A 47525-nucleotide genomic window follows, 5' to 3' on the forward strand; every position below is an offset into this window, starting at 1 on the left:
GTAGAACATCAGCTTCCCAAGCTGAATACGCGGGTTCGATTCCCGTCATCGGCTCACCGAAGAACACCCCTTCCGACCAGAATCGGAGGGGGTTTCACTGTATCCGGGGTACGGTCACAGCCCCGGGAATGTACCCCGCCGCGCTCGGGCGCCGGTGATGGGGGGTTCGCGTAGCGGAATGGCCGGGATCGTGGCACGGCGAAGACGGATCCGCGATGACTTCCGCCCCAGCCCCTGCCCCCTGGGTCGCGGATCACCTCACTCCCGCAGGACGAGCTCCCCGGCGGGCTTGTAGTCGGACCCGCTGAGCAGCGTCAATGAGCGGTATCCGCTGCCGGGCGCCTGCACGTGATCCAGGAATTCGCGGTCGAGGTTCTCGTTGTAGATCAGCGCGCCAGAGCGGAGCTTCGGCTCGACCAGCTGCAGCACCTCCAGGGACACCGCGGGCGCCCAGCCGTCCAGCAGCAGGAAATCGATGTCGTCCGGGACGTCCGCCAGGGTCTCCCGGGCGTCCCCTTCCCGGATGTCCGCATAGTCGGCCAGCCCGGCACGGGAGAGGTTCCCGCGCGCGGCCTCAACCTTCTCCGGCACGAGTTCGGCGCTGTAGACCGTCCCGTTCGCTCCGCTGTCCCGCACCGCCGCGGCCAGGAACGTCGTCGAGAAACCCAGGGAGGTGGCGAACTCCACCACATTGCGGGCGCGTCCATGCCGTACCAGCAGGTAGAGCTGGTCTGCCTGCTCCGGACTCATCGAGAACCCGGTCCCGGGATGGTTCCGCGGATCCGGGTGATGCTGGTAGGTCTCCCACTCGATCATCCGCTCGCGTTCGTACAGCTCATCGAGCACGGCGAGGACCTGCGGATCGGTGATGAGGTTGCTGCTGAACGGCGGTCGTGGCATCGGTTACTCTCCGGTGTGCTCTTCGAGGACGGGGACAAGCTGGTCCAGGATATAGGCGTTGGACTGCGGGGACGCCACCGAGTACGCCAGCGAGATCTCGTCCGGCATCACGAAGGAGCGCCCGTCCTTCGTCGCACCGAGCCGCTTCCAGGCGGAATCGTCCTCCACCTCGTCAACGCTCCGGCCGATCGCGAAGCCGACGACCAGGTCAGCCTCCGCCTTCGTGAGCGTTTCATCGCTCAGCGGTGCCGAGAAACCGATGTCCCCCGCCTCAAGCTCAGCGGTCGTCGGATTCTCGGTGAAGCCGAAGTCAGTCAGACCGCGTGCACCGACGGTTGCTCCCCACCCTTCCTGGGTCGCCTCGACGGCCGTTACCGTCTTGTCCTGCCAGTCCGGATGCGCCTCCCGGATTTCGGCGAGCTTGTCCTCGTACTCGCTGACCAGTTCAGCGCCGCGCTCCTCCTGTCCGAGTGCCGTGGCGATCGTGGTCACCTGCTCGTCGAAACCGGTCCCGTAGTTGTCGGAGCCTTCCTGCACCCCCACCGTGGTGGCGATGTCGGAGAGCCTGTCGTGGCGTTCCCGGTCCCCGGAACTCTTCACGTCCAGGATCAGGTCAGGTTCCAGCGCCGCGATCTTCTCGTACTCGGGTTCCAGCGTGTCGATGATCTCCGGGGACTCGTCGTAGCCCTCCCCGTCCCCGATCCACGGGCCGACCCCGTCGCCACCGATGGCGAGCCAGTCGGACGCTCCGACCGGCTGCACGTCCAGGGCCAGCGCGGTTTCCGCGTCACCCCACCCCAGTGCCACAACGCGCTCGGGTTCCTCGTCGATGCTCACGTCACCGAACTTCGTGTCCACCGTCACCGGGAAGGACGCATTGTCGGACGCTCCGCTGTCCGCGTCCTCTCCCCCGCCGTCGCTGGAGCATGCGGCGAGCGACGCGGCGAGAGCTGTGGCGGCGAGCAATGCTCCAGCTCGGGTCAGGGTTCGGGGCAGTGGCATCCGGAACTCCTCAGGGCCATGAAGTTTGACATGCCTACCCTACTACCTTGACCGGTGCCAGCGGTCCACCCCTGTGACCACGGCGACCGGCACCGACCTACCGCATCTCGCCGACAAGCTGCTCCCAGAGTGCAGGGTCGAACGTCGTCGGCGAGACGTACACCATGTGCCGCACCGCGTTGTCCAGCTTGGCCCGCCAGACCCGTACCGCCCCCTCGACCTTCCCCGACAGCAGCGCATTGAGGATGTAGCGGTCATCCCCCACGATCCGCTGCACCGCCGGGGTGTAGTCCAACTGCAGCACCGAGATGAACATCCGCAGCCGCAGCGTGAGCGCATGGAACACGCGTGAGGACTGCGGAAGCCCGCTCGCATCCGCAAGGGTCTGCTGGAAGTGAAGGTCAGCCTGGTCCACGTCCGCGGCCGTCCCCTGGTCGACCGCGGCCACCACCGCGCGCAGGGCCAGCTGCGACGGCAGGAGATGGTGGCGGGGGCGCCCGGCGCAGGCCCGCAGGATCACCGAACCGACCTGCAGTCGTGCGGCGTACAGGTCGATGATGTCGTTGCCCGTGACCAGCGGCAGCGAAAAGGCGCCGCCGGAGGCGGTGAGCAGTCCGTCATCCACCATGCGGCGCATGGCCGAGCGCACCGCCGACACCGGGATGTCCATGTGCTGGGCCAGTCGGGTGCTCGTGACCCTGTCGCCCGGCTGGAAACCGGCGTTCATGATCTCCTTGCGCAGGGCAATCGCGATCTGCTCGGTCACCGAGATTTCATTCTGTAAATGTCTCGGTGTCGCACCCGCCCGGGCATTGGTGGGGGGAGGGTACTCCGCCAGAGATAAGTAGTTCGAGTCAAAATCGACGTCATTTTTCGCTGGACGTCCCCCCGGCCCGTCCTCACCGGAACCCCCCGCGGTATTCGCCTGGGCGGTCGCCGCCCGGCGCCACACCAACCCGTGGAGGCCGCGGGACACCGCGCCCGACATCTGCGCCAGCAGGTCGCCGGGAATCGCGTCCACGGACGGCGCGCAGGCGTCCAGGACCGACGACACCTGGCCCAGGAACCCGTCCCAGCTCTGCCCGCCCGGCTCCCAGATCACCCGGACCACACCGGCGGGAAGGTTCTCGTCACCGGCGTCGAACGCCGCCTGCCGCTGTGGCCACCCGGACACACCCGACACCCGAAGAACGGCCATCACCGCGGCCGCGCGCCGGTCAGAGGCCTGCCGTTCACCGGCGACCGCGTCCCCACCCTCCTCGAACAGGACGGTCAGGCGTGGATACTCCACCCGGAACTCCGTGATCCGCAGACTGCGGGACGCCACCGCCCCGACAGCTTCCACGGCATCCGCGGTCCCCGCCTCGTCCCCGCCGTCGCCGAAATGGACGCCCTCCCGGATCCTCCGCATCGACCGGCTCACCACGGGCTGGCTCAGACCCGTCATCAAGGCGATGCGCCGTGAGGAGTAGTCGCGGCCCCCCACACGCGGCCCGGCCGAGGCGAGGACACCGGCGACGATGTCGTCCGCCGCGTCCTGAATCCTGGGCCTGCCCCGTGCTGCCATGCCCATGATCCTCCCACACCACCCCCGGTACCGTCACTATTTCTGACTCAAAGAGTATCTGCCGCCGGAATTGCCCCTTTCGCCCCTGGACAGAACACAGCGACACTTGGCTTCCAGGAGACGCACGACCACACACCCCCGAGGAGGCCACCGTGACAACCGCACATCCCGTATCACCGATCAACCCAGCAGAGACGCTGACAACGACAGGGACGCCGATGACTGAGACGCCCGGGACACCGACCGTGAACACCGACAACCTCGAGACCTTCACCGACTCAGCGGTGGACAAGGTCATCAGGTGGCTCAACGCCAGCCAGGCCGCCGACTCCGGGGCCAAGCCCAACGCCTCCGCCCAGCGCCTCTCCGCGGTCCTCTCCGACCCCAAGGGCCTCGACTTCACCGTCGGTTTCGTCGACCGGGTCATCCGCACCGAGGACCGCAGGGCCGCCGCCCGCGCGCTCAAGGAGCTCGGGAACATCACCCCGTCCACGCTCAGCGCGCTGGACCGGGCCCAGATCACCATGGGATCCAAGCTGGGCACCACCTTCCCGGACGTCGTCGTGCCCGTCGCCCAGCAGCGCATCCGCGACATGGTCGGCCACATGATCGTCGACGCACGCGACAGGAAGCTCGGCAAAGCCGTCGCCGAACTCACCTCCGGCGGCCACCGCCTGAACATCAACCTCCTCGGCGAGGCGGTACTCGGTGAGTCAGAGGCCGACAAGCACCTCGAGGACACACGTCACCTGCTCGCCCGCGAGGACGTCGACTACGTCTCCATCAAGGTCTCCTCCATCGCCTCCCAGGTCTCCATGTGGGGCTTCGGGGACTCCGTGGACTACGTCGTCGAGCGTCTCGCGCCGCTGTACCTCGAGGCGGCGAAGGCCCCGGAGGGCTCCAAGTTCATCAACCTGGACATGGAGGAGTACCAGGACCTCAAGCTCACCATCGCCGTCTTCCGGCGCCTGCTCTCCCTGCCGGAGACGAAGAACCTCGAGGCGGGGATCGTCCTGCAGGCCTACCTGCCCGACGCCCTCGGCGCGATCCAGGAGCTCGCCGCCTTCGCCGACGGTCGCGTCGCCGACGGTGGTGCCGGCATCAAGGTCCGCCTGGTCAAGGGCGCGAACCTCGCCATGGAGACCGCCCACGCCGAGATCTCCGACTGGCCCGTCACCACCTGCGGGTCGAAGCAGGCCACGGACACCAACTACAAACTCGTCCTGCACTGGGCGATGCACCGGGAGAACATGCGCGGACTGCGCCTCGGTGTCGCAGGCCACAACCTCTTCGACATCGCCTTCGCCCACCTCCTCTCCGTCGACCGCGGGGTCACCGACCGCGTGGAGTTCGAGATGCTGCAGGGCATGGCCACCGAGCAGGCCGAGGCCGTGAGCTCCGACGTGGGACAGCTGCTGCTCTACGTCCCCGCGGTGCGTCCCCGCGAGTTCGACGCGGCGATCTCCTACCTGGTCCGCCGCCTCGAGGAGAACGCCGCCAGCGCCAACTTCATGTCCGGCATCTTCGACCTGGAGCCCGGCAACGAGATCTTCAACCGTGAGGCGACGCGTTTCCGCGCTTCCCTGGAGGACCTCGCCGCCCACCTCGCAGAGAACGGCTACACGGCACCGCTGCCGAACCACCGCCAGGACCGTTCAACCGACACCGAGCCCTCCGCCGGGGAGCTCGACGCACGCTACAGCGGCACCGCCGGGGAACTCCCCGCCTTCCGCAACGAGCCGGACACCGACCCGTCACTGACCGCCAACCAGCAGTGGGCCGCCGACGCCATCGCCACGTCCGCGACCGACGGCTGGCTCGACGCCCAGCCCGGCCCCCGCATCGTCGGGGACGCCGAGATCGACGGGCTGGTCACCTCCACCCGCGACGCCGCCGAGCACTGGGGCGCCCTGCCCGCCGCCGAGCGCGCCGCGATCCTGTACCGCACCGCCGACATCCTCTCCGCCCGGCGCGGCCACCTGGTCTCCATCGCCGCCGCCGAGGTCGGCAAGGCCGTCCCGCAGTCGGACGCCGAGATCTCCGAAGCCATCGACTTCGCCCGCTACTACGCCCACCACGCCATCGAGGCCGAGAACGTCGAGGGTGCGTCGTTCACCCCGGACAAGGTCGTGCTCGTCACCCCGCCGTGGAACTTCCCGCTGGCCATCCCGGCCGGCTCCACCTTCGCCGCACTCGCCGCCGGTGCCGCGGTGATCCACAAGCCGTCGAAGCCCACCCCGCACTGCTCCATGGCCATCATCGAGGCACTGTGGGACGCGGGCGTCCCCCGCGACGTCCTGCACGGGGTGTACCCCGCCGACCGCGGCGCGGGACGCACGCTGGTCAGCCACCCGTCCGTGGACCGCGTGATCCTCACCGGCGCGTCCGAGACCGCCGCGATGTTCGAGTCCTGGCGTCCGGAGCTGAAGATCAACGCGGAGACCTCCGGCAAGAACGGCATCATCGTCACCCCGTCCGCCGACCGCGACCTGGCCGTCGCCGACCTGGTGTACTCCGCCTTCGGCCACGCCGGCCAGAAGTGCTCGGCGGCCTCGCTGGGCATCCTCGTCGGGTCCGTGTACGAGTCCGAGCGCTTCCGGCGCCAGCTGCTCGACGCCGCGTCCTCCATGATCGTCGACTGGCCCACCAACATGCGCGCCACGATGGGCCCGCTCACCGAGCTGCCGTCCGACAAGCTCGAACGCGCCCTGACAACCCTGGAGCCGGGCGAGCGCTGGCTGCTCAAGCCCCGGCAGCTCGACGACTCCGGCCGGCTGTGGACCCCCGGCATCAAGGACGGTGTGAAGCCCGGCTCCTTCTTCCACCTCACCGAGGTCTTCGGCCCGGTGCTCGGCCTGATGCGCGCCGACGACCTGGACGAGGCCCTGGAGCTGCAGAACGCCACCGACTTCGGCCTGACCGGCGGCATCCACAGCCTCGACCCGTCCGAGGTTCGCCGCTGGGTGTCCGAGATCGAGGTGGGTAACGCCTACGTGAACCGCGGCATCACCGGCGCCATCGTGCAGCGCCAGTCCTTCGGCGGCTGGAAGCAGTCCTCCGTCGGCCTGGGCTCCAAGGCCGGCGGACCGAACTACGTGATGCTGATGGGCTCCTGGTCCGACGACACCACCGCGCCCGGCTCCGTGGTCGCGACCGGCAGCTCCGCGGTGGACGGCTTCATCGCCGAACTGCTGCAGAAGTCGGCGCTGTCCGAGGGGGACGCCGCCTGGCTCTCCGCCGCCGGGGCGTCCGACACCGCCGCATGGGAGTCCGAGTTCGGCACCCCGCGCGACCTCACCGGGCTGACCGCCGAGGCCAACATCTTCCGCTACCGCCCCGCCCACGTGGTGCTGCGCGTCAGCCGGGATGCGGCACCGGTCGAGGTCGCCCGTGCCCTTCTCGCCGCACACCGGGCCGGGTCGCCGCTGCGCGTCAGCGTGGACCCGTCGGCCCCGTCCGGGGTGACGACGGTCCTGCGCACGGGTGCCCGGCTGTTCCCGACGTTCTCCTTCGTCCCCTCCGACGACGGGGCCTTCACCGCGAAGCTCGCCGCCGGGGAGCTGGATGACGGTGTCGGTGCCCGGGTCCGCGTGATCGGGACGCAGAGCCCGGAGACACTGGAGAAGCTCGCGGAGCGTCCCGAGGTGTGCCTGCTGAATGACGGGGTCACCGCATCCGGACGTGTGGAGCTGCGCTACTGGCTGAAGGAGCAGGCAGTGTCCATGACGCTGCACCGCTTCGGCAACCCGAGCCCGGAGTTCCACGCGCTGGCCGACGAGATCACCCGGGGGTAGGAGCGTGGGTTCGTAACCCGCTCATTGTGTCCGCCCACGGCGGGGGCTGCCCCGCTGCGCTGCGCTGGACCGGCAACTCCGCACCGCTTTCGCGTCGTCGACTTAAGTCGACGTGCCGAGAACGGTGCGAAGTTGCCGGTCGGGACTCCGAAACGGGAGCTAAAGCCCCGCGCTCGTCAGTGAGCCCCCTCAGTGAACCCGGTTTCCTGCGCAGCCACCTTCTCCGCAGCCTTCGCCTTCTGCTTCCTCGACCCCGTCCCGTCCTTGCCGCGGATGAAGATGAGGCTGGCGGCCGCACCGATCACCGCGAGCACCGCCGCGATGATGAAGATGCCGTGCAGTCCGTCGATGAAGAACCCCAGCGACTGGTTCGCCAGGTCCGGTGACACCTTCGCGATCTCCTGGAACAGCCCGCCCTCGGCGGCGCCCCTGACCTGCTCCTCCATCTCCGGCGACGCCCCCGGCATCTGCGCGATGTTCAGGTCGTCTATCCCGGAGTTCACCCGGTCCGACAGGTACGCCCCGTACACCGCCACACCGAAGGCCGTGCCCAGCGGCAGGGCGGTGTTCGCCAGGCCGGTCGCCATACCCGTCCGGACGGAGGGCACCACCGCCACCGCCAGCGACATCACGTGCGGCAGCATCAGCCCGGTGCCCGCACCCAGCACCAGGTACATCGGCAGCAGGTCGGACCAGCCGGACCCCACGTCCATCACCAGGCCCAGCATCAGGCCACCGGCGACGACGAGCATGCCCGCGGCCTGCACGATGCCCACCGGGATCCAGCGCACCAGGGTGATCCCGATCGCGGAGAAGACCACCATCGGCACGGCCAGGGCGCTGGAAACGTAGCCGATCTCCAGCGCGGAGAGCTCCAGCTGCCCGGCGAGCCACAGGATGATAAAGGGCATCATGCCGAAGCTGAACATCCGTGAGGCGAAGGCGTTGAAGGTCACGGTGGCGAAGGCGGGGATACGGAACAGGCGGAAATCGACCATCGCGTGGTCCCGCTTCGAGAGTTCGTACAGGACCAGTGCGGCGAACAGCAGGACACCCGCCGCCAGCGACGCGATGATGATCTCGCTGGTCCAGCCCTGCTCCTGGCCGTCGATGATGCCGTAGTTCAGCAGCACCAGCGACGCGATCGTCAACAGCATCGCCACCACCGAGATCCTGGCCCCGGGACTGGTGGACGCTGCGGACCCAACCGACGCCGCGGACGCGCCCGCCCGTTCCGCTCGCGCCGCCGTGTCCTCGCCGTGGAGGTCCGGGATGAACACCAGCGTGGCGATGATCACCGCGATGCCGATGGGGATGTTGATCAGGAAGATCCACTCCCACGTCCCGGTCTCCACCAGCGCACCGCCGACCAGCGGTCCGAAGGCGCTCGCCGCGCCGCCGATGCCCATCATCGCGGCGACGGCGCGGGTCCGTTTCGGTGCGGCAGAGGCGTCGTCCGGGTCGAAGGCGTCCGCCAGCAGTGGCGTGCACGTGCCGAACACCAGCGCACCACCGGCACCCTGCAGGGCGCGGAAAGCGATGATCCCCGCTTCCGAACCGGTGAGGATGCAGCCGATGGACGCACCGAGGAACAGGACGTGGCCGATCAGGAAGATACGCCGGCGTCCGACGATGTCGGACAGGCTGGCCGCGGCGAGCATCAGGGAGGCGAAGGTGAGGCTGTAGGCGTTGATGACCCACTGCGCGCCGGAGAGAGACAGCCCGAGGTCCTCGGTGATCGACGGGAGTGCGACCAGGACGATGGTGATGTCGATGGTCACCATCATCGTGGTCAGGGCGGCAACGGTCATGCTCCAGCCCACCGGACGGGGGCTCGGCAGCCGGTGGCGGCCGGAGGTAGGTCGGGACGAAGACATTCCACAACTGTATCGGAGCGGAAACCGTCCGCCGGCGTTTCACCGCGGTTCGGCAAGTATTACGGACCCGTAACGCCGCCACCCCCACACGCCGCATCGTGACAAACCACACACTCGACCCCGAACGTGACGGGCCTCAATCAATTCACCCCCCTCGCAGCGCTAGCCAGAACGCCGGGAAGCCGTTAGCATGGTGTCGCTATCGTTACCGGTCACCGCCAAAGTGCGCCCACTCCAGGGCAGTACCGTTCCGTGGGCGGCAGCCCACCGAACCGGCGGCCGGACAGCGATCACCCTCACAACTCCACACCCTGTCACCGACGACCTCCCGCCCAGCGGCCCCGGACAACGTTAACGATTCGTTACCAACCCTTCGGGCCCCGTGATTGTTGGGTAGGGTCCGTAGTCACAGGTCACAGACCGACAACCTCACAGACACCCCTCGAAAAACAGTCCTTTCACATCTTGTCCCTTTCTCCATTCCCGACCCCACAAGAGTCGGCAGAACAAAGTGAATCGCCGTGATCCTCGGAAAACCACCCACAGTTCCCTCTCCCGCCCCTCCCCCCACCTCCACGGGCACCCCTGACGTGCTCCCCGACGACATCAGTCCCTCCACGGACGGTGCCATCGACGCAGTCGTCTCCCCGGACAGTGCCCCCAGCTCGCACTCCCCCGCGGCCCGCACCAGTTTCCAGCGCATCTCCAGCGCCCGGGACAATCGCCAGGACCGCCACATCCAGCGCAAGTGGTACTTCATCGCCACGGACGCGATCGCCATCTTCCTGGCCACCTTCGTCGCCAACGCCGTCAGCCTGTGGCTCTGGGAGCCGCTGGGCTGGGCGCTGGTGGAGCGCGTGTTCTCCCTCCGCAGTTTCGGCATGACCGCGCTGCTCACCATGTGCTGGGTGTTCGCCATCAGCCTGGCCCACGGCTACAGCCACCGGGCCCGGGCCTTCCCACCGATCGGCCGGGAGTTCGTGATCAAGGGCTCCCTGATGTACGCCGCGATCCTGGCCTGCGTCGACGCCGTGTCCAGTTACGGCCTGTTCCGCCAGTTCGCCCTGGTCGGCCTGCCTGTGGGACTGGCGTTCCTGTTCGCCACCCGGTACCTGACCCGCCGCTACACGGAACGTTTCCGCTCTGACCTGCAGCGCAGCTTCCTCGTGATCGGCAATGTCGCCGATGTCAACGAGCTGCTGGAGACGTCCTGGCACCGCGAGAACGAGAACCGGTGGATCCACGCGATCCTGATCACCGACCCGGAGAACCGCAACAAGCTCCTGGACACCGGGGACGCGCCCATCGACTCCATCTGCATCAGCGACAGTTTCTCCAACGAGGACTTCGTCGCCACCGCCGCCGGCTACAACTGCGACGCCGTGTGGGTCGCGTCCCTCGCCGAGTTCGGGCACCGCAACCTGCGCCGCCTGTCCTGGCACCTGGACCGGCTCAACATGCGCCTCTACCTCGACCCGATGATCGAGGGGATGGCCGGTACCCGCCTGAACGTGGTCCCGTTCGGCCCGTCCCACGCCCTGTACGTGGACCGGCCCCGGTTCAATGCGGCCAACGGCCTGGCCAAGCGCGCCTTCGACATCGTCGTCTCCGCGGCGGCGCTGGTGGCGGTCTCCCCGATCCTGGCGATCACCGCGATCGCGATCAAGATCGAGGACGGTGGCCCGGTCTTCTACGTCAGCGACCGGATCGGCTACCACGGCAAGTCCTTCCGCATCTTCAAGTTCCGCAGCATGCACACCGACGCCGATGACCGCCTGCAGAGGCTCCGTGAAGATGTCGGCGCCGAGGGCCTGTTCAAGATGAAGGACGACCCACGCATCACGAAGGTCGGCAAGTTCATCCGCAAGACCAGCATCGACGAACTGCCCCAGTTCGTGAACTCACTGCTCGGCTCGATGAGCGTCGTGGGTCCGCGGCCCCACCTGCGCCACGAGGTCGACGCGTTCGGGGACGACATGCGGATGCGCATGGAGGTCCGCCCGGGCATCACCGGCCTGTGGCAGGTGTCGGGCCGTTCCGACCTGACCCCGCACCAGGCGGAGCAGCTCGACCTCTACTACGTGGACAACTGGTCCCTCTCCCTCGACGTCAGGACGATGCTGCAGACGGTGCAGGCCGTCGCGGTGTCGCGGGGTGCCTACTAGATGACAAAACCTGTGCGAGTCCTGCATGTCACGGACTGCTTCGACGGTGGGGTCGCGACAGCGGTGAACCAGTACGCCGGGCTGACCCCGGAGTACAGCCACCTGCTGCTCGCGAACAACGCCCGCAGCTCCGCCCCCGTCGCAGGACGCGCCCCCGGGGTGTTCGCCGTGGACCAGGAGCTGCCGGAGGAGCCGGTGGCGGCCATCGCCGCGATCCGGCGTGCCGTGTCCGCCCACCGTCCCGACGTGATCCACGCCCACTCGAGTTTCGCCGGGGCCTACGCCCGCATCGCCTCGCTGGCCGACCGGGTGACGCCGGGCCGCACGGCCGTCCCAGTGGTGTACACCCCGCACAGCTTCGCTTTCGAGCGCGCCGACATCCCGGCGTGGAAATCCCGGGTGTTCCGCCTGATGGAACAGGCCCTCTACCCTCTGACCGGTGTCGGGGCACCGTGCGCCGAATGGGAGGGCGAGCTGATGCTGAGCCTGGACCTCCTGGGCACGCGGATCCCCGGCCGACCGGGACGCGTCCCGGTGGTGGTCGTCCCCAACGCCCTGGCCGGGGATCACCCGGCCGAGCCGGACAGCTGGTCGCCGCCGGCCGATGGTGAGCCCCCGGTCATCGGCGTGGTCTCCCGGGTCACGCCGCAGCGCGACCCTGCCTTCTTCGCGGAGACCGCGCGCCTGATCAGGGCGGAACGTCCCGGTACACGCTTCACCTGGATCGGTGACGGCGATGGGAAAGACTCCGAGCTGGTCGACCTCCTGGAGGACGCCGGCGTCGAGGTCACCGGGTGGCTGTCCGGGGACGAGCTCCGCGCGCGGGTCGCCGGGCTGTCCCTGGTGATCCACACCGCCCGCTGGGACGGGTTCCCCATGGCAGTGCTGGAAGTGCGCCGCATCGGCGTCCCGCTGCTGGTGCGGGACATTCCCGCCCTCCAGGAATGTCCCGCGACGGCCCGCTTCGACACCCCGCGGGACGCTGCCGCGAAGGCCCTGGAGATCCTCGACGACGGCCGCGACCCGTCACACTGGACGTCGCTGGACAAGGCGCACACCCCGGAGCGCCAGCGGACCACGCTGCGCGAAGCGTACGACCTGGCGCTCCGGGGCGGAAAGGTCAGGGTATGAGCACACAGCAGGCACTGCGCCCACGGGCCGCCCGACGCCCGCGGCCCCTCCGGCAGTTCAGCATGGCGGCCTCCCCCCTGGTCGTCGCCGTCATCCTCGGCCTGGTGGCCATCGTCATCGGATTGATCGCCCGCGCCACGATCAGCGGTCGCTTCGGGGGGTTCGGCAACGACGCGGGAACCATCCAGGACATCATGAGTTCCCCGATCAGTGCCGAGGACATGGGCCTGGGCTCGTACTCGGTGATCGCCGAGTTCTACCAGGCCCTGGGCATGTCGGACTCCCCCACCGCAGCCAGTGTGCTCGGGGCGGTGATCGGTGCGACCGCACTGGGCATCGTCCTGGTGCGCGTCGGCGGGGTGCACGGGGGAAGGATCTCCCTGGTGCTGGCACTGGCCACACCCGTGCTGATCGGCCTGTACCAGGCGACGTACACCAAGGAGGTGCTGATCTCCCTGGGGATGATCGTGATCGTCCTGATGCCGCTGAACCTCGTCGGCGAGATCATGGTCATCGCCGCCCTGGCCATCCTCGGCGCGGAGTACCGCACCTACTGGGTGATCGTCGCGGTCATCTACGTGGTGATCAGGCTGCTGCTGGCACGCCGGCATACCGTTACGGGTCGGCGCATACGGTTCACCGTCCCGCTCGTCGTCTGGATGATCGTCGGGCTGTCCGCCGTCGCCGGCCTGGCCGTGTGGCTCGGAACGGGCAACCCCGCCGACTACTTCCGCTCCGCCGTGAACGAGGGCGAGGCCAGGCAGGCCAACACGGGTTCACTGATCAACCGTTTCATCGAGCTCCCCGAGCCACTCGGCGGCATGGTGAACGTGGTGCTGACCACCCTGTTCTTCATCATTCCGCTGCCGATGCTGGCGAAACTCTCGCCGTACTACCTGGCGATCGGCCTGGTATTCGCCCTGATCTGGATCAGCACCGTTCGCGCTGCGGCAGCCACCGGAACCGCTTACGGTTCACATGACAATCCCGAACGGTCGTCGCGGGTGCCCACCCGGGACACGAAACTCATGGCCCGGTTCGTGGCCGTGCCCCTGTCCTTCCTGATCGTGCAGGGGCTCTTCGAACCGGACTGGGGTTCCGCACTGCGGCATGCAACGCCGATGGTGCCGCTCATCGTCGGGGCTGTCGCCCTGGCCGAGCGCCACAGAAGAACAACAGCCCAGCCCCGGCCCCAACAAGACTCTCCGAACTCTCCGAATCAGAATCAGCAACAGACAAGGACCATCGCCATGACTGCCCGCCACTCCCTCCCCGCAGACGGCGCCGCCGAGAAGAACTACCTGGCGACCTACTTCGGGTACCTCAAGAAGTGGTTCTGGATGATCGTCGCCGGTGCCGTCGCAGGCGGACTCATCGCCTGGGGTGCCTCGGCACTGATGGACAAGCAGTACTCCGCCACGTCCCAGCTCTACGTCGGGGTGGCGGGGAACACGAACTCCATGGACGCCTACCGCGGATCCATGCTCAGCCAGGACCTGGTGGGAACCTACGCCGAGATCGGCACCAGCCACGCCCTGGGCGAGCGTGTCGTCGAGGACCTCAACCTCGACATGACCGCCGACGAGGTCTCGGAGTCGCTGACCGCCGGGGCGAACCAGGACACGGTGATCCTCAACCTGAGCGCGGTGTCCGACGATGCCGAAGAGGCCCGCGACATCGCCAACTCGGCGTCCCACCAGCTCTCCGAGATGATCGGCGACCTCAACACCACGGACACCGGCCAGAGCTCCGGTGCCCCGACCCTGTCGCCGTTGAACGACGCGCAGACCCCGGAGGACCCCGCCTCACCGAATACACTGCAGAACGTGCTGATCGGTGTGGTCATCGGCGCAGTCCTCGGCATCCTCGTCGCCCTGATCCGCGGCATCACCGACAAGCGGATCCGCGACAAGCGGGAGATCGAGACGATCGTCGGGGTCCCGTCCGTCGGCACCATCAGCACCTCCGACAAGCTGGCCCAGTCCCACGTCCTCGACTTCGGTGCGGCCCCGGTGATCGCCGCCGAGCAGTTCCGCGAGCTGCGCACCAACCTCCGCTTCCTGGACGTCGACAACCCGCCGAGCATCATCGCGGTGACCAGCGGAATGCCCGGTGAGGGCAAGTCCACGCTGGCCACCAACCTAGCCCTGGCCCTCGCCGACGACGGCGAGAAGGTCTGCCTCGTCGACGCCGACCTGCGCCGCCCGCGGGTGGCCGACTACCTCGACAATGACCTGCAGTCCGCGGTCGGGCTGTCCACCATCCTCTCCGGCGCCGCGGACATCGAGGACGTCGCCCAGGAGGTCAACGCCGACGGACTGTGCGTGATCACCTCCGGTCCGCAGCCGCCTAACCCGGCGGAGATGCTCGGGTCGAAGCGCTTCCAGTCCCTGCTCCGGGAACTCGACGAGAAGTACGACTACGTGATCATCGACGCATCCCCGGTCATCCCGGTGACCGACGCCGCCCTGGTCGCCGCCGCCGCTGACGGCGTGATCCTGGCCGTCCGCCACGGCAACACCACCAGCGACCAGCTGAACCACACCGCCGACAGTCTGGACCAGGTCGGTGCGCACGTCCTCGGCACCGTGTTCACCATGACCCCCAACAAGGGTCAGGGATACTACAAGGACGGTTACGGCTACGGTTACGGCAACACCGCCAAGGCCGTGGACAAGGCCCGGACCACCGCCAAGCCGGCGGAGAAGCCCGCGGACAAGCCGGACGGGGACGCCGCAGCAGGAGACGAACACTGAGTTCCGACACATCCGGTTCCGGGAGGTTCGGGCGGTTCTCCGCCATCTTCCGCATGGGGCCCGCCCTGTTCGGGCAGGGCCTGAACTTCATCGCGATGCTCCTGCCCATCATCGGGCAGGAAACCGGTCAGTTGGCGTACCTGATGCTGCCGCTGGCCGTGGCGACCGTTCTGTCCAGGACCACGATCCTGGGATTCCACAGCCGCTACCTGACGGTGAAGCCGGACACCCAGCGCACCGCCACGTCCGTGTCGTTGACCACCCTGGTACTGGCTGCCGCACTCTGCGGGGTGGTCGCGCTGGTCCTGCAGGCCATCCCCGGCAGCGCCACATCCTACGTCGCCGCCATCGCCGCGTGGACGGGTCTGCTGGTCATCACCAACGGCCTCTACTTCATGTCCGTCGCCGTGGTCACCCAGGAACAGAGGATGTCCGTGTACTCCACGGCGCGACTGGTCTACGGCATCGTGAACGTGTCCCTGACCGTGGTGATCGTCTGGGTGGTGCCGTTCCAGGCCGGACTGGTGCTGGTCGCGGCCATCAACCCATTGGTCGGCGCACTGCTGATCCTGACCCGTACCCGGAACTCACTGCTGCCCGAGCTGTGGCGGGACCTCCGGGTGCTGTTCGACCCGGACCACCGCCGCTACCTCGCCGGGTCGCGCCAGGCGACCGGGGCGACCTTCCTGTCGGAGTGCGGTTTCCAGATCCAGGGCTTCCTCACCCCGTTCCTGGGCCCCTACCAGGAGATCTGGGCGGTCGTCGTCCGCCTCACCGGCGGGTTCGGTTCGCTGGCCCAGCAGGTGATCGCCCCGTCCTTCGAGGCGAGGATCGCTGCGGCGATCCGGGAGGAGGACCGGGACGCAACCGCCAGGTGGTGCCGAATCTGTGCCTTCGGGGGAATCGCGCTGGGCGTGGCCTGCGCTGTGGTGCAGACCGGTGCGCTGCTGTTCTCCCTGCCGGACGACGACGCCCTCACCCCGCTGGTCGTCGCCGTCACCGCAGTGTTCTGCGTGGCCTCACTGTCCACCAACCTGTCGGTGAAGATCCCGCTGATGAAGGGGCTGGACCGGGCGTTCCTCGCCTGGTCCGTCGGGCGCCTGATTCCGCTGGTCGCGTTGCTGGCCACGGCGGACGGCGTGCTGCTGGGCGGCATCGTGACCGTGCAGACGCTGGCCGCGGTGGTCTTCCTGGTGATCGTCCTGCGCCCCTCGCGGGTCTGAGCACGGGAGCCACCCCGGCAGGCCTCAGCCGTAGGCGTCAGCGGGGGCCGGCGGACTCCGCCAGCATCTCCCCGTAGTCACGGCGGATCAGATCGGTGGCGGGGTCCCCGGCTGACACGCCACCGGCAGCACCCTCCACCTGCCCCACCTGATCCACCACGTCCTGCGCGGTGAGGTCGGGGCGGTACTCCGCCACACTCCCCAGCGAGCCGTACCAGGCGAACTGGCCGCTGAACTTGCCCACGTAACCGATGCCGACGGTGGGAACCCCACTACTCAGCGCGGCAACGCAGGCGTGCATCCGCGCCGAGACACACACCGGTGCCCCGGCGATCGCCGCCTTCGCCCCGGCGGCGGTGGCGGGAATGGTCAGGGTCACGTCCACCCCGGCGTCCTCGAGCGCCGCGACGATGCGGCGACCCAGTTCGATGTCCCCGACGCTCTCACGGATGTCGTGGACGACGACCTCGACCGGCCGTCCCAGGGTCTCGGCGACCCCTCGCCACAGCTCGACGAGGTGCTCGGTGGTCACGCCGTACATCCCGCCGAGATGGGCGTTCGGGACGAACACGACCCGCCCGGAGTCCACCGGGGTGCCGGACGGCTCCAGCAGGGCCGCAATGTCCGGGGTGCTGGGAACGGACCGGCCCAGGACCTCCGTGGCACGCCCGGCGGAGAGCGCGTCGCGGGCGCGGACCTCCACGTCCGGGGACAGGCCGCGCAGGATCCGGCGGGCATCGGGGTGGACCGTGGACGGCAGGCTGAAGTTCACCAGCGCCGCGGGCTGCCCGGCCTCCGCCGCACGGTTGAGCATCCGGACGCGGGTTGCGAGGATCGCGAGCTCGTAGTCGCCGGCCAGTGTGTCCGCCCCGATGACCACGAGGGGACCGCCGGTGAGTTCCCGCACCGTGGCGGCGGTCGGGGTGTTCCCCGGTCCGGCGGTGATGTCGCTGAGCTGCAGGACACCAACGCCGTCCGGAACGTCCTCCCGCCAGGGGCCGGACTCACCGGGGACGACGAGGTCGACGTCCCGTCCGAGTGCGCTGAGGCACTGCGCGGCGACGAGGCCCATCGCCTCGTCGCCGAAGGAGCCGTGGGACGCAGGGAGGACCACCCGGGTGCGCCCGACACCCGCCGGACGGTCCGCCGGGGTTCCCGCGGCCTTCAGCGGCACCAGGCCGTTGACCAGCCCGAAGACCCGCTGCCCGAGCCACTTCACCCGTGTGACCACCTGCTGGGCGCGTCCCGGCGCGGGAGCGGTGGCGGGGGACCCGGTCCCCTGCCCTCCGTCCCGGATCAGCTCCGCCAGGTCACCCCAGTCCGGTTGCGAGGCGACGCGTTCCACCGCTCCGGCGGACAGGGACCGGTACAGCCCAGGGTCGGTCAGGAGCTCCTCGATGCCGTCGGCCACATCGGCCGGGCTGATCGAATCGGTGACGACCCCGAAGCCCTCAACCTGGGACGGGATCGCCCCGACCGGTGTCCCCACGCACGGCACGGCGTGGGCCAGCGCCAGGGTCACCGGGCCGGACTGGCTGGCCTCGGTGTACGGCAGCAGCATGATGTCGAAACTGCGGACGATGTCGGTGACCTCCTCCTCGGGGATCCACCGGTTGTCCCAGGTGGCTTCCCCGCCGAGCGGGGTGTCGCGCAGCCGCTCCTCCGGACCGCTGCCGATGATCTGCAGCTCACAGGGCGGGGCACCCCGGTCACGCAGGATTCTCATGGCCTCCAGCGCAACGTCGATGCCCTTGTACTTCTGCAGCCGGCCGAACAGCCCGATAACCGGGACCCGCTCCCCCGCTGTCCCGTCCGGGAGATCACGCGGCTCGGTCGCGGCGTCCTGGAGGTCGAACGGCGGATGCGTCCCCGTACTGATCGGGACGCTGACCTGGTCGGACAGGACACCGGTCACCGCGTCCGAGAAGGTGACGATGCGGTCGGCCCGGCGCAGTTCATTGCGCCGGCCGATGGTCTGGACGATGTTCTCCTCACCCGGGTGGGCGGAGCCGTCATGGATGCAGGCCACGTACTCGGTGCTCCGCGGGATCAGGACGGGCAGTGCGAGGGACTGGTAGACGCTCTCCATCACGCAGACGACGCGCCCGACACCCCGTGCCCTGATCCACCGCCGCAACCGCAGCGAGTTCCACACCAGCCGCGGCAGGCCGAGGACCACCCCAGCGGTGGAGTTGTAGGTGGGCACCGGGAAGGACGGCACGGGTGTCGCCGCGAACCGCCCCGCGATCTCGGCGTCCGGGTTGTAGGAGAGGTATGTCGCGTCTGAAGTACCGTCCGCACGATCCCCGTCGGTGAGATCGGCGAGGAATCGGGGGCCACCACCGGTGCGCCCCCAGTGGACCCAGAGGGTCGGTGCTCCAGGCGGCAGGGTGAGGGACCTGTCGTCGTTGTTCATGGCTGTCATTGTAGGGCCGCCCGCCGATCCGTGCCGGGCGTGCGCGAGGGTCCGAACCCCTCCTGTGATGCCCGTCACCTGCGGATAGTTACCGTGACCTACTCTGATTGCCGTTGCTGCGCCCCCGCCACGGACCTACTATGAAGGGGCATCTCTCCATACCCCTCCCAGTGACATTCACCGTCATCCCTCACCACTTCTGTAGGACGGTTTCATGACTTCGAGCAAGACCCCGCCGACGGCCGGTCAACCGACCGCGCCGGCGGGCCGACCTGCCGAGCCCGCGGTGTCGCCCGCAGGGCGCCACCGCCAGGACGGGAGCAGGCTCCGCGCCTGGCTCGCCGGCATCTTCACGGTTCACGGCCGGAACATCCCCGTGGACACCCTCCGTGGTGTGGCGTGCATCTTCCTGGTGACGTTCCACGTGATCGGCTACTCCGCCTCCGACGGCATCCAGGTCAGCGACGACAGCGGCTTCCGCTACTACACCGACTCCGTCGACTACCTTCGCATGCCGCTGTTCACCCTGCTCTCGGGGCTGGTGTACGCCTGGCGTCCACTGCGGGGCATCGGCAAGTACGGGGCCTTCATGAGGAAGAAGGCTCGGCGGCTGCTGGTCCCCTACGTGATCTTCGTGCCGCTGATCGGCCTGTTCCAGACCTACGCCTCCGGGACGAACACCACCCGCCAGCTCGAGCCGTGGAACTGGCTGCTCTACTCCCTGAGCCCGTACTGGTTCCTGCTGACCACCTTCTGGCTGTTCGCCGTGGTCGCCCTGCTTGATTCCCTCGACCTGGTCTCCACGAGGACCAGCTTCGGTGCCCTGTTCGCCGGATCCCTGCTGGTGGTTCTCCTGTCGGACACGGAGGCCTTCCGCGTGCTGCAGGTCGGCCAGGCCCTCACGCTCGCGCCGTTCTTCCTCGCCGGGATCGGGATGGTCCGGTTCAACCTCATCCCCCGGCGGATGGTGGCGAAGGTGACGATGACCGTCCTGCTCGTGGCGGTGATCGTTCTGGTCCAGTTGTCCCTCAACGGGGTATTCGACCCCTTCGATTCACGGCACAGCATTGTCGGGATCGGCCTCGGCATCCTGTTCCCCCTGGTCTTCCTGGGCTGGAAACTGTCGAACCGTCCCCTGGCGTGGATCGGCGGCTACTCGTCGGGGATCTTCCTGCTGCATTCCTTCGCCGTCGGTGGGTGCCGCGCCATCATGTCCGTGCTCGGGATCGAGGCGGATGCCGCGGAGTTCGTCGTCCTGTCGCTCGGCGGGATCTTCCTCTCCATCGTCGGCGTCATCGTCCTCCGACAGTTCCAGGCCGGGAAATTCATTCTCGGCGAAAGCACGGCTCCCCGGAAACAGAAGGCCACGGCATGAACATCCTCTTCGTCTGCACCGGGAACATCTGCCGCTCGCCCGCGGCCGAGTATCTGCTCCGCGCCGCACTCGAAACGTCCGGCGACCCCGGTGCACAGGGGATCTCGGTTTCCAGCGCCGGGACGTCCGGCATGTCGGGGTACGGCATGGACCAACGGTCCCTGGCCTACCTCCGCGAACGCGGCATCGACGGCTCCGGGTTCGTCGCCCGCCGCCTGGACCGGAGGATCCTCAGGACGACGGACCTGGCCATCGGGCTGGAGAAGTCGCACGTGGACCGGTGCATGACCATTGCCCCTGCAATGATGCGGCACAGTTTCCGGCTCCACCAGCTGGCCGGATGGCACCGCAGCGGGGAACTGACGACCCTCGACGAGCTGCCCTGCCACCGGCGCCAGCTCCCGAAGGTCGAAGGGGACCACGACGACCCCGTCCAGTTCTCGTCCGACGCCGCGTACAACCGTGTCCTCGATGGTATCGCCGCCGATGTCCGGGACCTCGCCACCCTCCTCACCAGGGGCTGACCCCCACCCCTGCTCACCCAAGGACCCTCCCCCCATGCCGACTGCACCGCAGAAACCACGACTGACCTGGATCGACACCGTCAAGGGCATTGCGATTCTCCTTGTCGTGCTCTACCACGCGGTCGAGCTGGCCGGGCCCAAGGACTGGTCGGGCGAGCAACTGTCGATGCTCACGAATGCGCTGCTGACCGTGCGCATGCCGCTGTTCTTCGCGATGTCCGGCTACTTTTTCCTCCGCCGGGTCGACCGGCCCTGGAGCTGGCAGGTGCGCAACCGCATCGGCCCCTTCCTGTGGCTGTTCGTGCTGTGGACGGCACTCTGGGTGCTGGCCTTCGAGGTGATCCCGTGGCAGCGTGCCGAGGACAGCGGACTCCGGGACGCCCTGCTGCTGTTCGTGGACCCGTCCGTAGGCCCCTGGTACGTCTACGCCCTGGCCATCTACTTCGTTGCCGTCAAGCTGATGCGCCCACTCCCGCTGTGGACGCAGTTCGTCATCGGCGCCCTGATCTCCCTGCCGGTGGCCTGCGGATTCATCCACGTCGACTCATGGGTGTGGGAATCACTGCTCACCCACTTCATCGCCTTCCAGATCGGTGCGCTGGGCAACAGGGTCCTGGCGACGGTCGCGGAGCGGACGACCGCTGTCCGGATGCTTGTCGTCGGCTTCCTGTGGGGTGCGGCAACCGGGGCGCTGTTCCTCACCGACAACGGCCTGGACAATGTGTGGCGCATCCCGATCACCGCCCTCGGGATGACCATGGGTGTCATGGTGGCCACACTGCTTGACCGGCACGCGGGCTGGCTGAGGCTGTCCTGGTTCGGACGCAACACGCTGCCGATCTACCTCCTGCACGTCCCGGTCATCGGACTGCTCTACAGTCTCGACCTCGATCTGCCCCCCACCGCGGCCGTAGCCGTCGGCATCCCGTTGCTGACCACCGCACTGGCCGTTGCCGGGTCCCTGGTGGTCTGGCGGCTCACCCGTCGGATCCCCGGGCTGTTCATCGCCCCGTGGACCGGTGAGGGCGCCAACACCCGCACGGCAGCGGCTCCCGCGGAGTCACCGGCCGCCACCGAGTCACCCGCTCCCGCGGAGCCGCCGACCACGGCACCGAGGCCCACCCCGCCCACGCCGCAGGAGCGACCCGCCCCGGGGCGCCACCGCGCACCCGGACGTCACCGCGCACCCGACCCGAAGGAGTCACGATGAGCCGCCGCATAAGCCGTTCCCGGGTTGGCAGCCGCCTCGGCCGACGGGGCCGCCGCGTCGTCTGGTCCCTGCTCGCCATCCTCATCGTGCTCGCGTCGCTGTGGAGCTGGTTCGCCGTCACGAAGATCTACTTCCCCCGGCTCGACCCGGTTCCGCAGGACGCGGACGTCCTCTTCCAGGTCGGCGGCGCGTCCCCCCCGGACTTCCCGGCCGCGCGCGACCTGGCGCAGAAAGAGGGCATCCCCGACCTGGTGATCTCCGAACCCACCGGGAACAGGACGCTCCGGGACAGCTACTGCGGGCCGCTGGAGGGCGTCGAGGTCCACTGCTTCTCCCCGGACCCGTCCACCACCCGTGGTGAGGCGCAGGAGTTCGGCCGGCTCGCGGAGGACAACGGATGGGACACCGCCATGGTGCTGAGCACCGGACGCGAGCACGTGGAGCGGGTGCGCCTCTACGTCGAGCGGTGCTGGGACGGGGACCTGTCGGTGAACCGCCCCGCCTCCGAGCGGTCCCTCACCAACCACCTGTACCAGTCGGCGTACCAGACCCTGGGGTGGGCACGGGCGATGACCGACCGGGAGTGCTGAGCGGCATTCCTGCTGCGGCACCCGCGGGACGGAGGTAAGGTCAGGGCACCCCTCACTCTATTTCCATATAGGATCCTCCATGCCTGCGACCCAACGCGTCGCGTGGATCGACACGGTCAAGGGAGCCGCCATACTCCTCGTCGTGCTCATGCACGTCGCCACCGCCGCTGTCGGCCACGACTGGTTCGACGACCGAATCCTCGACGCCATGTCCCCCCTCCGTACCGTCCGGATGCCTCTGTTCTTCGCGATGGCCGGCTACTTCTTCCTGCGCCGCATCGACCGGCCGTGGCCCTGGCAGGTCCAGAACCGCGTCGGCCCGTTCCTCTGGCTGTTCCTGCTGTGGAGCGCACTGTGGACGTTGTCCTCCCAGGTGTTCCCCTGGAACGGCGAGGACTACTCGCTGCTGCAGCTCCTCGCGGTCCCCCTCGACCCGGCGTTCGGCCCCTGGTTCATCTACGCCCTGGCGCTGTACTACGTGGGTGTGAAGCTCATGCGTCCGCTACCGCTGTGGGCGCAGTTCGCCATCGGTTCGGTGGTCTCCCTGCCGGTCGCCTTCGACTGGATCACCATCGACAACTTCGCCTGGGAGCGCACCCTGACCCACTTCGTGGTCTTCCAGTTCGGCGTGTACGGGCACCGTGTCATCGCCGCCACGGCCGAGCGTGCATCCGTGCTGTCCCTGCTCGCCGTGGGCGGCCTGTGGGCCGCGGGGTTCGCCGCCCTGATCGCGCTGGGTGGGGAGCTGTCCTCCCCGGTGTGGCTGCCCCTGACCGTTCTGGGCATGGCGATGGGCATCATCACCGCGACATTGATCGCCCGGTACATGCCGTGGCTGCACCTCGACTGGTTCGGACGCAACACCCTGCCGATCTACCTGCTCCACATGCCGGTGATCGGGATTCTGCTGGCCGTGGAGCCGTCCGTCGACTCCTCGGTCGCCGTGGCCGCACTCGGCACGCTGTTGATGACGGCCCTCGCCGTTGCCGGGTCGCTGCTGGTCTGGCGGATCGTGCGTCCTGTCCCGGGGCTCTTCATCGCCCCGTGGCCGGGCGAGGGTGTGAACACCCTGCCCATGAGGGACGGGGCGGACCACACAGACGGGTCGGTACGGTCCAGCCGGGGTCCGGGCCGGCGGTCACAGCCGAAACACGCGCGCTAACCACCCCCGTTCGCCTGCCGTAACGGTCACTCCGTAGGCCATTACATCCAGGTTAAAACCAGCGTTACGCTGGTGACCAGCGGAGAGTCTCAGCTATACCATACCCCCATGGGGTACCCACCCGGCCACCCCCGCATGGCCGGGTGTCCCATTGCAGGTGACCACCTGGCCTGCCTACCTTGCTGCCACGCCAGTGAGGAGCAACCGATCATCTCCGGTTCTCTCCTCGAACTCGGGTGGTGGATAGCGTCAGTTTCGGTGTCTCTCAGCGTCTCAAACCGTGACCTCTCCGGCCCCCCGGCCACATATCGGCTGTTCCTCACTGGCCCCAAAACTCAAAAGGTCACCCCGTCCCCGGCTCCCCGGTCCCACACACCCCTCAACGGTCCGTGACGCACTCCTCGACAGACCAACAGTGCGCTCCACGGAGAACACCGGGAGCCCCCAGACTCTCCCCCTCCAGGGACGGACGACCCCGCAGAGTTACCCCCGGCCCGCGGCCGGCATCATCCACGATGCCGGCCGCGGGCCGGGGGTTTTTCACGTGTGCGGGCCCCACCCGGTGGCCGGGTGGGGCCCGCATACGAGAAGAAGACCCGTGGACGGCTGCACACTGCCCGTCCACGGGCCTCCTGACTAGGGGGTTAGTCGGTCACAGGCCGCCGAGCAGCAGGTGGAGTACATCGCCGACAACTCCGACGAGACCATCAACCAAACCAACGACACCATCAATAAGACCGGCAACAAGACCCATGGGGATTCTCCTTTTGAAGTGAGGGGTGGTGGTACCGGACTTGTTCCGGTACCGACGTTTTCTCATTCCCCGGTTGCTCCGGGGAACTGTCCACTAATCTACGAACCACCCATAACCGCCATGATTCCCCTCCATTAAAGGGTCATTACTCCGGACGACATCACTCCGAAACATACCGGGGCAGACCGAGCTGTACGGTTGTGCACAATTCAATTGCGGTCCACAATGGGACCATGACTTCCCTGGAACGCTCCCTCCCCCTCGACCACCACGTCTGCTTCGCCATGTACAACGGCATCCACAACATGCAGCGGGTCTACCGTCCGTGGCTCGAGGAGTGGGGCATCACCTACCCCCAGTACCTCGTCCTGGTCGCCATGTGGCGGTGCGGGGACCCCGGCGCCCCGGGTGGGATCCTCACCGTCAAGGAACTCGGTGAACAACTCCACCTCGACAGCGGAACCCTCTCCCCACTGCTCAAACGCATGGAGGCCGCCGGACTGCTGCGCCGTACCCGCAGCGAGGAGGACAACCGCCGGGTCGCCGTGCAACTGCTGGAGCCGGGCTGGGACCTCCAGCAGTCGGCGATCCGGATGCAGCAGGAGGTCGCCCACGCCCTCGACCTCACCGTCCACGAGGCCGAGACCGTGATGGACGTCGCCCGGCGGGTGGCCCTCCTCGCCGAGCACCCCTCCGGTGACCGGTGAGGGTCAGTCGCGGCAGGTGACGATCGGCGCTGGATCGTAGACCGTGGTGTTCGACTCCCTGTTGACGTCGCCGCCGTCCAGGTCCTTGATGGTCCGGGTGTCGGTCACCGTGAAACCGCGCGAGCCGCTCGACGGCGAGCAGTTGTCCCCGGACAGCTCGAGCGGCTCCGGGTCAACGTAGTTGGTCCGCTCGCTGGTGTCGGACTCGACCTCGACGTGCCTCACGCCGCGCAACGTCACGTCCACGGAGCTGGAGTTCGCGGAGGCCTCGATCATCACCGGGGTGTCGAAGGTGTTCTTGAACTGCAGGTCGATCGCACCCTCGAAGATCGTCGCCTCACGCCCCGCCGGGTACCGGTCGATGTAGTAGGAGTGCGGCGTGTGCGCGACATCCTCCATCCCCGCGAAGTAGGCCGCGTTGTAGAGCGTGGTGGCGAACTGGCTGACACCGCCGCCGATGGCCTTGTCCGCGTGACCGTCCTGGATGATGCCGGCGTCCACGAAGCCCTGGGCCTCGCCACGCGGACCGGTGTGCCCGTTCAGGCTGAAGGTCTCGCCGGGCAGCACGATCGCACCGTCCACCATCTCGGCGGTCCGCCGGATGTTCACCCCGGAGTCGTCGGCGAAGCCGTCGGTGGTGAACTCGCCCATCACGTCATCGAAGCTGGCACGCTCGGCCATCTCGGTGGTGTAGGTCGCGTCCTTCTCGTCGTAGGTGACCTCATGGCGGCGCTCACCGGTGTCGAGCAGCTTGTCCTCGATCGGGTCGAGCGTCTCGTCCCAGTTGATGAGTACCCCGTCCTGCGACGGGATGACCTGCAGGTCACGGCCGGACGCCTCGAAGCTGGCGTTGCGGAACTCGGTCTCGGTCCCGGCGAGCTGTTCGGCGAGGATCTCCTGGGCTGCCTCGCGGTGCCACTCGGGACGCATCTCGCCGTCCTCGGCCGCGAAGGTCACGATCCGGCCCATGTCCGCGGGCCGCAGCACGCCGTCGGTGTCGTCGCGTCCGGAGAAGACCACGTCGCCGTCGGTGACCTTGTCGACGTACTCGGTGACCGCGGTGTCCGCGGCGTCGCGCCGGACGTCGGCCTCGGTGACCTCGGCGTCGACGGAGATGGAGCGGTCCTCGTTGAGCCAGTGGTCCTTGACGTTCGTCCGGACCTCGTCGGTGTCCACGGTCTGTCCGGGAACGTCGTCGCCGATGTCGGCCGCGCCCCGGTCGTCGATGGCGAGGGTGGCGTTCTCCGGGTCACGGGTCAGCTCGTTCTCGACCCGGTCGAGGGTGTTGTCGAGCTGGCCGTCGTTGAAGGTGCTGACGATGCCGACCTCACGCTCCTGGAAGAAGCTCGTGATGCGGGTGATCGGGTTGAGCGGCTGCTGGCCCGCCTGCTCGATGGTCCCCGCCCAGTCGACGGACAGCCCGGACGTGGCCGGGTCGATGTCGGTGGACATGTTCCCGGCGGACACCTCGACCGGCGCCCGCGTGCCCTCGTCGAGCTGGTTGCGCAGCCGTGCCTCGGCCTGCTCCTCGGACATCGAGCCGACGTCCACCCCGCCCACGGTCACGCCCCGGGGTACGTTCCCGTCGCTCATGATGAGGTCCGTGGCGTACAGGACGCCGCCCAGGCCGATGATTCCGAGCAGTGTCCACAACCACCACCAGCGGCGCAGCCTACCGCCCCGGGATGAGTCGTCGGGGCTTCCCCACTGGTCGTCCGGGGAACCGGACGAACCGTTGGGGATGGCGGAGGCGGAGTCGTTGCTGGTCACGTCACACACAATAACGGTTAACGCTGCTGGACGGTACCCGTGGGGTGCATCCGGGGCGCGCGTACCGTATCAGGCACTACAGTGCCGGCCGGCCGCTCCCTCCAGTCGTCCCCGGTCGAGGTCGCCGTTCTCCACCGCCGCGACCAGACCGTCCACCGTCGCCTGCACATCCGCTTCAGTGGAGGTCAACGGAGCGTCCGCCCCGGCGCGCAGGGCCGCGACAACGGCCTCCGGGCCGGAGTGGGTGTCGGTGATCGCCTGCATTCCGGTGAGGTCGTCGGTGAAGATCACGCCGTCGAATCCGGGCCCGTCGGAAACCCCGTCCCGCAGCAGTCCGTAGGCCGCCGGGTTCAGCGAGGCCGGGGTGTCCTGGCCGAGCACCTCCCCGGCGTCCAGTCCCGGGGTCTGCATGTGGCCGACCATCACGCCCACGCCGTCCCGGTTCGCCAGAGCCGCGAAAGGCTCCAGGTCGGGACCCAGCTGGTCCAGCGGCGGGGTGCTGACCGTGCCGTGGTGGGAATCACCGGTGGCGTGTCCGTGGCCGGGGAAGTGCTTGATCACCGGGGAGATGCCCGCGTCCTGCAGACCGTCGACGGCCGCGCCGGCGTAGTCGGCGACGACCTGCGGGTCATCGGAGAATGCCCGGTCACCGATGGCGTTGTCACTGATCAGGTCGCCGCCCGCGAGGTCGACGACGGGGGCGAAGTCCATGGTGATGCCCAGCCCGGCCATCTTGCGGCCGTGTTCGGCGAACAGCCCGCGGGCCTGCCCCGGATCCATGGTCCCGGCGATCTCGCGGGCCGACGGCAGTTCCCCGATGATGCCGGCGAGGCGCTGGACCTGCCCTCCCTCCTCGTCGACGGAGACCGTCAGCTCGCCCCCGGTGCCACGCGCCATGTCCTTGAGTGCGGAGATGCTCCGGGCCGGGTCCCCCTGCCCGTCGAGCATCCCCAGGTCGGTGCCGGAACCGATGAAGATGTGACGCACCCCGGCGTCGACGGCTGCCGCGGCGTCGTCGAAACCGTTGACCCCGACAGCCAGGGAGGCCCCGGCGAGCTGGGCCAGGTCGTCGGGCACCCCGCAGGACGTGTCCTCCCCGGCATCGGGCGACGGGGACGCCGCGGCGTCCGGTCCACCCGCCGCCGTCGTCGCGGTGGACGGTACCGCCGACGGTGCGGGGGTCGTCGTGGCACCCTGCCCGCCGCCGTCGTCCGAACACGCGGCGAGCGCCACCGTGGTGGTCACCGCCAGCACTGCGGCGGGGATGCGGGTACGGAGGTGATCCGTTCTGGGCAGTCGTCCGGCATACACGGCCCCGACCGTACTACGCTCATGGGCATGGGAAGCGAATCCAGTAATGAAGCAAGCGAGAACATCGGGTCCTTCGAGGGCGACACCGTCCTGGTCGCCTACGACGGTTCCGACGAAGCAAAGGGTGCCATCGACTACGCCGGCCGTTTCCTGTCGACGAAGAACGCCTACATCCTGACCGTGTGGGAGCCGATCCACCGGCAGGCGGCCCGGACCGCCGGGATGAGCGGGATGATGCAGCACGACTGGTCGGCCGTCACCGACGACGACGAGGACCCGGCGTACACCGACGCCGTCTCGATCTGCCGGGAGGGCGTGACGCTGGCCGAGAGCCACGGCTTCGCCACGGAGCCGTTCCTGGTGGAGTCGGCGACCGCGATCTGGAGTGCGATCGTCGACGCGTCCCGCGAACTGGACGTGAGCATCATCGTGGCCGGATCCCGCGCGCTGAGCGGCTGGCGGTCCCTGCTGCAGTCCAGCGTGTCCGACAGTCTCGTCAAGCACGCGGGACGGCCGGTGCTGATCGTCCCGTCCGTCGACGATGACGAGGACGTCGACGGCGGAGTGGCGGAAAATACCGCGATCGACGATTCCACCCGGTAGTATCGCCACCGAAAGCCCCGACCACCCGACCGCCCACACCGACTGACGGGATTGACACATGCCCACCGAGACTGACTCGCAGCCCCGCCGCACCCTCGGCCCCGCCATCGCCTCCGCCGTGGTGGGGGTCGTCCTCGGCGGTGTGGCGGCCTTCGCCGCCGGCTCCATCGCGGACTCGAGCGACCTGCCGACGGCCGACATCTCCGTCGATGACGCGGTGATGGGCTCCATCCAGTACGGCGAGCGCCGGTAGTCTCGCGGGGGTGACACAGACCCTCTCCCGCCGCAGCTGGGGACTGGCGGCTTTTCTGTGGGCCGTCGTCGCCCTGCTCCAGGGGCCGGGACTGACGGTCGCCGACACCAAACACGACCTCACGGCCGACCCGTGGGGATTCCTCCAGCAGGCCCTGTCGCCGTGGACGGACGTGTTCCCGCTCGGCCAGCTCCAGAACCAGGCCTACGGCTACCTCTTCCCTCACGGGCTGTTCTTCGCACTGCTCGACCCCCTGCCGGACTGGCTGGTGCAGCGGCTGTGGTGGGCGCTCCTGCTGTTCCTGGCCTTCGCCGGGACGGTCAAGCTCCTGGAGGCCACCTCCACCGGGTCACGGATGTCCCGGCTGGTCGCGGCCACGCTGTTCGCGTTGAGCCCGCGGATCATCACCACACTCGGTGCGATCTCCTCGGAGGCCTGGACCATCGCCCTGGTGCCGTGGATCATGCTCCCGGTCGTGCGGGTCCTGCTCCCCGGGCAGCACGCCGGTGGCGGGCGACCACCGACCCGGCGGCTCGCGGCCGCCGGCCTGGGGTCGGCGGTGGCCGTGCTGTGCCTCGGGGCGGTCAACGCGGTGGCCACGCTCGCCGCGGTGGTTCCGGCGGTGCTCTGGTGGCTGGCGCAGGGCGTGTTCGCCTCGGGGCCGGACCGCGCGGAGGCCCGGACGCGCCGGCGGACGGCCTGGCGCCTCGCCGCGTGGTGGGTGCCCGGCGGGATCCTGGCCTGCTTCTGGTGGGTCGGCCCGCTGCTGATCCTGGGGCGCTACTCCCCACCGTTCACCGACTACATCGAGTCGGCGGGGATCACCTCCCTCTGGTTCAACCTGGGCGAGGTGCTCCGCGGGACGACCAGTTGGACGGCATTCCTCTCCACCGAACGCCAGGGCGGGTTCGCGCTGGCCACCGAGGCGGTGTTCGTCGCAGCGACCCTGGCTGTGGCGTTGATGGGTCTGGCCGGTCTCGCCGGACGCCGCATCGGGCGCCACGCGGCGGCACCGATGCCGTTCGCGGTGACCTGGCTGGTGGTCCTGGGTGCCGGCATCGCCGTGTTCGGCGTGGCCGCCGCACCCTTCTCGCCGTTGTCCGGTGTGGTCCAGGGCTTCCTGGACGGCGCCGGAGCGCCCCTGCGCAACCTGCACAAGTTCGATGCGCTGGTCCATCTTCCCCTGGTCGCGGGGCTCGCCCACCTGCTCGGCGGGCTGGCGGTCCCACCGCGCTCGTCGTGGAGGGAGACCTGGGCACGGCCAGAGAGGAACCGGTCGGTGGCGGCGGTCACCGCGGTGACACTGGTGGTGGCGGTCGCGACCGCCCCGGCCTGGACGGGACGGCTGGTGCCGGAGGACGGCTTCCGCAGCGTCCCGGGCTACTGGGAGGACGCGGCGGATTGGCTCAACGACCCCGCCAACGGGGCCTCCGACTCGCGGACGATGATCCTCCCCGAGGCCCGGTTCGGCCGTCAGACCTGGGGTAACACCCGTGATGAGCCGGCCCAGGCGCTGCTGGACGTGCCGTGGGTCGTCCGGGACTCCGTCCCGTTGGTGCCGCCGGAGGCGATACGCGGGCTCGACGGTGTCACCGGCGAGTTCTCCCCCGACGGCGCGGCCGGGGCCAACCCCGCCCTGGCCGACGCCCTGCTGCAGCAGGGGGTGGGCCTGGTGCTGGTCCGTACCGACCTGACCCGTACCGCGGACACCCCCGGTGCCCGCGGTGTCCTGCGCACGCTGACCTCCTCCGCCGCGTCGGACGGGTTCAGCGAGGTGGCGTCCTTCGGGGAGGAGGATTCCGTCCGGATCTTCCGCGTCGACGGCAACGGGGGCCCGGCGGACCGCCCGGCCAACTCCACGGAGCCGCGGGTGGTCGATGCGCAGGACCTCGAGGTCACCGCCGGGGGCCCGGAGGTTCTCCCCCGGCTGGCCGCGGCCGATGCGGCGGCGGGCAACCGTCCACGTGACCGCGTCCTGAGCCAGGACGCCGGTGCCGGTGGACTCCCCGGCCCCGACGGCGTGGACACCGTCACCGACACCCCGGCACTGCGTGAGCACAACTACGGCAATGTCACCGGGTCCACCTCGGACATCCGCGCCACCGGGGACCCGCGACGGACACGCAACCCGGTCGCCGACTACCCCGCCGGGCTCGACGACGACCAGCTCACCCGGGTCAGGGAGACCGGTGGCCGGATCACCGCGAGTTCCTCGGCCTCCGACCCGACGTCCCTGGGCGGGGCGCAGCCGTACTCCGGGGTGACCGCGGCCGTGGACGGCTCCCCGGAGACCGCGTGGCGGCCCGGGGCCGGGTCCCCGATCAACGAGTGGATCGACCTCGAGCTCGACGAGCCGGTGTCCCGGATGTCGCTGAACGCCCGTGCGTCCGGCGGCCCGATCCGGGTGCAGGCCACCACGTACCTCGGGGACCGGACGGTCGCCTCGACGACGGTGCTGGTCCCCGGCTACCGGGAGGACGGGGACGACCGCCCGGTCCTGCTGCCCGCCGGGGAGGCCGACCGTGTCCACCTGCGGATCGTCGGGGCCTGGGGAGGTGCCGGTCTCAGCGGGCTGTCGCTGACGGAGACCGCGTCCGGCGCCGATGTGACCCCGCGCCGCGACATCGTGGTGCCCGCCGGCGACGACAATCCGGGACGGTGGGTGCTCGGGCAGGAGATCAACGAGTTCGAGATGCGGCGCATCATCACCGTCGGCCGGAAAACCACCGTGACGCTGGACTCCGACCGGTGTGCTGCCGGGGCGGACACCGGGACCCGTGTGGACGGTATTCCGGTGTCCTGCGGCGAGGAGGTCACGCTGACCCCGGGTGAGCACGAGGTCCGCAGCCGCGACCGGTGGGTGTCGCTGACCGGCGACGACGGCACAGTCGCGGCGGATGCGGACGCGTCCGGCGACCGCGTGATCGTGACGGCGACCTCGGTCAACGAGGGCCGCCGGGCCACGGTCGACGGCACCGGGCTGGAGCCGGTGACCGTGAACGGGTGGCAGCAGGGCTGGGTCGTCCCGGGCGATGCCGGTTCGCTGGCGGACAAGTCCGACGCCGAGCTCACCGACGGCCTCGAGGTGGAGTTCACCGCCACCGGCAGCTACCAGCGCTGGCTCGGCGGCGGTCTGGCCGGTGCCCTGGCGCTGCTCATCGCCTGGATCGTGTCGCTGGTGCACATCCGTAGGAGGCCGACGGACACGGCAGCACCGGAGCGGACGGTGCCGTCGGAGGACGCCGCGGCGTCCCCGGTCCCGGTGCCGGCTGCGCCACGGGCCACCGCCCCCGGACGCGTGGGACGGCTCCTGCTCGGGGCCGCGACGCTGGCCCTGGCTGCCGCGGTCGCCGGAATCCCGGGTCTCGTGGTGGCCGTGGGCATCATCGCGGTTGTCCTGGGCATCCCACCCCTGACCGGCCGGTTCCCCGCCCTGCCGCGGTGGATCCGCGCCACGCTGGACCGGCTGGCGCGTCCCCACGTCCTGGCGATGGTGCTCGGCGGTGCCGGGGCGGCGCTGATGGTGCGCGCGCCGTGGGGTGCGGGAAACTACGGCAGCTACGCGGGGTACTCCTGGCTGCCCGAGCTGCTGTTCGTCGGCTGCCTCGTCGCCGTGGTCTGCTCCGTCCTGCTCCCCGGGGACCGGCGCCGCGCCCACCAGCGCGACACCGCACGGCGCGCCGGATCCTCCACCAGCGAGTAGCTCAGCGCGGCGACCGGGACGGTGAGCACCACCGTCGCCAGCAGGACGAGCAGGGTGTTGCCGTCGAACAGCTCGATGCCGAGCAGCGGGAACACCAGCGACAGGATCGCCATGTGCCACAGGAAGATCGAGTACGACCAGCGCCCCAGTGCCTGCATCACCGCCGACTCCATCACCCTCGACGCCGGCTGCACGGCGTAGGGGACGATCAACGAGGACGCGAAGACCAGCCCGTAGAGGTTGCGCCGGGCGAACTCCGCGTCACCGGCGGTGACCAGGCCCTCGGGCCCGTCCGCCGCCGCGAGCGCCAGCGCGCCGACAGCGACAAGCACCCAGATCCACCGGTGGGCCGCCCAGCGGCGCATGCCCGCCACCAGCCGGGGGCGGCGTCCCGCGCCGTCCGACAACCAGCCCTCCAGTTCCGAGGCGAGCAGGCCGGCGCAGAACCAGGAGACGAAGGCCCACGGCATGATGTGCGCGTTGATCTCGCTGCCGGACCAGGACACGAAGGGCCAGACGTAGCTCAACGAACCGACCGCGGTGATCGCCAGGACCCGCACCCGGCGGCTCCGGCGGCCCACCGCGAGCGCCAGCAGCGGCATGACCAGGTAGAAGAACATCTCCACGCACAGCGACCACAGGTGGGTGAGCCCGCCGACCAGGCCGTCCGGCACGAAGTTCTGGAGCAGGAACAGGTTGCCCAGGACCGGCAGGATCCCGGGCGGGCCGCCCGGCTCGGAGGCCACCGGGAACAACAGCAGCACCGTGACAACGCACACCCAGTAGGCGGGCATGATCCGGCCGAGCCGCTTGACGTAGTAGGTGGTCCACGTGCCCCCGCCCGCGTCGGCGTGGTGACGACGCCACAGCAGGAACCCCGACAGGGCGAAGAAGACGGGCACGAAGAAATCGAGGCGCGCCATCATCCGGTTGACCAGGTCCCCGGTGTCGCTGCCGGTCTGGAAGGCGGCGTGTGCCAGGATGATCCCGATCGCCGCCACCGCCCGCAGCCCCTCCAGGGCGGGCAGGAACGCCGGACCCTGCGGTGACCTCGCTGAGTGCGCGGTCGCCGGAGGGTGCGGGGGTGTCGCGGTGGCGTCCATTGCCGATCAGGCTACCCGGGCCGGGCCCCGCCATGCTCCCTCCCCGCATTTTTGTGCGCGTTCTGCCACAGAGTCTTAGTTTCACACGTTAAAGTAGCCGGGAATAGCTGTACTCTCATCAGACGGACCGCACGACATACCCCGGACAGGAACCAGGCCCACTATGAAGAAGGTCTTCTCCCACGTCGCCATCATCCTCGGCGCCGCGCTGCTCGTCATCGCGCTCGCCGTGCCCCTCTACGTCCTCCCGAAGGGCAAGGTGATCCCGAAGGAGATCGAATCCGCGACCGTCACCAAGGTCGAGCCCGGCACGCTGCTCGATGCCGGGGCGCTCGCCGATGATGCGCCGGTGGAGGGCAAGGAGAATGAGCCGGAGTGCCGCGGCGACGACAAGGTCGTCAGCTGCTTCATCCTGCCGGAGACCAACCTCCAGTCGCAGCGCCAGGTCATGGCGCAGGAGCCGGCGGACGATGACGTGGTCACCCTGGAAGCCGGCGGCACCGTCTACCAGGCGGACGTCCCGGAGCCGGACAACCTGGTCAACGCCGAGATCGACCGCGTGACCCTGGACCGCGAGACTGCCTTCCCGGTCGATGAGCCGACCTCCACGCTGAACATCACCGCACCCGGCGCCGACGGGGACAACGTCAACGAGGACGTCCCGGCGTTCACCCGTGACGGACTGCAGTTCCAGTTCCCCTTCGACGCGGAGAAGAAGGCCTACCCCTTCTACGACCACCGTCTGATGGAGACCAACGACATCGACTTCGTCGAGGAGGAGGAGATGGACGGCGAGACCGTCTACCGCTTCGAGCAGGAGGTGGGCCCGTCGGAGATGTACCCGAACGTCAAGTCCATGCTGGAGGGTGACGGTGAGATCAGCGCCGCCGACCAGAACTCCCTCAATTCCCTGAAGCTGTCCTTCCCCGCAGCGAAGTGGGGCCTGACCCCCGACGAGGTCGACGGCTGGGACCCGGAGGACGGTGACGACGCCACCAACGAGGATGACGAGGAGGGCGCCGGAAACGACGACGAGGGAGAAGATGGCGACGCCTCCGACGCGGATCTGGGCCCCGATGTGGAGATGAGCCGCTACTACACGGTCAACCGTGTGCTGCGCGTCCAGCCGGACACCGGCGTGATCGTCCACGGTGCCGAAGAGGTGTGGATGTACTACGCCCGCGACGACGCGGAGGCCGCGGAGATCGCCGAGCCGGAGAACCGCGAGGCGGAGCTGGAGGACCCGACGCGGACAGCCATCTACTACCCGGGTGAGTTCAACGACGAGACCCACGAGAACCAGATGACCCGCGCGAAGGATGCGCTCGGGCTGATCACCACGATGGGGACCATCGTGCCGTGGGGTGCCGGGATCATCGGCGTGATCCTGCTGGTCATCGGCGTCATCCTGATGCGCTCGCAGGGTAGGCACCGGGAGTGACCCCACGGCGATGAGCACTCATCGTCGCAGGTCAGGGCTTTCGTTATGATGAGGTGATGACCAGACAGGTGAACGAGACGGCAGGGGCGGCACGGTGGCCCCGCCCCCTGTTCCACCTGTGGTGCCTGGTCCTCACCGGTGCGGTGCTGTGGCCGTTCGTGGTCACCCTGGTCACCTCCCTGACCCCGGGCGACGGTGCCGTGTCCCTGGTGCTGCGCGACATGGCCGTCCCACACACCATGGCGCTCAACGACCCGGCGACCGGGGCGGACGGTCTCCCCCGCGCCATGCCGCAGGACACCATCCTGGCCTGGCTGTCCCCGGTGATCCCCCCACCGGTGGTCGTCAGCGTGCTGATGCTGGCCGGCGGATACGTGGGGGGGCTCGGCGCCGGGGCGCTGGCCCGTACGGTGGGCGCCACCGGACGGTTCCTGGTCCCGGCGCTCGCCGCGGCGGTCACACTGTGGAACCCCTTCACCGCCGAGCGGCTGCTGCAGGGGCACTGGTCGGTGGTGCTGGCGGGATTCCTGCTCCCCGCGGTTGCCCTGGTGGCAGGCACGTTCGCCGGACGCCGCCTCCTGTTCCTCATTCCGTTGCTCCTGGTCTGCGCGCTGACCCCGACCGGCCTGATCCTGGCGGTGGTGACGGCACTGGTGGCGTCCTGCATGTCTTCCCGGCCGGGCCCCCGGGCCCTGGCGGTGACGGTCGGGGGAATGGTCCTGAGCCTGCCGTGGGTGGTTCCGACCCTGGTCAACGCCGGTGCGTCCGCCACCCTGTCGGACGCCGCGGGCGCCGGACTCTTCGCCGCACGCGCCGAACCGTGGGTGGGCACCCTCGGAGCGCTGGCCGGCCTCGGCGGGATCTGGAACGCGGACGCTGTCCCCGGCTCGCGGGACGCATTCGCACCGGTCAGCACACTTGCGGGGGTTGTGCTGGCCCTGATGGCGGTGGGGGTAGCGGTTGTCCTGCTGATGCGTCGCCAACTGCGCGGCACTCCCCTGGTATGGCTCGCCGCCTGCGCCGTTGTTGTTCCCGCACTCATGGCCACCGGTGCGGGGCTGTCGGTCACCGGCTGGCTGGTGGAGAACCTCCCCGGTGCTGGTCTGATCCGCGACACCCAGAAGTTCGTGGTCCTGGCGTTGCCCGGACTGGTGGTGCTGCTGGCGCAGCTCCCCGGGGCGGTGTCCGGCAGGTCAAGCGCCGGACGCCGCGCCCGGCTCGGGACGGTCGGTGTGATGGGCGCACTGGCCCTGGTGTGGGTGTCCGTTCCCGCCCTACCCCGCGATGTGTCCGACCTGGCCCCGGTCGCCCTGGACGACAGCTACGACCGGGTCCCGGAGCAGGTGGGGAAGTGGGCCGGGGAGCACGGGCGTGAGCCGCGCATCCTGCTGTGGCCGCCGGGGAACTACCGGATGGTGGAGGACCGTCCTGTTCTCGACCCGCTGCTGAAGATGCTGCCGGGCGCGCCGGTGGACCCCGGCTACCTGATCGTCGACGGGCACCTGGTGGACGGCGACCCGGATACGGTGCGGCTGCTCAACGCGCTGGCCGCCGGCGAAGACCCGCTCGCCGGGAACGGGATCGACCTGGTGGTCACCCAACCCTCGGACAGTGACGGCATCGAGGATGTTCCGGAGGCCCTGGAGTCCCACGATCCGCTGTGGCAGGACGGTGCCGACGACTCCTGGCGACTCTATGGGGTGCGGTAAGATGCTCACCTGCGCGGCCGGACGAGGTCGGTGAGCAGTTCCTCCCACGCCGCGCCGGTGCGTCCCCAGGAGAACGTCCCTGCCCGGCGCCGGGCGTTCCGCCCCAGTTCAGCGAGCCGGTCGGAGTCGTCCAGCAGCTGCTCGAGGGCATTGATCAGCCCGCCCTCGGAGCCCACGAGCACCCCGGTGGACCCGTCGATCACGCTGTCGCGCAGGCCAGCGGACGTGTGGTAGCCGAGTGTTGGCACCCCGTGCAGTCCGGCCTCGATGACCGCCAGACCCCAGCCCTCCTTGCGGCTGGGCAGGATGTGCAGGTCCGCCCGCGCCAGCAGCAGGTGCTTGACCTGTTCGGAGACATGCCCGTGGAAGATGACGTGACCGGAAACCCCCAGGTCATCGGCATGCTGGCGCAGCTTGTCGGCCCACCAGCCGTCACCGATGACGTCCAGGTAGGTTTCCGGGTGGTTCGGCAGGACGGCAGCCAGGGCGTCCAGCGCGTGCTCGATCTGCTTGTGGGGCACCAGACGCGACAGTGTGGCCAGGTGGAAGCGTCCGGAGGGAGGGTTCACCGTCGCGTCCTCCAGGTCATCAGGCACGTCCACCCCGTTGCGGATCACGCGGATGCGGTCGCGGGCCACCCCGAGGTCCACGAGTTCCCCGGCACTGGGCTCGGACACGGTCACGTACGGGGTGTTCCGGTGCAGCCACGGCGAGAGCCGGGATTCAATGAACCAGCCGATCCGGGACAGGACGGGGCCGGCGACCGGCCATTGTTCACGGTGGCAGTGGTGTGTGAGCAGGACGGTGGGTGCCCCGCCTAATGCACCGCCGAAGACCCGCGCGAAGAACGGCACACCGTTCTGCGTGTCCACGATGACGTCCGGACGTTCCCCCGCCAGTGAGGGGAAGATCCGGGTGCGCAGCATGTGCCACCAGGCGCGCGGGTACACGGTGAGGTTCCCACCGCCACGGACGTAGGACACGCCGCCCCGCTGCTCGTGTGGGGCGGACGCCGGGTAGCGCGCAGTCCGGAAAGTGACCTGGTGCCCCTGGCGTGCCAGGTGCCCGGCGATGCGTTCGAGGTAGACCTCGCTGCCGCCGCCTTCGGGATGGCCGGAGTCGCGCCAGCACAGCAGAAGAACCTTCATGACGGCCTCCAGTTTACCGCGTGGGACCGCATCGGATTGCACGTTTGGTCGGGAATCGTCATCCGTCAACACGCTGTGGAAGTCACGGCGAACGCCCCTCGGGCTCAGTCTGTGGTGAGGATTCTCAGCGCCTCCCCTGGCGATACGACGGTCACGCCATTTACCTCAACTGTCAGGACACCCTTGTCTCCACTGACCAGTAGGTCTGCGTTCCCGTCCTCATAGAGTGCGAAGAGGTAGTCGTCCTTAGGATCACGGCAGACGCGGGGTATGAGATGGCGCGGGCGGTTCGGGGCTATTGTCCCAGTTCCTATGATGCGGTCTGCTTCTTCATGAGTTCGGATTCGGGGAAGTACTTCCGGAACTTCGGGCGTAACCCGACGTCGTACAGCTCATTGATTAGCCCGTCGTTGAACAGTAGATGCTCATGTGAACGTTGAAGGACGGCATCAGGCACGCTGCCCTTGAACATGAGTGCTGAGATGATGACATTGACGTCGATAATGAATCTGATGATGGTCCCCCTTGACCCCCGTTGATGTTGAGCTCAGGCGGACCGTGAAGAATCCCGCTCCGCGCGGGAGAGCTTGGTCTCCTCAATGGCTATCCGCATGGCTGCTTCTTCAGTCAGCCCAGGTGCCGGAGGAGATTGTGTAACCACACGGTGTGCCAGTGCCGCGTAGCACAGCTCCTCTTCGGTCTGCGGGTCCGGCCAGCCATCGGCGCGGAGCCGTTCACGGATGCGTGCTTCGGCGGCTGCTCGGTCTTCCTGAGTGATGGACATCGGTGCCCCCTTAGGCCGTGGTGATGTGATGTCTGAACTTACCAGGCTGCGGTGGTTCGGGGAAGGGACGTGAGCAGTGCTTGCCAGTTGCCACAACCCACTGCGAGAACTCGGGCAAGATCTGCCGGTTGGAGTGTCCTGAGGTGACAGATCTTGCCCGGCTTTTCGCGGTACCAGGGATCTCCCGCGGCGCCTGACGCCCGATCACTCGTCCAGCTCGACCGTCACATTGCCCTCGGCGTCCCTGCTGACCGTGCCACCCTCGAAGGCCTGCTTCCCGTCCTCCTCCTCGGAGACGGGGTAACCCAGCGGGCCGTACTCCCAGTCCGTCGTCCCCCACTCCTCGGCGATGTCGTTCCGCACCGTGACATAGCCGTCGGCCGGCTCAGCGATACCACCCGGCACCTGGTACACGTAGCCGTTCTCGAAGCGGGCCCAGCGTCCGTCGTCCTTCGCCGACGAGTCCGGGGTCACCGGGTACCCCAGCCAGGACTCCGGGCCGCCGAGCTGGGTGTAGTGACCACCGGTGCGTCCCCACGCACCCACGGCCCCGGACGCACCGCCGGCGAGGTACAGCGTCCCGCGCTGGAACTCCTGGATGGTGCCGCCGTCCGGACCGTCGTACTCCTCACTGATGCAGTCGCCCAGGTCATAGTCGATATCCTCCTGGTAGCCCTCCACCGCATCCGCGAACGCGCCGGACGCCTCGCATTCGACCGCCTCGTCCGACTCCTCCAGCCCGAGCGCCTCCGCCATGTACGGCCACGCCGAACGCATCTCGTAGTCCCAGTACTCCCAGCGGTGCGTGCCGTTGGGACGCCATTTCGTGATCACGTCCACACCCTTGGACTCCGCGGCGTTCACGAAGGTCTGCGAGGTCATCCGGGCCAGGGCCTCCAACCCCCACGCCGCCGGGTCATCCGGGAAGCCCGGCAGCGAACCGACCGTGTCATGCGAGCCGGCGTTGCCGTTGCCGGAGGACACGTAGACCGACATGTCACGCAGGTTCTCCACGTGCAGCTTCGGGTCGTGGTCGCGCCAGCCCTGCGAGTAGTACGGCCCCCACATGTCCGTCGCCGAGTACCCCGGCGCGCCCTCACCGACGGAGAAGTTGATCGCCTGCGGCATCCCCGGGGAGGAGGTGTCCAGGTAGCCGGAGAAGCTGCCCAGGAAGTCGAAGAGTTCGGGGTTGCGCTGCGCGATGTTCGCCGCCCCCGTCGCGCCCATCGACAGGCCGACGATCGCCCGCCGGTCATTCGTCCGCCACCCCTGCTCCAGCACCGCTGCGACCTCCCGGGTCAGGAAGGTCTCCCACTGGTAGGGCACACCGTCCTCCGGATCGTTGACCCAGTCCGTGTAGAACGAGGACGGGCCGCCGACGGGCATGACCACGTTGACGTTCTTGTCCGCGTAGAACGCCTGGGCATCCGTCAGTGTCAACCAGCCGTTCTCCTCCATTCCCGTGCGCAACCCGTCCATGGCCCACACCGAGGGGAAGGTCTTCTCCGGCTCGCGGTACCAGTCGCGGGCCAGGAGGATCTGCACCTTCACCGGCTCCCCCGGCATCGCCGCGGAGTTGATGTAGACGTTGACCAGGCGGTCGGCCATCCATTCCACGCGGTCCACGGAGACTCCGTCGGGCAGTCCCGGCAGGTCCTGTTCGGTGATCTCCCGGGGCGCCTGTTGTGTGCGGTGGTCCGGGTTGGGGTAGATGCGGTCGATGGTGGAGCCAGTCCCGGAACCGGGCAGGTCCTGCGCCCCGGCGGGCGCCACAGTGACGGGCACGATGACCGGCACCGTGATCGCGACAGCGAGGGGAAGGGCGAGAATTGACCGGGGGAAACGGTGTGTACGGCGCATGGGGAGGTCCTCAGGGGTGTCAGCAGCAGCGAGCTGTTATCGGAGCATAAGCATCGCGTCCTATCCTCGCCTGTCCGCGACGGGGCTGCAGAGGAACTGCAGAACCGGGTCGTCGCCGGGTTCGTCGGGGATCTCGTATCATCAACCCCACGATGATGAATCCCGCCACGTCCCCCACGCTGCATCCGCTGCGCCAACGCGCCACCCTGCGGCGCTCCCTCGGACTGCTCGGCGATTTCCGCTTCGAGCAGACCGACCCCGACCGGTTCTACGGGCACCTCGCCGAAGACACCGTGGACCTCATCGCCGACCTGTGGGAGGGGGCGTCCGGCGGGGACCTGGCGGGACGCCGCATCCTCGACGTCGGCGGCGGTCCCGGCTATTTCGGACGTGCCTTCGCCGCCGCCGGCGTCGCCGAGGACGACTACGTGACCTGCGAGCCGGACGTCGGCGAGATGGCGGCCGCGGGTATCAGACTGCAGTCCTCGGTCCGTGGATCGGGCATGGACCTGCCGTTCGCCGACGGGGTCGTCGACATCACCTACTCCTCCAACGTCGCCGAGCACGTCAGCGACCCGTGGCGCATGGCGGACGAGATGCTGCGGGTCACCAAGCCCGGCGGGCTGGTGATCTACTCCTACACCTGCTGGCTGGGACCGTTCGGCGGGCACGAGACCGGGCTGTGGCAGCACTACGTGGGTGGGGAATTCGCGGCCCGTCGTTACGAAAGGGAGCACGGCCACCCGCCGAAGAACCGGTGGGGTGAGAGCCTCTTCGACGTCTCCTGCGCCGATGGGCTGCAGTACGCGCACCGGGCGGACGCCGACCTCCTCGCCGCCTTCCCCCGCTACCACCCGTGGTGGGCGTGGTGGATGGTGGACATCCCGGGCCTCCGCGAACTTGCGGTGTCGAACCTGGTACTGGTCCTGCGCAAACGGTGAGGCCCGGGCCGGTGTACGAAACCTTTGAAATCGAACTGTGATGACCGTTACAGTTGGACCACGTCCTCAATGCCTTTAGGAGCAGACATGACCACGACACAGGCCGGTCTCGACGACACCGTCTCCGAACTCCGGGAGGGCGAACGCACCTGGGCCTCCCTCAGCCTCGAGGACCGCCAGTCGCTGCTGGCCGACCTGGGGGATGCCCTGCAGGAGCACTCCCAGGAGTGGATCGACGCAGCGGCGGAGATCAAGCAGCTCCCCGCCGACTCGCCGCTGGTGGGTGAGGAATGGATGAGCGGCCCGTACGCGCTGGCCGCCGCCGTCGAGGCCCTGGGGAAGACCATGGGGTCCCTCGCCGAGGGCAACAGCCCCCTGAACGGCTACCGCGTTGAGGACGCTCCCGGCAACCGCGTGGCCGTGAAGGTCCTGCCGGCGGACTTCTACTACACGCTGCTACTCAACGGCTTCACCGCGGAGGTGTGGTCCACCCCGGGAACCACCGCCAACGAGATGCGCCGGTCCGCCGGACTCGGGCAGCTCACCCCGCATGAGACCAACGGCATCGGTGTGGTCCTCGGCGCGGGGAACATCTTCTCCATCCCACCGCTGGACACCCTGTACGAACTCTTCGCCTTCAACCGCGTCGTGCTGCTCAAGCTCAACCCGATCACCGATCCGCTGCTCCCCGTGCTCGAGAAGATCTTCGCGGTCTTCATCGAGCGGGGCCTGATCCGGATCATCACCGGTGGTGCCGACATCGGTGCGGATGTCGTCTCCCACGAGGGAATCGACCACGTCCACATCACCGGCAGCGTCCACTCACACGACAACATCGTCTTCGGGCCCGGCGAGGAGGGACGCCAGCGCAGGGAGCGCGGTGAGGTCCTCCTGGACAAGCCGATCTCCAGCGAGCTCGGTGGCGTGTCCCCCTGCATCGTCGTCCCGGGCCGCTGGTCGGAGAAGGACCTGGAATTCCAGGCGGAGAACGTGGTCACGCAGCGTCTCCACAACAACGGCTACAACTGCATCGCCGCCCAGGTCCTGGTGGTCAGCGACGACTGGGACCAGAAGGACGAGTTCATCGCCGCGGTCCGGCGGGCCTACGCCGCGGCCGAACCACGTTCCCCGTACTACCCCGGCAGCGACGCCCGGTGCGAGCTGGCGGTCGAACGCCATCCCGGTGCCGAGCGCATGGGGGAGAACGGGGCACGTGTCCTGCTCGACGGGCTCGCCTCGCCCGGGGACGCCACCCTGGCCGAGGAGTACTTCGCCCCGGTCTTCGCCATCAACTACCTGCCCGGGACGGGCCAGGAGTTCGTGGACAATGCCGTCAGGTTCTCCAACGAGGAGCTGGGCGGCACCCTCGGCGCGAACATCGTGGTCCACCCCGACACCGCCAAGGAACTGGGCGAGGGCTTCGAGCGGGCCATCACCGAGCTGCGCTACGGCACGATCGCGATCAACGCCTGGACCGGCGTCGGCTACCTGACCCCGCGCGCGACCTGGGGCGCGTTCCCCGGCCACACCCTGCAGGACGCCCAGAGCGGCCTCGGCATCGTCCACAACGCCCTCCTGCTGGACCACACCGAACGGACCGTGGTCCGCGGCGCATTCCGCCCCGTGCCGCGGTCACTGGCCAACGGGGAGTTCGCCCTCAGCCCGAAACCGCCCTGGTTCGTGACGAACCGCATGTCGGCGGTCATCGGACGGCGCCTGTCCGCGTTCGCCGGCGCCCCCGGGTGGCTGAAACTGCCCGGCATCTTCCTCGCGGCACTGAGGGGTTAGGCACGGGGACCGGGGGCGGGGGACGGCCGTGACTGGCGTCACTCAGCCGACGCGTACATTCGATGGGAGGGCGGTTGCGCGCACACGCGCGCGAGGCCACCCCCGATCGCGCACCATTTAGCCCGGTGGGCCCGCGACAAACCCGCAATTGACACCCGGGGATGTGGCTACAGATATAGTGATCGGCGACACATGTTACGTACCGATGTCGTCGCACGACCAAGCGAGACAAGTGAGGAACACCCGTGACTGACACCAGCATCCCCGAGGCCTTCATCTACGAGGCCGTACGAACCCCCCGCGGCAAGGGCAAGCCCGGCGGCAGCCTCCACACCGTCAAACCCGTCGACCTGCTCACCGGCCTGATCACCGAGACCCTGGAGCGCAACCCCGGGCTGGACCCGGCCGCCGTCGGCGACATCATCACCGGTGTCGTCACCCCGCTCGGCGACCAGGGCATGGACATCGCCCGCACCGCCGCCCTCAACGCCGGCCTCCCCTACTCCGCCACCGGCGTGCAGCTCAACCGCTACTGCGCCTCGGGACTGACCGCGCTGAACATCGGCGCGATGAAGATCCGCTCCGGCTGGGACGACCTCGTCCTGGCCGGCGGCGTCGAGTCCATGTCACGCGTCCCGATGGGGTCGGACGGCGGAGCGCTGGCCCTGGACCCCGAGACGTCCTTCGCCAACGATTTCGTCCCGCAGGGCATCTCCGCCGACCTCATCGCCTCACTCGACGGCGTGACCCGCGAGGACCTAGACGCCTACGCCGCCCGTTCCCACGAGCGCGCCACGAAGGCCTGGGACGAGGACCGCTTCGCCAACTCCGTCGTCGCCGTCAAGGACCGTAACGGTGTGACCGTCCTGGACCGCGATGAGACGATCCGTCCCGGCACCACCGTGGAGAAGCTCTCCGGCCTGCGCCCGGCCTTCGCCGCCGTCGGTGACCAGGGAGGTTTCGACGCCGTCGCACTCACCAAATACCCGCAGCTGGAGCAGATCAACCACCTGCACCACGGCGGGAACTCCTCCGGCATCGTCGACGGTGCCTCCCTGCTCCTCATCGGCTCCGAGGGCGCCGGCGAGAAGAACGGGCTGACCCCGCGCGCCCGTGTCGTCGCCGCCGCGACGACCGGTGTCGAGCCGACGATCATGCTCACCGCCCCCGCCCCCGCCGCCCGCGCCGCACTGGACCAGGCCGGTCTCACCCCCGAGGACATCGACGTCTGGGAGATCAACGAGGCGTTCTCGTCGGTCGTCCTGCGCGCGCAGCGTGAACTGGACATCCCGGACGAGAAGCTCAACATCAACGGCGGCGCGATCGCCATGGGCCACCCGCTGGGCGCCACCGGTGCCATGATCACCGGCACCGCCATCGACGAGCTGCACCGCACAGGTGGCCGCTACGCCCTGATCACCCTCTGTGTCGCCGCCGGTATGGGCGTCGCCACCATCATCGAGCGCGTCTAGAAGGAGACCCACCATGACTCAGACTGACAACATCATCGCCTGGGAGGCCGACGGCAACGGCGTGGTCACCCTCACCATCGACGACCCGGGCGCCCCGGTCAACACCATGAACGACGCCTTCCGCGCCTCCGTCAAGGAGACCGCCGGGAAGCTCTCCGAGGGCGTGGAAGCCGGGGACGTCAAGGGCGTCATCGTCACCTCCGCCAAGAAGACCTTCTTCGCCGGCGGCGACATCAAGCAGATGATCAGGGCAACCCCCGCCGACGCGGAGGCCCTGGGTGAGCAGATCAACGGTATGAAGGCCGCGATGCGCACCATCGAGACGCTCGGGGTCCCGGTCGTCACCGCGCTGAACGGCACCGCCCTCGGCGGTGGCCTCGAGGTCGCCCTGGCCACCCACCACCGCATCGCGTCCGACGCCAAGGGGCTGAAGGTCGGCCTGCCCGAGGTCACCCTCGGACTGCTGCCCGGTGGCGGCGGCGTGGCCCGCGTGACGCGGCTGCTGGGCCTGTCCGACGGCCTGACCAAGGTCCTGACCACCGGAAAGCAGTTCAGCGCCGAGGCCGCCAGGGAGGTCGGCCTGGTCGACGAGGTCGTCCCCGCCGACCAGCTCCTGGACGCCGCGAGGGCCTGGATCGCCTCGGAGCCGGAGCCGTCCCAGCCGTGGGACCGTAAGGGGTACAAGATCCCCGGCGGCTCGCCGTCCACCCCGGCACTCGCCGCGATGCTCCCGAGCTTCCCCGCGAACGTCACCAAGCAGATCAAGGGCGCGCCGATGCTCGCACCGCAGGCGATCCTCGCCGCCGCGGTCGAGGGCGCGCAGCTCAAGCGCTTCGAGGACGCCACCGCCATCGAGACCCGCTGGTTCGTCTCCCTGGTCACCGGCCCGACGTCGACGAACATGATGCAGGCCTTCTTCTTCGACCTGAACCACTGCAACGGCGGCGGTTCGCGTCCGGTGCAGGAGGACGGCACCCCGTTCCCCGAAACGGAGTTCCAGAAGATCGGTGTCATCGGCGCCGGCATGATGGGCGCGGGCATCGCCTACGTGGCGGCGAAGTCCGGCATCGAGGTCGTCCTGAAGGACATCTCCGAGGAGAACGCCGCCAAGGGCAAGGCCTACTCCGAGGGACTCGAGGCCAAGGCGCTGAAGCGCGGGAAGACCACCGAGGAGAAGTCCGCGGCACTGCTGTCCCGTATCACCCCCTCCGCCGACTACGCCGACCTGGCGGACGTTGACCTGGTCATCGAGGCCGTCTTCGAGAACACCGAGCTCAAGCACAAGGTCTTCGCCGAGATCGAGGCCGCCGTCCCCGGCACCGCCGTCCTGGGCTCCAACACCTCGACCCTGCCGATCACCGGCCTGGCCGAGGGCGTCGAGCGCGAGAACGACTTCATCGGCCTGCACTTCTTCTCCCCCGTGGACAAGATGCCGCTGATCGAGATCATCTCCGGCGAGAAGACCGCCCCGGAGACCCTGGCCAAGGCACTGGACTTCGCCCGCCAGATCCGCAAAACCCCGATCGTGGTCAACGATTCCCGCGGCTTCTACACCTCCCGGGTCATCGGCACCGTGCTCAACGAGGCGATGCGCATGCTGGTCGAGGGTGTGGACCCGGCCGTAATCGAGTCCGCGGGACGCCAGGCCGGTTACCCCGCACCGCAGCTGCAGCTGCAGGACGAGCTGAACCTGAAGCTCGCCCGCAAGATCGGCGCGGAGAACGCCGCAGCCGCGGAGGCCGCCGGTGTGTCCGTCGACGACGGCGGGGTGAATGCCCTGGTCGACCTGATGCTCGACGTGGTGGAGCGCCCCGGCAAGCTCGAGGGCAAGGGCTTCTACGAGTACGACGAGAACGGCCGCCGTGCCGGACTGTGGTCCGGCCTGCGCGGTGAGGTCGCCGAGAAGCTCGGCATCACCCCGGTGGTTGTTCCCGACGGTGAGGCTGCCACGGCCGGTGGCGACCTGGACTCCGCCGGCACCGGTGGGCTCGCCGGACCGTCTCTGAACGACCTCATCGAGCGGATGCTGTTCATCGAGGCCCTGGAGACCCAGCGCTGCGTGGACGAGGGCGTGCTGACCTCGGACGCGGACGCCAACATCGGTTCCATCCTGGGCATCGGCTACCCGGCGTGGACCGGCGGCACCCGCCAGTTCATCACCAACTACGCCCGTCCTTCCGCCGCGGCGCTGCCGGACGGTGCCGGTGAGGACTACCCGGTCGCCGGCCAGGCCGGTTTCGTGGCCCGCGCCGAGGAGCTGACTGCGGTCTACGGTGAGCGCTTCACCCCGGTGGAGTCGCTGAAGGGGTAGTCAGCACCCGCCGCACCCGGGCGGTCTCCCCCGGGCACCGAGACACTTTCACACCCCCGCCGATTCCCACGATGTGATACCTGCAGGTCAGGGCGTTGCACCGTCAAGGTGAATCTTCGCGGCGGATTCTAGCGGTCGTCGCAACACCCTCACGGGTAGCGGATCTGCTTAATCG

Annotated in this window: 29 protein-coding genes and 1 pseudogene; 20 read left to right on the top strand and 10 right to left on the bottom strand. The window is 68.8% G+C overall.

All coding sequences use genetic code 11. The features are described 5' to 3' along the window. Window positions 1-258 precede the first annotated feature (258 nt). The 3 genes from ACTIL2_RS06945 to ACTIL2_RS06955 all read right to left on the bottom strand — a co-directional run bounded on the left by ACTIL2_RS06945 (window position 259) and on the right by ACTIL2_RS06955 (window position 3469). Window positions 259-900 carry an O-methyltransferase gene (locus ACTIL2_RS06945; protein ID WP_442336724.1) on the bottom strand — a complete coding sequence of 214 codons (642 nt, stop codon included), beginning with the start codon at window positions 898-900 and terminating at the stop codon, window positions 259-261. Between the two features lie 3 nt (window positions 901-903). Then, on the bottom strand, window positions 904-1902 hold the full coding sequence (locus ACTIL2_RS06950; RefSeq protein ID WP_442336725.1) for an iron-siderophore ABC transporter substrate-binding protein: 999 nt from the start codon (window positions 1900-1902) through the stop codon (window positions 904-906). A gap of 97 nt (window positions 1903-1999) precedes the next feature. Continuing rightward, complete coding sequence (locus tag ACTIL2_RS06955; protein ID WP_442336726.1) at window positions 2000-3469, bottom strand: GntR family transcriptional regulator; 1470 nt, start codon at window positions 3467-3469, stop codon at window positions 2000-2002. Between the two features lie 218 nt (window positions 3470-3687). Between ACTIL2_RS06955 and ACTIL2_RS06960 the strand changes: the two genes are divergently transcribed. After that, a complete protein-coding gene (locus ACTIL2_RS06960) occupies window positions 3688-7263 on the top strand; it encodes a bifunctional proline dehydrogenase/L-glutamate gamma-semialdehyde dehydrogenase (protein ID WP_442336727.1) in 3576 nt (1191 codons plus the stop codon). A gap of 176 nt (window positions 7264-7439) precedes the next feature. Here ACTIL2_RS06960 and ACTIL2_RS06965 read toward each other — a convergent pair whose 3' ends face one another. Next, window positions 7440-9140: an MFS transporter gene (locus ACTIL2_RS06965; protein WP_442336728.1), complete on the bottom strand. Its 1701-nt coding sequence runs from the start codon at window positions 9138-9140 to the stop codon at window positions 7440-7442. A 590-nt stretch (window positions 9141-9730) separates the two neighbouring features. Between ACTIL2_RS06965 and ACTIL2_RS06970 the strand changes: the two genes are divergently transcribed. The 4 genes from ACTIL2_RS06970 to ACTIL2_RS06985 are packed head-to-tail and all read left to right on the top strand — an operon-like array spanning window position 9731 to window position 16415. Further along, window positions 9731-11305 carry a sugar transferase gene (locus ACTIL2_RS06970; protein WP_442336729.1) on the top strand — a complete coding sequence of 525 codons (1575 nt, stop codon included), beginning with the start codon at window positions 9731-9733 and terminating at the stop codon, window positions 11303-11305. Beyond that, complete coding sequence (locus tag ACTIL2_RS06975) at window positions 11306-12436, top strand: glycosyltransferase (protein WP_442336730.1); 1131 nt, start codon at window positions 11306-11308, stop codon at window positions 12434-12436. Further along, a complete protein-coding gene (locus ACTIL2_RS06980; RefSeq protein ID WP_442336731.1) occupies window positions 12433-15192 on the top strand; it encodes a polysaccharide biosynthesis tyrosine autokinase in 2760 nt (919 codons plus the stop codon). The genes ACTIL2_RS06975 and ACTIL2_RS06980 overlap by 4 nt, the downstream gene beginning before the upstream one ends. A 53-nt stretch (window positions 15193-15245) precedes the next feature. Beyond that, window positions 15246-16415, top strand: coding sequence for a hypothetical protein (locus ACTIL2_RS06985; protein WP_442336732.1), 1170 nt, complete (start codon window positions 15246-15248; stop codon window positions 16413-16415). Between the two features lie 37 nt (window positions 16416-16452). Here ACTIL2_RS06985 and ACTIL2_RS06990 read toward each other — a convergent pair whose 3' ends face one another. Next, window positions 16453-18831, bottom strand: coding sequence for a glycosyltransferase (locus ACTIL2_RS06990; protein ID WP_442336733.1), 2379 nt, complete (start codon window positions 18829-18831; stop codon window positions 16453-16455). A gap of 214 nt (window positions 18832-19045) precedes the next feature. Here ACTIL2_RS06990 and ACTIL2_RS06995 point away from each other — a divergent pair, with 214 nt between their 5' ends. The 6 genes from ACTIL2_RS06995 (at window position 19046) to ACTIL2_RS07020 (ending at window position 25153) form a co-directional block, all read left to right on the top strand. Beyond that, the gene (locus tag ACTIL2_RS06995) at window positions 19046-20206 is read left to right on the top strand and encodes an acyltransferase family protein (protein WP_442336734.1); all 1161 of its coding nucleotides are present in this window, start codon (window positions 19046-19048) and stop codon (window positions 20204-20206) included. After that, entirely contained in the window at window positions 20203-20730 is a 528-nt protein-coding gene (locus ACTIL2_RS07000; protein WP_442336735.1) for an arsenate reductase/protein-tyrosine-phosphatase family protein, read from the top strand. Before ACTIL2_RS06995 ends, ACTIL2_RS07000 begins: the two co-directional genes overlap by 4 nt. Before the next feature lie 34 nt (window positions 20731-20764). Further along, on the top strand, window positions 20765-21940 hold the full coding sequence (locus tag ACTIL2_RS07005) for an acyltransferase family protein (RefSeq protein WP_442336736.1): 1176 nt from the start codon (window positions 20765-20767) through the stop codon (window positions 21938-21940). Further along, the gene (locus ACTIL2_RS07010) at window positions 21937-22530 is read left to right on the top strand and encodes a hypothetical protein (RefSeq protein WP_442336737.1); all 594 of its coding nucleotides are present in this window, start codon (window positions 21937-21939) and stop codon (window positions 22528-22530) included. The genes ACTIL2_RS07005 and ACTIL2_RS07010 overlap by 4 nt, the downstream gene beginning before the upstream one ends. Before the next feature lie 79 nt (window positions 22531-22609). Next, window positions 22610-23692 (top strand): acyltransferase family protein, encoded by a 1083-nt coding sequence (locus ACTIL2_RS07015; RefSeq protein WP_442336738.1) that lies wholly within the window; start codon window positions 22610-22612, stop codon window positions 23690-23692. A 987-nt stretch (window positions 23693-24679) separates the two neighbouring features. Next, the gene (locus ACTIL2_RS07020) at window positions 24680-25153 is read left to right on the top strand and encodes a MarR family winged helix-turn-helix transcriptional regulator (RefSeq protein ID WP_442336739.1); all 474 of its coding nucleotides are present in this window, start codon (window positions 24680-24682) and stop codon (window positions 25151-25153) included. A 3-nt stretch (window positions 25154-25156) separates the two neighbouring features. Here the strand turns inward: ACTIL2_RS07020 and ACTIL2_RS07025 are convergent, their stop codons facing one another. Beyond that, window positions 25157-26923: a VanW family protein gene (locus ACTIL2_RS07025; protein WP_442336740.1), complete on the bottom strand. Its 1767-nt coding sequence runs from the start codon at window positions 26921-26923 to the stop codon at window positions 25157-25159. Window positions 26924-26992: 69 nt separating this feature from the next. Beyond that, window positions 26993-28234 (bottom strand): glycoside hydrolase family 3 N-terminal domain-containing protein, encoded by a 1242-nt coding sequence (locus ACTIL2_RS07030; protein ID WP_442336741.1) that lies wholly within the window; start codon window positions 28232-28234, stop codon window positions 26993-26995. A gap of 27 nt (window positions 28235-28261) precedes the next feature. Between ACTIL2_RS07030 and ACTIL2_RS07035 the strand changes: the two genes are divergently transcribed. The 3 genes and pseudogenes from ACTIL2_RS07035 to ACTIL2_RS07045 all read left to right on the top strand — a co-directional run. Then, window positions 28262-28837 carry a universal stress protein gene (locus tag ACTIL2_RS07035; protein ID WP_442336742.1) on the top strand — a complete coding sequence of 192 codons (576 nt, stop codon included), beginning with the start codon at window positions 28262-28264 and terminating at the stop codon, window positions 28835-28837. Between the two features lie 58 nt (window positions 28838-28895). Continuing rightward, window positions 28896-29090 carry a DUF2613 domain-containing protein gene (locus ACTIL2_RS07040; RefSeq protein WP_442336743.1) on the top strand — a complete coding sequence of 65 codons (195 nt, stop codon included), beginning with the start codon at window positions 28896-28898 and terminating at the stop codon, window positions 29088-29090. Window positions 29091-29100: 10 nt separating this feature from the next. Beyond that, a pseudogene (locus tag ACTIL2_RS07045) lies at window positions 29101-31212 on the top strand (alpha-(1->3)-arabinofuranosyltransferase domain-containing protein); the annotation flags it as partial. A 1436-nt stretch (window positions 31213-32648) separates the two neighbouring features. On the opposite strand, the gene ACTIL2_RS07050 reads toward ACTIL2_RS07045, so the two are convergent. Continuing rightward, a complete protein-coding gene (locus tag ACTIL2_RS07050; protein ID WP_442336744.1) occupies window positions 32649-33896 on the bottom strand; it encodes an acyltransferase family protein in 1248 nt (415 codons plus the stop codon). Between the two features lie 163 nt (window positions 33897-34059). Between ACTIL2_RS07050 and ACTIL2_RS07055 the strand changes: the two genes are divergently transcribed. Further along, window positions 34060-35337 carry a DUF3068 domain-containing protein gene (locus ACTIL2_RS07055; protein WP_442336745.1) on the top strand — a complete coding sequence of 426 codons (1278 nt, stop codon included), beginning with the start codon at window positions 34060-34062 and terminating at the stop codon, window positions 35335-35337. A 56-nt stretch (window positions 35338-35393) separates the two neighbouring features. Beyond that, window positions 35394-37046 carry a hypothetical protein gene (locus ACTIL2_RS07060; protein WP_442336746.1) on the top strand — a complete coding sequence of 551 codons (1653 nt, stop codon included), beginning with the start codon at window positions 35394-35396 and terminating at the stop codon, window positions 37044-37046. A gap of 5 nt (window positions 37047-37051) precedes the next feature. On the opposite strand, the gene ACTIL2_RS07065 is transcribed toward ACTIL2_RS07060, so the two are convergent. Together ACTIL2_RS07065 and ACTIL2_RS07070 are read right to left on the bottom strand one after the other, a co-directional pair. Next, the gene (locus ACTIL2_RS07065; RefSeq protein ID WP_442336747.1) at window positions 37052-38194 is read right to left on the bottom strand and encodes a glycosyltransferase family 4 protein; all 1143 of its coding nucleotides are present in this window, start codon (window positions 38192-38194) and stop codon (window positions 37052-37054) included. A gap of 988 nt (window positions 38195-39182) precedes the next feature. Next, window positions 39183-40838: an alpha/beta hydrolase-fold protein gene (locus ACTIL2_RS07070; RefSeq protein WP_442336748.1), complete on the bottom strand. Its 1656-nt coding sequence runs from the start codon at window positions 40836-40838 to the stop codon at window positions 39183-39185. 155 nt (window positions 40839-40993) lie between these two features. Here ACTIL2_RS07070 and ACTIL2_RS07075 point away from each other — a divergent pair, with 155 nt between their 5' ends. The 4 genes from ACTIL2_RS07075 (at window position 40994) to ACTIL2_RS07090 (ending at window position 47350) form a co-directional block, all read left to right on the top strand. Next, complete coding sequence (locus ACTIL2_RS07075; protein WP_442336752.1) at window positions 40994-41779, top strand: methyltransferase domain-containing protein; 786 nt, start codon at window positions 40994-40996, stop codon at window positions 41777-41779. 87 nt (window positions 41780-41866) lie between these two features. Beyond that, the gene (locus ACTIL2_RS07080; RefSeq protein ID WP_442336749.1) at window positions 41867-43567 is read left to right on the top strand and encodes an aldehyde dehydrogenase family protein; all 1701 of its coding nucleotides are present in this window, start codon (window positions 41867-41869) and stop codon (window positions 43565-43567) included. Window positions 43568-43812: 245 nt separating this feature from the next. Beyond that, window positions 43813-45039 carry an acetyl-CoA C-acetyltransferase gene (locus ACTIL2_RS07085; RefSeq protein ID WP_442336750.1) on the top strand — a complete coding sequence of 409 codons (1227 nt, stop codon included), beginning with the start codon at window positions 43813-43815 and terminating at the stop codon, window positions 45037-45039. A gap of 13 nt (window positions 45040-45052) precedes the next feature. Continuing rightward, window positions 45053-47350 (top strand): 3-hydroxyacyl-CoA dehydrogenase NAD-binding domain-containing protein, encoded by a 2298-nt coding sequence (locus tag ACTIL2_RS07090; RefSeq protein WP_442336751.1) that lies wholly within the window; start codon window positions 45053-45055, stop codon window positions 47348-47350. Window positions 47351-47525 lie beyond the last annotated feature (175 nt).

It is taken from the genome of Corynebacterium sp. (assembly GCF_052107835.1).
Lineage (GTDB): Bacteria > Actinomycetota > Actinomycetes > Mycobacteriales > Mycobacteriaceae > Corynebacterium.

What these genes read in the sequence shown, in the direction of transcription:
- ACTIL2_RS06945 (WP_442336724.1), bottom strand. Translation starts at nt 900, where the DNA reads ATGCCACGACCGCCGTTCAGCAGCAACCTCATCACCGATCCGCAGGTC.
- ACTIL2_RS06950 (WP_442336725.1), bottom strand. Translation starts at nt 1,902, where the DNA reads ATGCCACTGCCCCGAACCCTGACCCGAGCTGGAGCATTGCTCGCCGCC.
- ACTIL2_RS06955 (WP_442336726.1), bottom strand. Translation starts at nt 3,469, where the DNA reads ATGGCAGCACGGGGCAGGCCCAGGATTCAGGACGCGGCGGACGACATC.
- ACTIL2_RS06960 (WP_442336727.1), top strand. Translation starts at nt 3,688, where the DNA reads ATGACTGAGACGCCCGGGACACCGACCGTGAACACCGACAACCTCGAG.
- ACTIL2_RS06965 (WP_442336728.1), bottom strand. Translation starts at nt 9,140, where the DNA reads ATGTCTTCGTCCCGACCTACCTCCGGCCGCCACCGGCTGCCGAGCCCC.
- ACTIL2_RS06975 (WP_442336730.1), top strand. Translation starts at nt 11,306, where the DNA reads ATGACAAAACCTGTGCGAGTCCTGCATGTCACGGACTGCTTCGACGGT.
- ACTIL2_RS06980 (WP_442336731.1), top strand. Translation starts at nt 12,433, where the DNA reads ATGAGCACACAGCAGGCACTGCGCCCACGGGCCGCCCGACGCCCGCGG.
- ACTIL2_RS06985 (WP_442336732.1), top strand. Translation starts at nt 15,246, where the DNA reads ATGGGGCCCGCCCTGTTCGGGCAGGGCCTGAACTTCATCGCGATGCTC.
- ACTIL2_RS06990 (WP_442336733.1), bottom strand. Translation starts at nt 18,831, where the DNA reads ATGAACAACGACGACAGGTCCCTCACCCTGCCGCCTGGAGCACCGACC.
- ACTIL2_RS06995 (WP_442336734.1), top strand. Translation starts at nt 19,046, where the DNA reads ATGACTTCGAGCAAGACCCCGCCGACGGCCGGTCAACCGACCGCGCCG.
- ACTIL2_RS07000 (WP_442336735.1), top strand. Translation starts at nt 20,203, where the DNA reads ATGAACATCCTCTTCGTCTGCACCGGGAACATCTGCCGCTCGCCCGCG.
- ACTIL2_RS07005 (WP_442336736.1), top strand. Translation starts at nt 20,765, where the DNA reads ATGCCGACTGCACCGCAGAAACCACGACTGACCTGGATCGACACCGTC.
- ACTIL2_RS07010 (WP_442336737.1), top strand. Translation starts at nt 21,937, where the DNA reads ATGAGCCGCCGCATAAGCCGTTCCCGGGTTGGCAGCCGCCTCGGCCGA.
- ACTIL2_RS07015 (WP_442336738.1), top strand. Translation starts at nt 22,610, where the DNA reads ATGCCTGCGACCCAACGCGTCGCGTGGATCGACACGGTCAAGGGAGCC.
- ACTIL2_RS07020 (WP_442336739.1), top strand. Translation starts at nt 24,680, where the DNA reads ATGACTTCCCTGGAACGCTCCCTCCCCCTCGACCACCACGTCTGCTTC.
- ACTIL2_RS07035 (WP_442336742.1), top strand. Translation starts at nt 28,262, where the DNA reads ATGGGAAGCGAATCCAGTAATGAAGCAAGCGAGAACATCGGGTCCTTC.
- ACTIL2_RS07040 (WP_442336743.1), top strand. Translation starts at nt 28,896, where the DNA reads ATGCCCACCGAGACTGACTCGCAGCCCCGCCGCACCCTCGGCCCCGCC.
- ACTIL2_RS07050 (WP_442336744.1), bottom strand. Translation starts at nt 33,896, where the DNA reads ATGGACGCCACCGCGACACCCCCGCACCCTCCGGCGACCGCGCACTCA.
- ACTIL2_RS07055 (WP_442336745.1), top strand. Translation starts at nt 34,060, where the DNA reads ATGAAGAAGGTCTTCTCCCACGTCGCCATCATCCTCGGCGCCGCGCTG.
- ACTIL2_RS07060 (WP_442336746.1), top strand. Translation starts at nt 35,394, where the DNA reads ATGACCAGACAGGTGAACGAGACGGCAGGGGCGGCACGGTGGCCCCGC.
- ACTIL2_RS07065 (WP_442336747.1), bottom strand. Translation starts at nt 38,194, where the DNA reads ATGAAGGTTCTTCTGCTGTGCTGGCGCGACTCCGGCCATCCCGAAGGC.
- ACTIL2_RS07070 (WP_442336748.1), bottom strand. Translation starts at nt 40,838, where the DNA reads ATGCGCCGTACACACCGTTTCCCCCGGTCAATTCTCGCCCTTCCCCTC.
- ACTIL2_RS07075 (WP_442336752.1), top strand. Translation starts at nt 40,994, where the DNA reads ATGAATCCCGCCACGTCCCCCACGCTGCATCCGCTGCGCCAACGCGCC.
- ACTIL2_RS07080 (WP_442336749.1), top strand. Translation starts at nt 41,867, where the DNA reads ATGACCACGACACAGGCCGGTCTCGACGACACCGTCTCCGAACTCCGG.
- ACTIL2_RS07090 (WP_442336751.1), top strand. Translation starts at nt 45,053, where the DNA reads ATGACTCAGACTGACAACATCATCGCCTGGGAGGCCGACGGCAACGGC.